This window comes from Streptomyces sp. NRRL WC-3605 (assembly GCF_001509795.1).
Classification (GTDB): Bacteria; Actinomycetota; Actinomycetes; order Streptomycetales; family Streptomycetaceae; genus Streptomyces; species Streptomyces viridochromogenes.
Genome location: NZ_LLZN01000084.1, coordinates 1 through 49010, shown reverse-complemented (window position 1 = coordinate 49010; position 49010 = coordinate 1). Strand labels below are relative to the sequence as shown.

The following is a 49010-nucleotide window of genomic DNA, read 5'->3' as shown; positions in this document are numbered from 1 at the left end:
GCCCCCCAAGACCAACGCCCCCCAAGGCCGACGCCTCCCGGGCACCCCCCGTAGACACGCCCTACGGCAACACGAACCCCGGATCCATCCCCCCCAGCGCCCCGGCGCACAGGCAGTCCCGTTCGTCGTTCGACGGCAGGGCCGCCACCGCGTCGAAGAGGACCCCGCGCAGCCGGTCGACGTTGGCCGCGAACACGCGCAGCACCTCGTCGTGGGACACGCCCTCACCGGTCTCCGCGCCCGCGTCCAGGTCGGTGACCAGGGTCATCGAGGTGTAGCAGAGCTCCAGCTCACGGGCGAGCGCCGCCTCGGGGTGGCCCGTCATGCCGACCACGGACCAGCCCTGCGCCTGGTGCCACAGCGATTCGGCGCGCGTGGAGAAGCGGGGCCCCTCCACGACGACCAGGGTGCCGCCGTCCACCGGCTCCCAGTCCCGTCCGCGCGCGGCCTTCAGCGCGGCGGCGCGGCCGGTGGGGCAGTAGGGGTCGGCCAGTGACACGTGCACCACGTTGGGCACGGTGCCGTCGGGGCGCGGCAGCCCGTCGAAGTAGGTACCCACCCGGGACTTGGTGCGGTCGACCAGCTGGTCCGGCACGAGCAGCGTGCCGGGGCCGTACTCGGGCCGCAGACCGCCGACCGCGCACGGGCCGAGCACCTGGCGCACGCCGACGGAGCGCAGCGCCCACAGGTTGGCGCGGTAGTTGATGCGGTGCGGCGGCAGATGGTGGCCGCGGCCGTGCCGGGGGAGGAAGGCGACCCGTCGGCCGGTGATCTCGCCGAGGAAGAGGGAGTCGCTGGGCGGTCCGTACGGGGTGTCGACCTGGACCTCTGTCACGTCGTCGAGGAAGGAGTAGAAACCGGAGCCGCCGATCACGCCGAGCTCGACGTTCACCTTGTTCGCCATGTCCGCACCCTAACCGCCCCCGACGCCCCCCGGACACGCCGAGGACCCCGTCGCCGTACGACGACAGGGTCCCGTAAGAAATGGTGCGCGCTACGCGGCGGAGCTGCTGGAGGAGGTGCCGGTGCTCGACGCCTTCTTGTCCGAGGAGGACGAGGAGGACGACGACGAGGAGTCGGACGACGTGGAGGTCGACGACTTCGACGACGCCGGCGAGCTGCTCGACGAGGAGCCGCGGCTGTCGTTGCGGTAGAAGCCGGAGCCCTTGAAGACGATGCCGACCGCGGAGAAGACCTTCTTGAGGCGGCCCTGGCAGTTGGGGCACTCGGTCAGGGCGTCGTCGGTGAACTTCTGCACCGCCTCGAGGCCCTCGCCGCACTCGGTGCACTGGTACTGGTAGGTCGGCACTGTCTTCCTCCTGGCACTCTCACTCGATGAGTGCTAACGACGATCCATAGTGACGTATTCCGGCCGCTCAGTCCACTGCCACCGGCACGCGGTGACCCACGCCACGTGCGACCGTCCGGCCGGCGGCCCGCGCCGAGAGCCGTGAGCGCAGGGCGACGAGGGTGGTCAGAGCCAGCAGTGTGCCGCCCATCGGCACCAGGAAACCGGCTCCGCCCCACAGGCGGTCCTCCAGCTGTCCGGCCACCGTGACGGCCGCGGCCTGGCCGAGCGCGACGGCACCGGTCAGCCAGGTGAACGCCTCGGTGCGGGCCCCGGCCGGGACCAGGCTCTCGACCAGCGTGTAGCCGGTGATCAGGGAGGGCGCGATGCACATGCCGACCAGCAGGCCCAGGGCGGCCAGCACGAGGACCGAGTGCGCGGCCCACAGTCCGGACGCGGCCAGCGCGAGCGCGGCGTACCCGACGAGGAGGCGGCGCTGCGGCGCGACCTTCCAGGCGATGGCGCCGCAGACGAGCCCGGCGAGCATGTTGCCGGCCGCGAAGGTGCCGTACAGGACGCCGTTGAGGCCGGGGCGGCCGATCGACTCGGTGAAGGCGGCCAGCGAGACCTGCATGCCGCCGAAGACGGAACCGATGCCGAGGAAGGTCACGATCAGCACGCGCACCCCGGGGACGCGCAGCGCGGAGCCGTGCTCCACACGCGTGTGCCCGCCGCCGGTGACGGCCGGCTGGGTGCCGCGCTGCGCGGCGAACAGCAGGCCGCCCACCAGGGTGAGCGTGGCCTCGGTGACCAGGCCGGCGGCCGGGTCGACGGCCGTGCACAGGGCGGTGGCCAGCAGCGGTCCGACGACGAAGGTCAGCTCGTCGGTGACGGACTCGAAGGCGGCGGCCGTCGTCATCAGGGGTGAGTCCTGGAGCTTAACGCCCCAGCGCGCCCGCACCATGGGCCCGACCTGCGGCACCGAGGCACCGGTGGGCACGGCCGCCGCGAACAGGGCCCACAGCGGCGCGTGGGCGAGGGCGAGGGCGGTCAGCGTCAGCCCGGACACCGTGTGCACGAGGACACCGGGCACGAGCACGGCGCGCTGCCCGTAGCGGTCGGCGAGACGGCCGCTGTAGGGCGCGAAGACGGCCATGGAGACGCCGGTGACGGCCGCGGCGGCGCCCGCCGCGCCGTAGGAGCCGGTGGTGTGCTGGACCAGCAGCACGATGGAGATGGTGAGCATCGCGAACGGCTGGCGTGCCGCGAAGCCGGGGAGCAGGAACGTCCAGGCGCCGCGGGTGCGCAGCAGCTGTCCGTATCCCGGGCGGGTGGAGGCCGATTCCTTCGACGGCTCTCCGGTGACCGTGGATGCCACGGCCCGTGCCTTTCTGCCGCCTGGTAGCGCGGCACCCCGGTGGGGGCGGCGCCGAGAGCTGTCCTCTTGCGCGGAACTGCGGTAGATACCGGCGCCCACGATGAGGAGGGGCGTCCCGGCCGCCATACGGTCGCGCCAGCTCTGCGTCAGGCAGAGTTGGTTCGATCTGGGTCACCTGCATTGTACAGGGCGTTCGTCCGGTGATCCTGTGAAAGCCAGCACGTCCCGGCCCCCCGCCTGCGCTTCCCCGGAAGGCATGGGACAGGCCCGGTGAAACGGCCCTACGAGCGGCTCAGCCCGTCCGTGCCCAGCCAGCCGGCCAGCTTGCCGCCGGCGCTCACGGCGCGCAGCCGCCGCTCCGCCGCGTCACGCACCGGGTCGGTGGCGACCACGAGGAGTTCGTCGCCGTGCCGCAGCACGGTCGCCGGCTGCGGGACGAACGACTTTCCGTCGCGGACGACGAGGGTGACGGCGGCGCCGGGCGGCAGGCGCAGCTCGGCGACCTCGACGTTGTGCATCTTCGAGCCCTCGGGGATGACGAACGACAGCAGGTGCCCGCCGAGGCGCTCCAGGGGCGCCGACTCGATGCCGAGGTCGGCCGCCTCCGGGCCCTGCCCGAGGCTCAGCTTGCGGCCGAGCCAGGGCAGGGTCGGCCCCTGGATCAGGGTGTAGACGACGACCAGCACGAAGACGATGTTGAAGATGCGCTCGCTGCCCTCGACGCCGCTCACGACGGGGATCGTCGCGAGGATGATCGGCACGGCGCCGCGCAGGCCGGCCCAGGACATCAGGGCCTCCTCCCGCCAGGGCACCCCGAACGGGGTGAGGCAGGCGATGACGCTGAGCGGGCGCGCCAGCATGGTCAGCGCGAGGCCGATGATCAGGGCGGGCACGATGTCGTCGCCCAGTTCGTGCGGGGTGACCAGCAGTCCGAGCAGGACGAACATCCCGATCTGCGCGATCCAGCCGAGTCCTTCGGCGAAACCGCGGGTGGCCGGCCAGTGCGGCAGGCGCGCGTTGCCCATCATCATCGAGGCGAGGTAGACGGCGAGGAATCCGCTGCCGTGAGCCATGGCCCCGGCCGCGTAGGCCGTGACGGCGATGGCCATGACGGCGATCGGGTACAGGCCGGAGGCGGGCAGCGCGACGTGCCGCAGACCCAGGGTGCCGAGCCAGCCGACGGCGAGTCCGATGGCCGCGCCGATCGCCAGTTCCAGCCCGATCTCGCCCACCAGCACGTACCACTGCTCCAGCGGCCCGCGGTGGGAGAGGGCGACCACGATGATGACGACGGGGGCGTCGTTGAAGCCGGACTCGGCTTCGAGGGTGCCGGTCACCCGCGAGGGCAGCGGGATGCGGCGCAGCACGGAGAACACGGCGGCGGCGTCGGTCGAGGAGACCACCGCGCCGATGATCAGGGCCTGCTGCCACTCCAGCCCGACCAGGTAGTGCGCGGCCGACGCGGTGACGCCGACGCTGACCGTGACGCCCAGCGTCGCCAGCGCCGAGGCGACCGGCAGGACGGGCTTGACCTCTTTCCACTTCGTCCCGAGTCCGCCCTCGGCCAGGATCACGACCAGCGCGGCGTAGCCGATGACCTGGGTGAGCTCGGCGTCGTCGAAGCGGATGCCGATGCCGTCCTGCCCCATGAGGACGCCGATGCCCAGGTAGACGAGCAGGCTGGGGAGGCCGCTGCGCGAGGAGATGCGGACCGCCGCGACGGCGCTGAGCAGCACGAGCGAGCAGACGAGCAGAAGCTGGTTGAGGTCGTGGACAGTCAGCGGCCGTTCCCTTCCCTGGCCCACGTGTACGCGCGCGGGGGCTCATGAACATAGGACACGAAGTGGTGGTGCTCCGCACCCAACTACTTCGTTACCTTACCTAACTCTTGACGATTTCTTGACGGTCATGGGTGCATGATCGAACGTCCGTCCGCTCGGGTTGCCCACTCCGCGTCAAGTCCGACCGGGCCCTGCGCCTATGGTTGCTCCAGCACTCCAGGACCGTCTGCCGCTCGCGTTAGGACAGCAAGGACAGCGATGCCCCCCAACACCACCGCCTCCACGGGTCAGCAGCCCGGCAAGTCCGGCAGGAAGAAGGGGCGCAGAGCGCGTCTGCTCGTCCTGGTCCTGGTGCTGGCCGTCATCGCGGGTGTCACCGGCGGTGCCTACTGGTCCATCAGCACCGTCCGCGCGTCCTTCCCGCAGACGAAGGGCTCGATCACGCTCGACGGCCTGTCCGGGCCGGTCGACGTCAAGCGGGACGGCTACGGCGTCCCGCAGATCTACGCCTCCTCCGACGAGGACCTGTTCATGGCGCAGGGCTTCGTGCAGGCGCAGGACCGGTTCTGGGAGATGGACGTCCGCCGGCACATGACCTCCGGGCGGCTGTCGGAGATGTTCGGCAAGGGACAGGTCGACAACGACGAGTTCCTGCGCACCCTGGGCTGGGACCGGATCGCGAAGCAGGAGTACGACACCAAGCTGTCGGCCGCCACCAAGAAGTACCTCCAGGCGTACGCCAAGGGTGTCAACGCCTACCTGGCGGGCAAGGACGGCGCGGAGATCTCCCTGGAGTACGCGGCGCTCGGCTTCACCAACGACTACGCGCCCGAGCAGTGGACGCCGGTCGACTCGATCGCCTGGCTGAAGGCGATGGCCTGGGACCTGCGCGGCAACATGCAGGACGAGATCGACCGCGCCCTGATGACCAGCCGCCTCGGCCCCAAGCAGATCGCCGAGCTGTACCCGCAGTACCCGTACAGCCGGAACAAGCCGATCGTGCGGACCGGCGGCTACGACGAGGTCACCAAGACGTACGGGCCGCAGGACGCCACGGGCGGCGCCACCGGCGTGGGCGGCACGGCCGGGACCTCCGGCGCGTCCGGCACCACGGGCCTGCAGAGCCAGCTGGCCGGCCTCCAGGACGTCCTGGACGGGCTGCCCACCGCCGTCGGCGTGAACGGCAACGGCATCGGCTCCAACTCCTGGGTGGTCGGCGGCAAGCACACCATCACCGGCAAGCCGCTGCTGGCCAACGACCCGCACCTGTCGGCCTCGCTGCCGTCCGTCTGGTACCAGATGGGCCTGCACTGCCGGGCGGTCTCCGCCTCCTGCCAGTACGACGTGGCGGGCTACACCTTCGCGGGCATGCCGGGCGTGGTCATCGGCCACAACCAGGACATCGCCTGGGGCATGACCAACTCCGGCGTCGACGTCACCGACCTGTACCTGGAGAAGCTGTCCGGCGACGGCTACCTGTACGGCGGCAAGACGGTGCCCTTCACCGCCCGCCAGGAGACGATCAAGGTCGCCGGCGGTGAACCGAAGAAGATCGTCGTCCGCACGACGAAGAACGGCCCGCTGCTGTCCGACCGCAGCTCCGAGCTCGTCAAGGTCGGCAAGAAGGCCACCGTGGACACCGCGGCCCCCGACCGCGGCGACGGCTACGGCATCTCGCTGCGCTGGACCGCCCTGGACGCGGGCACCACCATGGACGCCGTCTTCGCCATGGACAAGGCGAAGAACTGGAAGGACTTCCGCTCCGCTGCCGCCCTCTTCGACGTCCCCTCGCAGAACCTGATCTACGCGGACCGCGAGGACAACATCGGCTACACGCTGCCCGGCAAGATCCCCACGCGCGCACAGGGCTACGACGGCTCGGTGCCGGCGCCCGGCTGGGACCCCCGGTCCCGCTGGACCGGCTACATCGGCCAGGACGAGCTGCCGTACGAGTACAACCCCGGGCGCGGCTACATCGTCACCGCCAACCAGGCCGTCGTCGACAAGAAGTACCCCTACACGCTCACCACGGACTGGGGCTACGGCGCCCGCAGCCAGCGCATCAACGACCTGATCCAGTCGAAGATCGACGGCGGCGGCAAGATCTCCACCGACGACATGCGGCAGATGCAGCTCGACAACAGCAGCGAGATGGCGAAGCTGCTGGTGCCCCAGCTCCTGAAGATCGACATAGCGGACCCGGACGTCCGTGAGGCGCAGGAGCTGCTGGAGGGCTGGGACTACACCCAGGACGCCGACTCTGCGGCCGCCGCCTACTTCAACTCGGTGTGGCGCAACATCCTGAAGCTGGCCTTCGGCAACAAGCTGCCCAAGGAGCTGCGGGTCAAGGGCCAGTGCCTGTACGTCGACCCGGTCAACACCACCGGCCCCGCCGACGAGGTGCAGAAGGTCCGTGAGTGCGGCGAGCGCGACGCCGACCAGGCGCAGCCGGACGGCGGCGACCGCTGGTTCGAGGTCGTGCGCGGCCTGATGGACGACCCGGACAGCGACTGGTGGACGACGCCGGACGCGGGCCCCCGCGACGGAGCCGACCGCAACCGCGACGACCTGTTCGCGCGGGCCATGGTCGACGCCCGCTGGGAGCTGACCGCGAAGCTCGGCAAGGACATCGACACCTGGAGCTGGGGCCGGCTGCACCGCCTGTTCCTGAAGAACCAGACCCTCGGCACCGAGGGCCCGGGCTTCCTCCAGTACGCCCTCAACCGCGGCCCCTGGAAGCTCAGCGGCGGCGAGGCCACGGTCAACGCGAGCGGCTGGAACGCGGCCGGCGGCTACGGGGTCGTGTGGGTGCCGTCGATGCGGATGGTCGTCAACCTCGGCGACCTGGACAAGTCGAAGTGGATCAACCTCACCGGCGCCTCCGGGCACGCCTACCACGCCCACTACACCGACCAGACGGACAAGTGGGCCGACGGCGAACTGCTCGACTGGTCCTTCTCGAAGCAGGTGGTCGACAAGGCCACCAGCGACACCCTGGTGCTGCGGCCGTGACCCGCTGACGACACGGAACGGGCCCTCCACGCGCGCGTGGAGGGCCCGTTCCGCGTGTGGGGGCGCCGGTCAGGACTCCGGCAGGCGGCGCACCCCGGACGGTGTCACCACCGCGTCCACCGGACGGTCGTGCGGCTCCTCGGGGACCCGCCCGACGACCTCCGCGTCGTACAGGAGCACCACCAGCGCCGGATGGACCCCCGCGCCCTCCAGCCGCGCGAGGACCCGGTCGTACGAGCCGCCGCCGCGACCCAGGCGCATCCCGCGCGCGTCGACGGCCAGGCCCGGCAGCAGCACCGCGTCGGCCTCGGTCACGGCGTCCGGGCCGAGGTGCGGGGCGGGGGGCTCGAAGAGCGCCATCCTCCCGCCGTGTCGGACGCGGACGAGGGCGTCCCGGCCGGTGTAGGGACCCCAGTCCAGGTCGTTGTCGGGGAGCAGGGCGGGCAGCAGGACGCGCACGCCCCGCGCGCGCAGCGCGTCGAGCAGCGCGAGGGTGCCGGGTTCGCTTCCCACGGACACGTAGGCGGCCACCGTGCCCGCGCCTGCGAGCTCGGGCAGCTCCAGCGCGCGCCGGGCCAGCGCCTGCGCCGATTCCCGCATGTCATCCGGCGTCAACCTGCTTCTCACCGCGAGGAACTCCCGCCGCAACGTCCGCTTGGCAGACTCGGTGCCCTGTCCGAAGTGAGGCATAGCTCGCTCCCGTACCCTTCCCAATGTGCTCATATGAGAGCCAAATAACCGGAGCTTCAGATTCCATACAAAGGCTCCGGATAAGGTGTCGGGCATGACTCAGTCCCACCCTCGGATCAGCAAGGCTGTCATCCCCGCAGCGGGTCTCGGCACCCGCTTCCTGCCGGCCACCAAAGCGACTCCCAAGGAGATGCTGCCGGTCGTCGACAAGCCCGCGATCCAGTATGTGGTCGAAGAGGCCGTCTCCGCGGGCCTCGACGACGTCCTCATGATCACCGGCCGCAACAAGCGGCCGCTCGAGGACCACTTCGACCGCAACTACGAACTCGAGTCAGCCCTGCAGAAGAAGGGCGACGCCGATCGGCTCGCCAAGGTCCAGGAGTCCAGCGACCTCGCCACCATGCACTACGTGCGTCAGGGCGACCCCAAGGGCCTCGGTCACGCCGTGCTGTGCGCCGCCCCGCACGTCGGCCACGAGCCCTTCGCCGTCCTCCTCGGCGACGACCTGATCGACCCCCGCGACCCCCTGCTCCAGCGCATGGTCGAGGTGCAGGAGCAGCGCGGCGGCAGCGTCATCGCGCTGATGGAGGTCGCGCCCGAGCAGATCCACCTCTACGGCTGCGCCGCCGTCGACCCCACCGACGACGGCGACGTCGTCAAGGTCCACGACCTCGTCGAGAAGCCGGCCGCCGCCGACGCCCCGTCGAACTACGCCATCATCGGCCGGTACGTCCTCGACCCGCACATCTTCGACATACTCCGCAAGACCGAGCCCGGCCGCGGCGGCGAGATCCAGCTCACCGACGCCCTCCAGCAGTTGGCCGCGGACGAGAAGGTCGGCGGCCCCGTGCACGGCGTCGTCTTCAAGGGCCGCCGCTATGACACCGGCGACCGCGGTGACTACCTGCGTGCCATTGTCAGACTCGCATGCGAACGTGAAGACCTGGGCCCGGACTTCCGGACCTGGCTTCGCAGTTACGTAGCCGAGGAGATGTAGCGAGTTGAGCACCGCCGCGCCCCGTCCCGCAGGCCACGACCAGCTCTGGTCCGTGGACGAACACCTTCAGGACATCCTCGCCACCGTCCGCCCCCTCGAACCCATCGAGCTGCAGCTCCTCGACGCCCAGGGCTGCGTCCTGGTCGACGACGTCACGGTGCCGGTCTCCCTGCCGCCGTTCGACAACAGCTCCATGGACGGGTACGCGGTACGGGTCGCGGACGTCGCGGGCGCGAGCGAGGAGTTCCCGGCCGTCCTGGACGTCGTCGGGGACGCCGCGGCGGGCCAGGCCGAGCTGCTCCACGTGGGCCCCGGCCAGGCCGTCCGCATCATGACCGGCGCCCCGCTGCCGCCCGGCGCCGAGACCGTCGTCCCCGTGGAGTGGACCGACGGAGGGCTCGGCGAGGGCCCCGTCAGCGGGATGCGCGCCCGCAGCCAGGCCCCCGAGGGCGCCACCGGCACCGTGCAGATCCACCGGCCCGCCGAGGCCCGGGCGCACGTCCGTGCGGCCGGCAGCGACGTCCGGGCAGGCGACAGCGCCCTGCGGGCCGGCACCGTCCTCGGCCCGCCGCAGATCGCCCTGCTCGCCGCCATCGGTCGCGGCACCGTCCGGGTGCGGCCCCGCCCCCGGGTCGTCGTCATGTCCACCGGCAGCGAACTCGTCCAGCCCGACGAACCGCTCGGCACCGGCCAGATCTACGACTCCAACAGCTTCGCCCTCACAGCCGCCGCCCGCGACGCCGGAGCCATCGCCTACCGCGTCGGCGCCGTCGCAGACGACGCCGAGACGCTGCGCGACACCATCGAGGACCAGCTCGTGCGCGCCGACCTCATGGTCACCACCGGAGGCGTCAGCGTCGGGGCGTACGACGTCGTCAAGGAGGCCCTGGCGCACGTCGGCGACGAGGACGAGCCCGGCAGCGGCGTCGAGTTCCGCAAGCTCGCCATGCAGCCCGGCAAACCCCAGGGCTTCGGCTCGATCGGCCCCGACCACACCCCGCTGCTCGCCCTGCCGGGCAACCCGGTGTCGTCGTACGTCTCCTTCGAGCTGTTCGTGCGCCCCGCGATCCGCACCCTGATGGGGCTGACCGACGTGCACCGGCCGCGCACCCGGGCCACCCTCGCCGCCGACAAGGCGCTCACCTCGCCCAAGGGACGCCGGCAGTTCCTGCGCGGCACCTACGCCGACGGCGAGGTCCGGCCCGTCGGAGGCGCCGGATCCCATCTGGTCGCCGCCCTCGCGCACGCCGACGCGCTGATCGTCGTCCCCGAGGACGCCGAGAGCGTCGAACCGGGCGGCGAGGTCGACGTGGTCCTGCTCGGCTGACCGTCCCTGGTTGGCGGTACCGTGTCGCGCACAGCAGGCCCGTGCGCCGCACCGCGACGGGCCCGGACCGGGAGCGCCACACCAGCATGAGCACGCAGAACCCACCCCCGCAGGACCACCTCACGCACCTCGACGAGGCAGGCGCCGCCCGGATGGTCGACGTCTCCGAGAAGGACGTCACCGCACGCACGGCACGCGCGAGCGGACGCGTCCTCGTGTCGCCGCGCGTGGTCGAGCTGCTGCGGGGCGAGGGGATGCCCAAGGGCGACGCCCTCGCCACCGCCCGGATCGCGGGGATCATGGGCGCCAAGCGCACCCCCGACCTGATCCCGCTGTGCCACCCGCTCGCGCTGTCCGGTGTGAAACTGGACCTGTCGGTCGCGGACGACGCCGTGGAGATCGTGGCCACCGTGAGGACCACGGACCGCACGGGCGTCGAGATGGAGGCCCTGACCGCGGTCACCGTCGCCGCGCTCACCGTGATCGACATGGTCAAGGCGGTCGACAAGGGAGCGGTCATCACGGACGTACGGGTGGAGCAGAAGACGGGCGGGAAGTCGGGCGACTGGAGCCGGGCATGACCTATCGCGCTCTCGTGGTCACCGCCTCCAACCGGGCCGCCGCCGGGGTCTACGAGGACCGGGGCGGACCGCTGATCGCCGACGGCCTGAAGCGGTTCGGGTTCACCGTCGACGGCCCGCGGGTCGTGCCGGACGGCGACCCGGTCGAGGCGGCGCTGCGCGCCGGCGTCGAGGCCGGGTACGACGTGATCGTCACCACCGGCGGCACCGGCATCTCGCCCACCGACCGCACCCCCGAGGCGACCCGGACGGTGATCGACCGCGAGGTCCCCGGCATCGCGGAGGCCGTCCGGGCGTACGGCCGGGACAAGGTGCCCACCGCCGCCCTGTCCCGGGGCCTGGCCGGGGTCGCCGGGCGCACGCTGATCGTGAACCTGCCCGGCTCCAGCGGCGGGGTGAAGGACGGCCTGGCCGTCCTGGAACCCCTCCTGATCCACGCCGTCGACCAGCTCCGCGGCGGCGACCACCCCGGACCGAGCAGTGGGGGTGCGAGCTGAACAGCCCATCCTGGCCCGTCGAGCTGAGGGACGGCGACGTCGTCCTCCGGCCGATAAAGATGCGCGACCAGCGGGTCTGGCGCGAGGTCAACCGGCGTAACCGCGACTGGCTGCGGCCCTGGGAGGCGACGATCCCGCCGCCCACGCCCAGCGGCCCGATCGTGCACCGGCCGACCTACCGCCAGATGGTTCGCCACCTGCGGTCCGAGGCGAACGCGGGCCGCATGCTGCCCTTCGTCATCGAGTACCAGGGGCGCCTCGTCGGGCAGTTGACGGTGGCCGGGATCACCTGGGGATCGATGTGCTCGGGGCACGTCGGCTACTGGGTGGACGAGTCCGTGGCGGGCCGCGGGGTCATGCCGACCGCCGTCGCGCTCGTCGTGGACCACTGTTTCCGCACCGTCGGTCTGCACCGCATCGAGGTCTGCATTCGCCCCGAGAACAGGCCCAGCCGCCGGGTCGTGGAGAAACTCGGATTCCGCGAAGAGGGACTGCGGCCGCGTTATCTGCACATCGACGGAGCCTGGCGCGACCACCTCGTCTTCGCGCTCACGGCGGAGGAGGTCCCGGACGGACTGCTCGGACGCTGGCACCGCGCCCGTGCGCAGGCCACCCCGCCGGCCAAGCCGCAGAACACGCAAGGGAATCCCGCGTAACCCCGGGAATTGAATAAGTGTTCGAAATTGATCGCTGGATGACCGGCTGAGGGCGTGAAATTCGCGGCCTCGGCAGGCTGCTGATCGCATCGGTCACAAAAAAAGTTCGAAATATCAGCCAGATCGTGCGACACACCGGCTCAATTGGCGGATGGCCTCACGCAAACCCCTCTACCGTGTGAGGCGTGAGCAGCAGCGGCCTCATCTACGCAGTCATCGTCGGGGCCTGGGCCGCCTACCTGGTGCCGATGTGGCTCCGTAGGCAGGACGAGCTGAACGAGGCCCGTCCGACGGAACGCTTCAGCACAGCCATCCGGTTGCTGTCCGGACGGGCGGGCATGGAGCGCCGGTACGCCAAGGACCTGCGCGCCCGCTCCACCGGCGAGGAGGAGCCCGGCGCGGGCGACCCGGACGACGTCACCGAGTCGGTGGACGTCCGGGCCTTCGCCGTACCCCCGACCCGTCCGCACACCCAGGCGGGGGCGGCGGCGGCCCAGGCACCGGCACGCCCGGACCCGGCCCACCCCGACCCCACCCGCGACACCCCCAGGGAACCCGAAGCCCAGGCCCGCAAGCGCGTCCCCGCCCCCCGGAGGTCCCCCTCCGAGGAGGCGGCCGCAGCGCGGGCCCGGCGCCTGAAGGTCCTCGCGCGCCGCCGGCGCACCACCGTCCTCCTCTTCCTGGCGTTCACCCTCGGCGCGATCGTCGCCGCCGTCGGCGGACTCGCCTTCCTCTGGGCACCCGGCGTCCCCGCCGTGCTCCTCAGCGGGTACATCGCCTACCTGCGCTCCCAGGAGCGCCGGCGCTTCGCCTACCAGATGGACCGGCGCCAGGCCGAGGCCGCCGCCCAGCGGGTACGCGAACACGCCCGCCAGAGCCGCCGCCGCGGACCCGGCGACGCCGCACCCGGCGCCGCCGAGTCCGACGAAGAGGGCGGCCCGGACACCGGCACCGACCTGTCCGCGCTCGCCGCCGACCGGCGCGCCCTCGTCGAGCAGACCGACCACGCCGAATGGGTCGACCAGCAGCGCGAGCGGCAGCGGCGCCCCGGACACGGCGACAGCTGGGACCCGGTACCCGTCCCGCTGCCGACCTACGTGACCGCGCCCGTCGCCCCCCGCGCCACCTCCGACGTCGACCTCGGTGCACCGGACGCGTGGAGCTCGGCCCGCTCCAGCGCCGTCGGCCACGAGCACGAGGCCCCGGCCGCCGACGCGCCCGCCGCGTCCGCGCCGGAGGACGACCGCGCCGAGGGGGGCGAACGCAGCGACGCCCGCCGGGCGGCGTCCGCCCGCCGCGCCCGTGAGCGGGGCCGCACCCCGCTGTTCGACCAGTACGAGGACGGCGACCGGCCGCGCGCCGCCAACGAGTGACGGCCTCCCGGCACGGTCGCCCGGGCCCCCGGCAACGGATTTCCGAGCACCCCGATCGGGGTGCTAAAGTTTCACTCGTTGCAAGGGCCTGTGGCGCAGTCCGGTAGCGCACCTCGTTCGCATCGAGGGGGCCAGGGGTTCAAATCCCCTCAGGTCCACGCAGCTCAAAGCCCCGGTAGGGATATCCCGACCGGGGCTTTGACATGTCTCCGGGCCCGGACGAAGCGGCGGGCGCCGGGGTCTGACCCCCGATCACCCGCCGCGGGTGTGCCAGGTCTCACAGCGCCTTGGCGTAACACAGGCTCAGTTCGTGGAAGCGGTAGTAGCCGAACTTCCCGCAGGGCTCGTAGCCGCTCGACGTGTAGAGGGCCACCGCCTCCGGCTGCTTCGCCCCCGTCTCCAGCACCATCCGCCGGCGTCCCGCCGCCCGTGCGTCGTCCTCCAGCGCCGCCAGAACGCGCCGGGCGATCCCGCGGCCGCGCATGTCCTCCACCACGTACATGCGCTTCAGTTCGGCGTCGCCGTCCTGGTTGCCCTCGCCGTTCTCGTCCTGCGAGCGCCAGCCGCCGGAGGCGACCGGGACGCCGAGCGCGTCGTACGCGATCAGGTACAGGCCGCGCGGCGGCGCGAAGTCGGCCGCGGCGAGCGGTGTGGCGTCGCCGTCGTCGCCGTAGCGGACGGCGTACTCGGCCTGGACCTGGTCGTTGAGCTTGACCGCGTCGGGGTGGTCGAAGGGAACCGGGCGAATATGCATGCTGAATACCGTATATCAATTCAAGATCGGGACATTCCAGAACCGGACAGCGTCCAGTGTGCCGGTAAAGTGCCGGGGTGCTGACTGTGACCTCTGTGAATGTGAACGGACTCCGGGCCGCCGCGAAGAAGGGCTTCGTGGAGTGGCTGGCCGGAACCGATGCCGACGTGGTGTGCCTCCAGGAGGTCCGGGCCGAGCCGCAGCAGCTCCCCGAGCACGTCCGCACCCCCGACGGCTGGCACGTCCTGCACGCGCCCTCGGCCGCCAAGGGCCGCGCCGGGGTCTCCCTCTACACGCGCCGCGAGCCCGACCGGGTACGCGTCGGCTTCGGCTCCAGCGAGTTCGACGCCAGTGGCCGCTACGCCGAGGTCGACCTGCCGGGTGTGACGATCGCCTCCCTCTACCTCCCCTCCGGCGAGGTCGGCACCGAGCGGCAGGACGAGAAGTACCGCTTCATGACCGAGTTCCTGGCCCACCTCAAGGACCTGCGTGAACGCGCCGCCGCCGACGGCCGCGAGGTCCTGGTCTGTGGCGACTGGAACATCGCGCACGACAAGGCCGACCTGAAGAACTGGCGGGGCAACCAGAAGAGCTCCGGCTTCCTCCCGGAGGAACGCGCCTGGCTCACCCGCGTCTTCGACCCGTCCGAGGGCGGCTACGTCGACGTCGTCCGCGCCCTGCACCCGGACGTGGAGGGACCGTACTCCTGGTGGTCGTACCGGGGACGGGCGTTCGACAATGACACAGGATGGAGAATCGACCTCCAGGTCGCGACGCCGGGGCTCGCCGGCCGGGCGCTCAAGGGGTACGTCGAGCGCGCCGCCACGCACGCCGAGCGCTGGTCGGACCACGCGCCGGTGGCGGTCGTCTACGGGAGCTAGTCCCCCGGCTGGTCCCGCTCGCTCTGCTTGAGCAGGCGGCGGTCCAGGGCCAGGGAGAGTTCCGCCTCGACGACGCTGCGGGCCAGGGGGCGCAGGCGGGGGAGGTCGGATTCGCCGGCGTGGCGCAGGACCAGGTCGGCGAACAGGTCGGCCATGACGTCGACGTGTTCGCGGACGCGGCGGCCGGCGTCGAGGACCTCGGCGAGGGGGATGCCCTCGCGGACGAGGGCCGAGGAGACGTCGAGCAGGCGGCGGCTGATGTGGACGATCTCGTCGCCGTCGGTGCCGAGGTAGCCGAGGTCGAGGGCGGCGGCGAGGTTCTCGGGGGTGACCTGGCCCTCGAAGCGGGCGGCGAGTTCCTCGGGGGTGAGGCGGACCGGCTCCTCCTCGGTGGGGGTGACGCCGAGGACGTCGGCGACGTCGCGGCCGTGGTCGAGGGCCTCGGCGAGTTCGGCGATGCCGGTGAGGGTGTGGCCGCGTTCCAGGAGGGCCGCGATGGTGCGCAGGCGGGCCAGGTGGTGGTCGTCGTACCAGGCGATGCGGCCCTCGCGGCGGGGCGGCGGGATGAGCTTGCGTTCGCGGTAGAAGCGCAGGGTGCGGACCGTGATGCCGGCCAGCCGGGCCAGTTCCTCCATGCGGTACTCACGCTTCTCGGTCACTCGGGCACCTTAATTCGTACCGGGGGTAACTTTCCTCGGCCGCCCCCTACCGGTCGGTACGGCGCTCCTCTACGCTCCCCATCATGCCAGTGTTCACTGGCATGGTTCCGGTGGAGCAGGGAGGCACACGCATGGCCGAACGCGAACATGTGCGGGTCGCGGTGATCGGGTCCGGGTTCGGCGGGCTGGGAGCGGCGGTACGGCTGCGGCGCGAGGGCGTCACGGACTTCGTCGTCCTGGAGCGGGCGAGCGGCGTCGGCGGCACCTGGCGGGACAACAGCTATCCGGGCTGCGCCTGTGACGTGCCGTCCCATCTGTACTCCTTCTCCTTCGCGCCCAACCCCGAGTGGCCGCGCACCTTCTCCGGGCAGGAGCACATCCGGGCCTATCTGGAACACGTCACCGACACCTTCGGGCTGCGGCCGCACATCCGCTTCGACTCCGAGGTGAAGCGGATGACGTGGAACGGCGAGCGGCTGTGCTGGGACATCGAGACCAGCCGGGGAGAGCTCTCCGCCGACCTCGTGGTGTCGGCCACCGGGCCGCTGTCCGACCCGAAGATCCCCGAGATCCCGGGCCTGGACTCCTTCCCGGGCAAGGTGTTCCACTCGGCGCGCTGGGACCACGAATACGACCTGCGCGGCAAGCGGGTCGCCATGGTCGGCACGGGCGCGTCCGCCATCCAGATCGTGCCGTCCATCCAGCCCGAGGTGGAGCGGCTCACGTTGTTCCAGCGCACCCCGCCGTGGGTCATGCCTCGCATGGACCGCGCCATCAGCGGGGCCGAGCGGTCGCTGCACCGGGCGCTGCCGTTCACCAGCCGGGTGCGCCGGGGCCTGCTGTGGGGCATCCGGGAGCTCCAGGTGCAGGCGTTCACCAAGCACCCCGACGAGCTGGGCTTCATCGAGGGCCTGGCCAAGCGGAACATGGGCCGTGCGATCAAGGACCCGGAGCTGCGGGCCAAGCTGACCCCCGACTACCGCATCGGCTGCAAGCGGATCCTGCTGAGCAGCTCGTACTACCCGGCGCTCGCCCAGCCCAACGTGGACGTCGTCGCGAGCGGCCTCAGCGAGATCCGGGGCTCCACGCTCGTCGCCGCCGACGGCAGCGAGGCCGAGGTCGACGCGATCGTGTTCGGCACCGGGTTCCACGTCACCGACATGCCCATCGCCGAGCGCGTGGTGGGTGCGGAGGGCAAGACGCTCGCCGAGGTGTGGAAGGGCGGGATGGAGGCGCTGCGCGGCGCGTCCGCCGCCGGGTTCCCGAACTGGATGACCATCATCGGGCCCAACACGGGCCTGGGCAACTCGTCGATGATCCTGATGATCGAGTCCCAGCTGAACTACCTGGCCGACTTCGTGCGCCAGCTCGACGTGCTCGGCGGGCGGGTCGCCCTGGACGCCCGGCCGAGCGCCGTGCACGCCTGGAACCGGCGGGTGCAGCAGCGGATGACGCGGACCGTGTGGAACACGGGCGGCTGCACCAGCTGGTACCTGGACGCCAACGGCCGCAACACCACTGTCTGGCCGGGCACGACGGCGGAGTTCCGGCGGGCCACCCGCCGGGTGGACCTCGCGGAGTACGCCGTCGTCCGGGCCTCTGCGCCGGAGCGCGCGCAGAGCGGCGAGAGCGCGGAGGTGTCCGCGTGAGCCGCCCGACGAGCGTGGCCTCGGGGCCGTACGCGCCGCCCGTCCCCGTCCGTGAGCTGACGGTGGAGTCCGCCGACGGGGCCCGGCTGCATGTGGAGGTGCACGGACCGGAGGGTGCGCCCGCCGTGGTGCTCGCGCACGGCTGGACCTGTTCGACGGCCTTCTGGGCGGCGCAGATACGCGAACTCGCCGTGGACCACCGGGTCGTGGCCTACGACCAGCGCGGTCACGGACGCAGCCCGGCCGCCGCGGCGTGCAGTACGGACGCCCTCGCCGACGACCTGGAAGCCGTCCTGAGGGCCACGCTGGCCCCCGGTGAGCGGGCCGTCATGGCCGGGCACTCGATGGGCGGGATGACGGTGCTGGCCGCGGCCGCCCGCCCGGCCTTCCGTGAGCACGCGGCCGCAGTCCTGCTGTGCAGCACGGGCGCGTCGCGGCTGGTCGCCGAGTCGACGGTGCTGCCGCTGCGGCCGGGCCGGCCGCGGACCTGGCTGACCGGGCGCCTCCTCGGGTCACGGGCGCCGCTGGGGCCGGTCACGGCCGCGGCCCGGGCGATCCTCAAGTACGCGACGATGGGCCCGCGTTCGGCTCCCGAGATGGTGGAGGCGTGCGCGCGGATCGTGCACGCCTGCCCGCGGACCGTGCGGCACGCCTGGTCGCAGGTGCTGGCCCTGCTCGATCTCGACCACGGCATACGGGAGCTGACCGTCCCCGCGGCGGTGGTCGTCGGTACGGCCGACCGGCTCACCCCGCCGGTGCACGCCCGCTCGCTGGCCGCCGCACTGCCGAACTGCCTGGGCGTCACCGAGCTCGCGGGGCTCGGGCACATGACGCCGATCGAGGCACCCGAACTGGTCACCGGGAAGATACGCGAACTCGTCACGACGTACGCGCGGGCCGAGCAGGTCACGCCGGTCACGCAGGTCAAGGAGGGTGCATGAGCAGGGTGAGCCTTGAGGGGCAGGTCGCCGTCGTCACCGGGGCGGCGCGCGGGGTCGGGGAGCTGCTCGCGCGCAAGCTGTCCGCGCGGGGCGCGTCGGTGGCGCTGGTGGGGCTGGAGCCGGACGAGCTCAAGCAGGTGTCGGAGCGGCTGCACGGCGACAGCGACCACTGGCACGCCGACGTCACCGACCACGAGGCGATGGCGCGGGTGGCGCGGGAGGTCAAGGAGCGGTTCGGGAAGGTCGACATCGTGGTCGCCAACGCCGGTGTGGCGACGGGCGGTCCGTTCGTCGAGTCCGATCCGGAGTCCTGGCGGCGGGTCATCGAGGTCAACCTGATCGGGTCGGCGGTGACCGGGCGGGCGTTCCTGCCGCTGCTTATGGGGAGCCGCGGCTATCTGCTGCAGATCGCCTCGCTCGCGGCCATCACCCCGGCGCCGATGATGTCGGCGTACTGCGCGTCCAAGTCCGGTGTGGAGGCGTACGCGCACAGCCTGCGGGCCGAAGTCGGCCACAAGGGCGTGCGGGTGGGCGTCGGCTATCTGTCGTGGACGGACACCGACATGGTGCGTGGCGCCGATCAGAACGACGTGATGCGGGAGTTGAGGCAGCGGCTGCCGTGGCCGTCGAACAAGACGTATCCGCTGGGCCCGGCGGTCGACCGGATCGTGGCCGGCATCGAGCGGCGCTCCAGTCATGTGTACGGGCAGTGGTGGCTGCGCGGGATGCAGGGGGTGCGCGGGTATCTTCCGGCGCTCATCGGGACGGTGGGCCAGCGGGAGATGCGGCGGTTCGCGGACCGGCTGGACGGCGTGCGGACGGGCCTGGTCGGGGCGGGTGGTGCGGCCGACGAACAGGCCAGGACTACGCGGCGTGACTGATCGACATGCGCAGGGTCACGGCCCGTGTGAATCTGGTCGAGGCCCCAGCGAGGGGCCGATCCGACCCACTACGGGAGTGAACCCACATGGGCATGAAGGACCAGTTCAAGGAGAAGTCCGAGCAGCTCCAGGAGCGTGCGCGCCAGCACGGGCAGCAGGAGCGCCGTCCGCAGGAGCAGCCGGAGCGGGGTCGTCCGCCCCAGCGCCCGCAGCGTGACGAGGAGCCCGACCGCATGCGTGAGCGTGAGGAAGACGAGCGCTTCGACCTCGACTACGACCGGTAGTCCGTCGGTTCGCTGAAACGCGGGGTGCCCCCGGCTCTGGTGGGTGCCCCGCGTTGGCGTGCATCCCCTAGGAAGCCGGGCGCGGCGGGAGTTCCGGACGGGACCGGTCCGGTACGTGGGAGTAGTCCGGGGGTGTCGCCGCCGGGTGGGACTCCAGGAGTTCCAGGGCGAGTTCGACGGCGTCGGCGAGCTGGGCGTGGCGGCCCTCCGCCCAGTCCAGGGGGGTGCGCAGGACCTCGACGTCGGGGGTGACGCCCTTGTTCTCGACGGACCAGCCGTAGGCGTCGAACCAGGCCGCGTTCATCGGGACGGTGATCACCGTGCCGTCGCCGAGGCGGTGACGGCCCGTCATGCCGACGACGCCGCCCCAGGTGCGCTGGCCGACGACGGGTCCGAGGCGCAGCAGCTTGAACGCGGCGGTGATCATGTCGCCGTCGGAGGAGGTCGCCTCGTCGGCGAGGGCGACGATCGGGCCGCGGGGCGCGTCGGAGGCGTACGACACCGGCTGGGCGTTGCGGGTGAGGTCCCAGCCGAGGATGGTGCGGGTCAGTTTCTCCACGACGAGTTCGCTGATGTGGCCGCCCGCGTTGCCGCGCACGTCCACGATGAGCGCGGGACGGGACATCTCCATGCGCAGGTCGCGGTTGAACTGGGCCCAGCCGGAGCCGCCGAGGTCGGGGATGTGCAGATAGCCGCAGCGTCCGCCGCTCAGCTCCCGGACGACGGCCCGGCGTTTGGTGACCCAGTCCTGGTAGCGCAGGGGCCGTTCGTCGACGAGGGGGACGACGGCGACGCGGCGGGCGCGGCCCGCGACGCCCTCGGCCGGGGTGAAGGTCAGCTCCACCGTGGTGCCGCCTGCTCCGGCCAGCAGCGGGTACGGGCCGGTGCGGGGATCGACCGGGCGCCCGTCGACGTGGGTGAGGACCGCGCCCTCGCGGATGCCGGTGCCGGCCAGCGGGGAGCGGGCCTTGGAGTCGGAGGAGTCGCCGGGCAGGATGCGCCGGACCGCCCAGCCGTCGTCGCGGCGCACGAGGTTGGCGCCGAGCAGGCCCTGCCGGCGCTGGTAGTGCGGCGGGCCCTCGTTGCGGCGGGCGGCGGTGACGTAGGCGTGCGAGGTGCCGAGCTCGCCCAGAACCTCGCGGAGCAGGTCGGCGAACTCGTCGGGGGTGGCGACGCGTTCGACGAGCGGGCGGTACTGGCCGAGGACCGCGTCCCAGTCGATGCCGCACATCCCGGGGTCCCAGAAGTACGCCCGGATCAGACGTCCGGCCTCGGCGTACGCCTGGCGCCACTCGGCGGCCGGGTCCACCTCGTGCAGGATGCGGCGGGCGTCGATCCACACGGTGCTGTCGCTGTCGCCGGACTCGCTCGCGGGGACGGCCCGCAGGTCGCCCTCGTCGACGACGACGAGGCGGGTGCCGTCGCCGCTGACCGCGAACCAGTCGAGGTGGCCGACCAGTTCGGTCTTCTTCGCCTTGCCGATGGAGAAGTGCTCCAGGGTGGGCCGGCCCGTCGTGTCGTCGGGGTTGGCGAACGTCTCGCCGAGCGCGCCCGAGATCGGCCAGCGCAGCCACACCAGTCCGCCGCCGGCGACGGGGTGCAGCGACGAGTACTTGGAGGCGGTGACCGGGAACGGCGTGACGCGGCTCTCCAGCCCCTCGGTCTCCACGGTCGTCGTGCCGGGGTCGCCGCCCTCCTCGTCGGTCAGCGGGTCCAGGCCGCCGGCGGCGGGGCGGCCCTCCGGGGTCAGGGCGAACGGGGAGGGGGTGGCCGAGGACAGCGGGACGAGGTAGGGGCGGCAGCCGAGGGGGAAGGACAGGTCGCCGGTGTGCACGTCGTAGACGGGGTCGAAGCCCCGCCAGGACAGGAACGCCAGATAGCGGCCGTCCCGGGTGAAGACGGGGCTCTCGTCCTCGAAGCGGCCGTCGGTGACGTCGACGATGAGCCGGTCCTTCATCCGGGCCAGCTTGATCTGGCGCAGGGAGCGGCCGATGCCGGGGTGGGACCAGGTCAGCCAGCCGCCGTCGGGGGAGAACGCGAGGTCGCGCACGGGTCCGTTGACGGACCGGATCAGCTCGGTGACCTCTCCGTTGGAGTCCTCGGTCGCGTCGAGCAGCAGCAGCCGGCCGTCGTGGGCGGCGATCGCGAGCCGTTCGCCCTGGGGGTCGGCGACCATCTCCAGGACCCGGCCCAGCTCGCCGGAGGCCAGCCGGCGCGGCTCGCGGTCGCCGGTGGCGCGCGGGAGGTAGGCGATCTCGACGGCGTCCTCGCCGTCCGCGTCGGTGACGTAGGCGACCTGCCCGACGGAGCCCAGCATCTCGGGGAGGCGGACCCGTACGCCGGGGGTGTCGGTGATGGTGCGGGCGGGGCCGTCGCGGTGGGTCAGCCAGTACAGGCTGCCCCGGACGACGACGGCGCTGGCGCGGCCCGTCTCGTCCACGGAGACGCCGTCGACGTGATGGGCGGCCGGCACCTGGTAGCGGCGGCGTCCGGCCGCGGGGCCGGACAGCCGTACGTCGAGCCGGCGGGGCTCGGAGCCGGCCGAGAGGTCGTCCACGATCCACAGGTCGCCCGCGCACTGGTACACCACCCGGGTGCCGTCGCTCGCCGCGTGCCGGGCGTAGAAGGCGTCGTGGTCGGTGTGCCGGCGTAGGTCGGAGCCGTCGTGGGCGCAGGAGTAGAGGTTGCCGACGCCCTCGTGGTCGGAGAGGAAGGCGATGCGGCCGCCGACGAACATGGGGGAGTGCAGATGCCCGTCGAGTCCGGCGAGCAGGCGGGTGCAGTGCAGCCACAGGCGGCCCGTGGCGCCGCCCCGGTAGCGCTTCCAGTACGCCGGTTCGTGCGGCGGGGTGCCGGTCAGCAGCAGGGTGCGGCGCTCGCCGTCGATGTCGGCGACCTGGATGTCGGAGCAGGGGCCCCAGGGGAGCTTGCGGCCGGGGTCGCCGTCGGGGCGGACCTGGTGGGCGAACGTGTAGTGGGAGAAGGGCTCGCCGTGGGAGCCGACGGCGAGGATCACCCCGTCGGGGTCCCAGCCGCACACCTGGGTGTCGCCGGAGCCCCAGTGGGTGAGCTGGGTGGCGGCGCCGCCGTCGACGGGCACGAGGTGGATCTCGGGGACGAGGGTGCGCCAGCTCGTGCAGGCGATGTGCCGGCCGTCCGGGGAGAAGCGGGGGTGGCCGGTCTTCGCGCGGTCCACGGTGAGCCGCCAGGCCCGGCCCGGGGCGTCGAGGGGGGCCAGCCACAGGTCGTCCTCGGCCACGAAGCACAGCAGGTCGCCGCTCAGGTGCGGTAGGCGCAGGTAGCTCACCTCCCCATGCTTCGTCCGGGGACTGGTGGGGGCAAGTCGTGACATGCCGCCCGTCCGGCGCGGGGTGCCGGGCCCGGGTGGTCGGGAACCGGCGTACGTGACCCAGAACACGAACGAAACCGTTTCGTTTCGCTAGTGGGGTGCGCTATCGTCTTAGGTGTACGAAACCGTATCGTTCGGAGGGGGAGGGTGGCAGCGATGACCGAGGTGTCCACGACACGGCGTTCCCGCATCACCCCCGAGCGCGAGGCCGAGCTGTACGCGGCCGTGCTCGACCTGCTCCGGGAGGTCGGCTACGACGCCCTCACCATGGACGCCGTGGCGGCCCGCACCCGGTCCAGCAAGGCGACGCTCTACCGCCAGTGGGGCGGCAAGCCGGAGCTGGTGGTCAAGGCGATCCGGCACAACAAGCCGGGCAACGTCTCCGAGATCGACACCGGGTCCCTGCGGGGCGACCTGCACACGCTCACGTCCCAGGAGGACGACTGCACCATGCAGCAGAACGCCGCGCTCATGCGCGGTCTGTTCATGGCGGTGCATGGCAACCCCGACCTCCTGCAGGCGTTCAAGGAACTCCTCATCGAACCCGAGATGGCGGAGTTCCGGCGGATCCTGCAACGGGCCGTCGACCGCGGCGAGGTCCGCGCCGACCGCCCCGCGCTCGACTACGTCGTGCACATGCTCGTCGGCGCCTTCGCCACGCGCACGCTGATCGACGACAAGCCGCCGACGAAGGCCTTCCTCACCTCCTACATCGACGCCGTCGTCCTCCCCGCCCTCGGCGTCACCGTCGTCTGACGAATCCCCTCACGCAAGCCCCTTCCTGACGTAACCGCTCACGTCGTCGGGCTGATCACCCCTGCCCAGAACCAACCCCACGACCTGACCGGGAGACGCCTCCGTGGCCACGTTCCTGTACAAACTCGGCCGGCTCGCCTTCAGGCGGCGCCACTTCGTCGCCCTCATCTGGGTCGCGCTGCTCGCCCTCGCGGGGGTCGGCGCGGCCACGGCCCCGAGCGCGGGCAGCACGTCCTTCTCCATCCCCGGCACCGAGGCCCAGAAGGCCTTCGACCTGCTGGACGAACGTTTCCCCGGGATGAGCGCCGACGGCGCCACCGCCCGGGTCGTCTTCAAGGCGCCGGACGGCCAGAAGGTGACGGACGCCGGGAACAAGGCGACCGTGCAGGACACCGTCCGGGAGCTGTCCGACGGCTCCGAGGTGGCCTCCGTCGCCGACCCGTACACCGCGAAGGCCGTCAGCAAGGACGGCACGATCGCGTACGCGTCGGTGAGGTACGAGGTCTCCGGCATGGAACTGGAGGACACCTCGCGCGAGGCCCTGGAGGACGCCGCGCAGGACGCCCGCGACGCCGGACTGACCGTCGAGGTCGGCGGTGACGCCCTCCAGACGGCCCCCGAGACCGGGGCCACCGAGGTCATCGGCATCTCGATCGCCGCGGTCGTCCTCGTCATCACCTTCGGCTCGCTCGTCGCGGCCGGACTCCCGCTGCTGACCGCCCTGATCGGCGTCGGCATCGGCGTCTCCACGATCAGCGCCCTGGCCGCCGCGCTGGAGCTCGGCTCCACCACCTCGATCCTCGCGACGATGATCGGCCTCGCCGTCGGCATCGACTACGCCCTGTTCATCGTCTCCCGCTACCGGGCCGAGCTCGCCGAGGGACGCGAGCGCGAGGAGGCGGCCGGACGCGCCGTGGGCACCGCCGGCTCCGCGGTCGTCTTCGCCGGACTGACCGTCGTCATCGCCCTCGTGGGCCTGTCGGTCGTCAACATCCCCATGCTCAGCAAGATGGGCATCGCCGCCGCCGGCACCGTCGTGATCGCGGTCCTGATCGCCCTGACGATGATCCCCGCGCTGCTCGGGTACGCCGGCCGCCAGGTCCGCCCCGCCGGCACCAAGAGCCGCTGGATGGGCGGCCGGCGTGCCGAGCGCAAGGCCGCGTCCGGCACCGCGAAGCCCAACATGGGCACCCGCTGGGCCAGCTTCGTCGTCCGCCGCCCCGTCGCCGTGCTGCTGCTCGGCGTGCTCGGCCTCGGCGCGGCCGCCGTCCCCGCGAGCTCCCTGGAGCTCGGCCTCGGCGACGACGGTTCGCAGCCGACGTCCACCACCCAGCGCCGCGCCTACGACCTGCTCTCCGACGGCTTCGGGCCGGGCTTCAACGGACCGCTGATGGTCGTCGTCGACGCCCGCGGCACCGACGACCCGAAGGCCGTCTTCGGCGACGTCGGCACCACCATCGAGCGGCTGGACAATGTGGCCACCGTGACGCCGCCCGCGCCCAACAAGGCCGGCGACACCGCCACCATCACCGTCATCCCGAACGCCAAGCCGTCGTCGGTCACCACCGAGGACCTGGTGCACTCCATCCGTGACGAGGGCGCCCGCGTCCAGGCCGACAGCGACGCGACCGTGCTGGTCACCGGCTCGACCGCGATGAACATCGACGTCTCGCAGAAGCTGAACGACGCCCTGCTGCCGTATCTCGCGCTGGTCGTCGGCCTGGCCTTCCTGCTGCTGATCGTGGTGTTCCGCTCGGTCCTCGTCCCGCTCAAGGCGGCCCTCGGCTTCCTGCTGAGCGTCCTCGCGGCCCTCGGCGCGGTCGTCGCGGTCTTCCAGTGGGGCTGGCTCTCGGGCCTGCTGGGCGTCGAGGAGACCGGACCCGTCATGTCGATGATGCCGATCTTCATGGTCGGCGTGGTCTTCGGCCTCGCCATGGACTACGAGGTGTTCCTCGTGACCCGGATGCGCGAGGCGTACGTCCACGGCGAGAAGCCGAGCCAGGCCGTCGTCACCGGCTTCCGGCACGGCGCCCGGGTCGTCACCGCGGCCGCGGTGATCATGATCGCGGTCTTCGCCGGCTTCATCGGCTCCAGCGAGTCCATGGTCAAGATGATCGGCTTCGGCCTGGCGATCGCGGTGTTCTTCGACGCCTTCGTCGTCCGCATGGCCATCGTCCCGGCGGTCCTCGCCCTGCTCGGCAAGCGGGCGTGGTGGCTGCCGAAGTGGCTGGACCGCGCCCTTCCCAACGTGGACGTGGAGGGCGAGGGCCTGCGCGCCCCCGAGGACGGCAAGGACGCCGACCGCGCGCCGGCCCTCGTGTGACCCGCGGCCGCTGATCAGGACCGGCCGGTGAGGGCTCCGTGGGGACGGGGCGCCCTCACCGGCCTCCGCGTTCCGGTCCCGCCGTGCCGGACTGGCCGTGCCGGACCCGTCGTGCCGGTCCGGCCCGCGAAACGGGCTCGCGTGGCTCCTACACGCACCGCTAGCGTGCCGTGCATGACGACGACCGACAGCACGGGCTCCGGAGCCCACCCCCGGTTCGCCGAGGCCCTTCAGGAACTGGGCCTCGGCGAACTGCTGCCCCGCGTGCGCCGCTTCCCGGACGCCACCCGCACCGCCGCCGAGGCGGCCGCCGCGATCGGCTGCGAGCTCAGCGAGATCTGCAAGTCCCTGATCTTCGCCGCCGACGGCGTACCCGTCCTCGTCCTCATGGACGGCGCCTCCCGCGTCGACCTCGAACGGGTGCGGGAGGAGCTCGGCGCCGCCAAGGTCACCCGCGCCAAGGCCGACGTCGTCCGCGAGACCACCGGGTACGCCATCGGGGGCGTGCCGCCCTTCGGGCACCGCACCCGCACCCGCGTCCTCGCCGACCGGTCGCTGCTGGAGCACGACGTGGTGTGGGCCGCCGCCGGGAACCCGCACGCGGTCTTCCCGATCGAGCCGAAGGCCCTCGTCGCCCACGCCGGCGCCGCCCTCGTGGACGTGCGCGAGCAGTGACCCCGCTGGTCACCGCCGCCGTCCTGACCGCCGCCGTCACCCACGCCGGCTGGAACGCGATCGCGCACCGCATCACCGACAAGCTGGTCGGGTTCACCCTCATCGCGGGCGGCGGCGCGCTCATCGGTGCCGCCCTGCTGCCCTTCGGGACGTTCCCGGCCGCGGGCGCCTGGCCGTACCTCCTCGCCTCCGCGCTCGTCCACGTCCTGTACTACGCGCTGCTCATGACGTCGTTCCGGCTCGGGGACTTCGGGCAGGCGTACCCCATCGCGCGCGGCACCGCGCCCCTCGTGGTCGCCGTCCTCGCCGCCGTCTTCGCCCACGAGCTGCCGGACGGCTGGGCGGCCGCCGGGATCGCCCTGTCCTGCGCGGGACTGACCGGGGTCGCCCTGTGGGGGCTGCGCGGCCGCCGCCCCGACTGGGCCGCGATCGGCGCCGCCCTCGCCACCGGGCTGACCATTGCCGCCTACACCCTGCTCGACGGCCTCGGCGTCCGCGCCTCCGGGTCGTCCCTCGGCTACATCGCCTGGCTGATGCTGCTCCAGGGCCTCGTCATCCCCGCGTTCACGCTGGCCCGCCGGGGCGGCTCGGCCGGGGCCGCGCTACGGCCGTACGCGGGGCTGGGGCTGCTCGGCGCGGCCCTGTCCGTCGCCGCGTACGCCCTGGTCCTGTGGGCGCAGACCCAGGCGGAACTGGCACCGGTCGCGGCGCTGCGCGAGTCCTCCATCATCGTCGGCGCCGCCATCGGTGCCGTCTTCTTCAAGGAGCGCTTCGGGGCGCCCCGCATAGCGGCCGCGTTCCTGCTGGTCGCCGGGATCGGGCTGATGCTGCACGCGGGATGACCCGGCGTCAGCCCGCACCGAGCGCGAGGGCGTCCACGACACCCGGCCGGCCGGACCGGGTGGCGAGACCCGCCCCCACCGCCCGCCCGCCGCACTACGATCGTCCTGGCGGACGGTTCACCGAGGGGGGCGGACAGTGACGGCGCTGAGCGAGGGGTCGGACGCGGGGGTCGGCGACCGGGAACCCCTGCATCCCGACCGGGTCAAGCACCTGGAGTTCATCCAGGCCACCATCTCGCGGCTGGGGACCAACTCGTTCCTGGTGAAGGGCTGGGCCCTCACGCTGGCCGCCGGTCTGCTCGCCCTGTCCGCGAGCCGGCTGAGCTGGCACCTCGCGGCCGTCGGCGTCGTCCCGCTGGCGTGCTTCTGGTACCTCGACTGCTTCTTCCTGCGTCAGGAACGGGCCTACCGCCGCCTCTACGACGACGTCCGCCGCCCCGGCAGCACCGTCGAGCCGCTGTCGATGAACGTGGCGTCCCAGCTGAGCACCATGCCCTGGCGGGAGGTCTGGTTCACCCCGACCCTCCTGCTGTTCTACACACCCCTGCTCCTGGCCGACCTGGCGCTGCTCGCCCTGGCCGTCTGAGCCGGGCTCTTCTGGCGAGCCCGTCGGTGAAGGAGCACCCTGGAAGCAGGTCTTCCGGAGGTGGTCGTCATGATGCACACCGCAGTGGGATGGCACGTGGAGATGGAGTTCATGGAGGACGACCAGCACACGCGGGCCGTCGCCATGGTGCGGCTCCCCGACGGCACCGAGGTGCGGGCCCACGGACACGCCAGCCGGCACCACACCGACTCCTACCAGCCCCGCGTCGGCGAGGAGATCGCCGGAGCCCGCGCGCTGAACGAACTGGCGATGCAGATGCTCACCAAGGCGCACACCGAGATCGACGCCGCGTCCGGCCGCACCTCGCACCCCATCAACGTCTAGGGGGTGTCTTGTCGATCGGGCCGGGTCAGCTCCCGGTGTCGAGGAGGGAGTCGATGCGGCGCATCGGCGACCGACGACAACGCGGCGAGGCGCGGTGCCAGGCGCCGGGAGCCCGGCCTGATCGACAAGACACCCCCTAGGGCCGTGCCGGGCGCCGCGAGCTTCCCGGCGAACCTTCCCGGTCACAGCACTAGCCGTCCAGCGACGCCCGCACCGCGCGGATCAGCGCCTGCGCCCTCGGGTCCGCCGTCACCGACTTGCGGAAGCCGTTCGTCACATAGCCGAAGGCGATCCCCGCCTCCGGGTCGGCGAAGCCGAGGGCGCCGCCGCGCCCCGGGTGCCCGAACGAGCCGGGGCCGAGCAGCGGGGACGCGGTGCCGTGCAGCATGTACCCCAGTCCGAACCGGGTGTTGACGACCAGGACGCGGTCCGGGCCCGACGACTCCTCGGCGCGGGCCAGCTCCACCGTAGCCGGGTCGAAGAGCCGTACCCCGTCCACCTCGCCGGCCAGGGCCGCGTAGAAGCGGGCCAGACCGTCGGCCGTCGCGACGCCGTTCGTCGCGGGGAGCGCGGCCGCGCGGTACGCCGGGTCGTTCTGGTCGGGGAACGGGCTGATCGCGGCGAACGCGCGGCGCGTGAGCGACCCCGGGTCCTCGTAGGCCGCGGTCACCGACCGCTTCGGCCGGGCCCGCAGCGCGCCCGCCGGCTCCGGCCCGTCCACCCGCCCGGAACGGCCGGCCCGGCCGGCCACCTCCTCCGGCAGCCCCAGCCACAGGTCGAGCCCCAGCGGGCCGGCCACCTCCTCGGCGAGCCATGCGCCGGTCCAGCGTCCCGTGACCCGCCGCACCAGCCCGTCCAGCAGCCAGCCGTACGTCAGCGCGTGGTAGCCGTGGTCGGTGCCGGGCTCCCACACGGGCGCCTGCGCGGCCACCGCCGCCGGGCCGCGCTCGGGGTCCAGGGCCTCCTCGGGGGTGAGCGGCACGTCCAGGACCGGCAGCCCCGCGCGATGGCCGAGCACGTGCCGGACCAGCAGCCGCTCCTTGCCGTGCGCCTTGAACTCCGGCCAGTACGCCGCGACCGGCGCGTCCAGGTCCAGCTCCCCGCGCTGGTGCAGCAGCAGGGCCACGGCGGCGGCGACGCCCTTGGTCGCCGAGCGCACGACCTGCGCGGTGCCGCGCTGCCAGGGCTCGGTGCCGTCGACGTCCCGGGTGCCGGCCCACAGGTCGACGACCCGGTGCCCGTCGCGGTACACGGCGAGGGCGGCGCCGCGTTCGCCGAGCCCGGTGAAGTTCCGTGCGAACGCTTCCCTGACCGGCTCGAAGCCCTCGGCGACTGTGCCGTTCACGTCCACGTCCGTGCTCCCTCGACCGAACCTCCGGCGCCTCCGTGGCGCCTGCGGTGTCCAGTCCAACATGGGTGCGCGACCTTCGATTCCGAAGTGTGGCCGACGTCTCGCGCGCGATGCCGGCGGTCAGGCGCCCGTGGGTACCGAGCGCGGGTCGAAACCGTAGGGGAGTTCCAGCCGGTGTGCGCTCATCAGGGCGTCGTCGGCGAGGAGTTCACGGGTCGGGCCGTCCGCCGCGATCACGCCCTCGCTCAGGATCAGCGAGCGGGGGCACAGCTCCAGCGCGTACGGCAGGTCGTGGGTGACCATGAGGACGGTGACGTCCAGGGAGCGCAGGATGTCGGCCAGTTCGCGGCGGGAGGCCGGGTCGAGGTTGGACGACGGCTCGTCCAGGACGAGGATCTCCGGTTCCATCGCGAGCACGGTGGCGACCGCGACCCGGCGCCGCTGCCCGAACGACAGGTGGTGCGGCGGGCGGTCCTTGAACTCCGCCATGCCGACCCGCTCCAGCGCCCGGTCGACGCGCGCCTCCAGCTCGGGCCCCTTCAGCCCGGCCGCGGCCGGGCCGAACGCCACGTCCTCGCGGACCGTCGGCATGAACAACTGGTCGTCCGGGTCCTGGAACACGATGCCGACGCGGCGCCGGATCTCAGCCATGTGCTCCCGGCCCACGGGCAGTCCGGCGACCCGCACCGTGCCGGTGCCGCCGCTCAGGATGCCGTTGAGGTGCAGCACGAGAGTCGTCTTGCCGGCGCCGTTCGGGCCGAGCAGCGCGACCCGTTCGCCGCGCTCGATGGAGAAGTCCACGCCGAACAGGGCCTGATGCCCGTCGGGGTAGGCGAAGGCGAGGCCGGAGACCTCGAGGGAAGCGGTCACAGGGTCCATCCCAGCAGACAGACGACGAGGGCGGCCAACGGGAGGGTCAGGGCGTACGTCCACTGCGCGCGGGACGCGGTGACCTCGTCGATCACCGGCATCGTCCCGGCGTACCCGCGGCTGACCATGGCCAGGTGCACCCGCTCGCCGCGTTCGTAGGAGCGGATGAACAGGGCGCCCGCGGACTTGGCGAGCACGCCCCAGTGCCGTACGCCCTTCGCCTCGAAGCCGCGGGACTCGCGGGCGATGCGCATGCGCCGCATCTCGTCGGCGATGACGTCGCCGTAGCGGACCATGAAGGACGCGATCTGCACGAGCAGCGGGGGGAGCTTCAGCCGCTGCAGACCGAGCAGCAGCTCCCGCAGCTCGGTGGTGGAGGCGAGCAGCACCGAGGCGGCGACCCCGAGGGTGCCCTTGGCCAGCACGTTCCAGGCACCCCACAGCCCGCCGACGCTCAGCGACAGACCCAGCACCTCGACGCGCTCGCCCTCCGCCACGAACGGCAGGAGCAGGGCGAACGCGACGAACGGCACCTCGATCAGCAGCCGCTTCAGCAGGAACCGGGCGGGCACGCGGGCGGTGCGGGCGACGGCCGCGAGCAGCATCGCGTACAGGCCGAACGCCCACATCGCCTCGCGCGGTGTGGAGACCACGACGACGACGAACGCGAACGTCGCGGCCAGCTTGGTGTGCGGCGGCAGACCGTGCACGGGTGAGTGCCCGTGCCGGTAGAGCCGGTGCGCGTGGCCCGCCCCCATGTCAGGCGCCGCTCGTGCTCGCCGGGGAGACGTCGGCGGGATGGGCCGTACGGCGCCGGCGCACGGCCCAGAAGACCGCGCTGCCCGCCACGACGGTGACGCCGACGCCGATCACGCCCGCGAGACCGCCGGACAGCCGGGCGTCGGTGACGTCCTTGACGCCGTAGTCGGCGAGCGGGGAGTCGGCGGCGGCGTGGTCCTCGGCCTTCTTGTCGATGCCGTGGTCGGCGGCGACCTTCTCCAGGCCGTCCGGGTTCGCGGAGGCGTAGAAGCTGACGAACCCGGCGAGGACCAGGGAGGTGACCAGGCCCACGGCCCACACCTTGCGCGGAGAGCGCGAGGCGACCGGGGCGGGCTCGGCGGCGGGCGCGTCGACCAGCTCGCCGTTCACCCTGAGCCTCAGCCGCTGCCGCAGGTCACGGGCGCCGTACACCAGGTCGGGGCGCACGGCGACGACGGCGCCGACGGTCAGAGCGGTGATCGTGGCCTCGCCGAGGCCGATCAGGACGTGCACGCCGACCATCGCGGTGGCGACCTTGCCGAGGGAGACGTCGGTGGTGCCGCCGACCGCGTACATCAGGGTGAACGCGAGAGCCGCGGCCGGGACGGACAGCAGCGCGGCGGCGAAGGAGGCGACGGTGATCGAGCGGCGGCCGCGGGGGAGCACCTTCACCAGGAGCCGGAAGACGGCGTAGGCGACGACGGTCGTCACGATCGCCATGTTGGTGATGTTCACGCCGAGCGCGGTCAGGCCGCCGTCCGCGAAGAGGACGCCCTGCATGAGCAGGACGACCGACACGCACAGCACGCCGGTGAAGGGCCCGACGAGGATCGCCGCGAGGGCGCCCCCGAGCAGATGGCCGCTGGTGCCGGCCGCGACGGGGAAGTTGAGCATCTGGACGGCGAAGATGAACGCGGCGACCAGACCGGCCAGCGGGGCGGTGCGTTCGTCGAGTTCCCGCCGGGCACCGCGCAGGCTCACGGCGACCGCGGTCGCGGCGACCACTCCGGTCACGGCGGAGGTGGGGGCGTCTATGAATCCGTCAGGTACGTGCACCGTTCGATGATAGTGGCTTAATGCGAACGGGTTGCAAGAGCGAGGGGATGCTCATTGCGGTCGCATCCACCATGGACGGGTGCCTGACGAATCCACCGGGCGCCGCATGAATCCGCCGGGCGCCGCATGATTCCGACCACATCTGAGCCCGATCCGGCTACGACGAGCGGAATCGGGAAGATGTGCGACATTGGAGAAGGAGCGGAGGCACGGCCTTCGCACAGGTCACGCGTCAGGTCACGCGGGTTAGGGGCCGTCCGATGTCCGTAGTCGAGCAGTACGCACGAGCCCACATCGTCACCGACGCGGACATCCTGGCCGCGGAGCAGGACGCGGTCCCCGTGGTCCTGCGCTACGACCCCGACACGGATCCGCGCGTCGTCCACATCCGGCTGCCCGGAGGGGACACCCACGACTGGACGTGTTCGCGCACCCTGCTGGAGCAGGGGCTGCGCGCCCCCGCCGGGAGCGGCGAGGTCCGCGTGTGGCCCTGCGGCCGGGTGCAGGCCGTGGTCGAGTTCCACTCCCCGCAGGGTGTCTCCGTCGTCCAGTTCGAGACGAAGGCGCTGATGCGGTTCCTGCGGCGGACCTATCTGGCCGCCACGGAACCCGTGCACAGCTGAGCCTCGGTCGCCGGAGCCTCGGTCAGCGCAGCCTCAGGCACCGGAGCCTCAGCCCCCGGCCTTGAGCAGCGCCGCCACGATCGGGCCGGCCGTCGAACCGCCGTGCCCGGCCGCCTGCACGACGCCCGCCGCCGCCAGGTCGCCGCGGTAGGCGGTGAACCAGCCGTTGGGCTTCTTCTGGTTGTCGACCTCGGCCGAACCGGTCTTCGCGCCGACGTCACCGCCGACCCCCGCCATCGCCTCGGCCGCCGTGCCGTACCGCGCCGTGTACCCCATCAGATCGCGCAGCTGCGCCAGCGTGGACGCGGACATCGCGCGGGACGCCTTCGCGAGCGTGCGCCCGTCCACCTCGGGGGAGACGAGGTAGGGCTGCTTGAAGGTGCCCTGCTTCACGGTCGCCGACACCGACGCCATGTTCAGCGGGTTCATCCGCACCCCGCCCTGACCGATCAGCTCGGCGGCCATCTGCGCCTGGGACTGCACCGGGACGGCGCCGTCGAAGGTGGGCACGCCCACCGACCAGTTGTCCAGGGAGAGGCCGAAGACCTGCTGGGCCTGCTTGGTGAGGCTGTCGTCGTCGAGCTTCGGCGCCTGGCTGATGAAGGCCGTGTTGCAGGACCGGGCGAAGCTCGCCTTGAACGTCCCGCCCTTGATCTCGAACTTGTCGTCGTTCTGGAACTTCCAGTGCCCGTAGGTGAAGTACTTCGGGCAGGGGTGCTGCTTGTCTGCCGACGCCAGGCCCTTCTCGATCAGCAGCGAGGAGGTGACGACCTTCATCGTGGAGCCGGGGGCCAGCGACCCCTGGAACGCGGTGTTGAAGCCGTGCGAGGAGTTCGCCACCGCGAGGATCTCGCCCGTGGAGGGGCGCAGCACGACCACCGACGCCTTCTCCTTGGCGGCGACCTGCTGCTCGGCGAGCGCCTGGAGCCCCGGGCTCAGCGTCGTCTTCACCGTGCCCGGCGTGCCTTCGCTCAGCTCCACCAGGGTCTTGTCGGACAGCTCAGCCTTCCGGGACTCCTTGCCCCGGACCACCTGGAGTTCGACGCCCGCCGTGCCGCCGGCCTTGTCGCCGTACTTCTCGCGCAGCCCGTCCAGGACGGAGCCCAGCGACGGGTAGGCCTTCGCGGTCAGCTCGCCGCCGTCGCGGTCGAGCGCCTTCACCGGCGGGGTGCCGGACGCGCCGGTGACCAGCCGGTCGCCGTCCTTCAGCTCGGGGTGGACGACCGCCGCGTGCCACTTGACCAGCGGCTTGCCGTCCTCGGCCCGCCGGACGACGGTGAGGGCGCTGTCGTACGTCAGGGGCTTGCTGGTGCCCTTGTGCGTGACGGTGCCCTTCACCGAGAAGGGGACCTTGTCGCCGGTGCGGGTGCCCGCCGTGAGGGTGACGTCCTTGATGTGGGCGTCCTTGGAGTAGCCGGTGAGCAGGGCTTTCGCGGCGGCGGTGTCGTCGGTGGCGGCGGCCGCCTCGGCCACCTCGCCCTTCTGCCACGCCGTGAGGAACGCCTCGGCGGCCGTGGTGACCTCCTTGCCGGACAGCGGGCCCGACTTGACCTTCCTGGCCCGCTGCTCGGCGGAGGACGACTGGGTGTCGGCCGCCGCTCCGCCGCCGTACAGGGCGTAGACGCCGAACCCGGCGCCACCGATGACGACGGCGATCATCCCGCCGAGCACGGCGGGGTTGGTCCTCCGCCGCTCGGCGACGCGCTTTCTTCTGCCCACTGCTTTCCGTTCCCTCGCGAATCCCAGGGGTCCCCGGCGCCCCGCTGCCCTCACGCACAACGACGACGACAGCCTAGAGTCCCCGGGCGCCGAGGGTGAGGTCAGCCTGCCGCTCGTAGCACGGCTGCGACAATCGGCCCGGCCGCGTCGCCGCCGTGTCCGCCCTGCTGGACCAGCGCGGACGCCGCCACGTCGTCGCGGAAGGCCGCGAACCAGCTGTCCGAGGTGGCCTCCCCGTCGACCTCGGCCGAACCGGTCTTCGCACCGATGTCGCCGCCCAGCCCGCGCATGGCCGGAGCGCCGGTGCCCTGCGTCGCGGTCAGCCGCATCATCTGCCGGATCTGGTTCGCGGTGCCGGGCCGCAGCCCGGCCGCGGTCGCGAAGTCCCGGTCGTCGAGCGCGCGCGGCACCAGGTACGGCTGCCGGAACGTGCCGGTGATCGCGGTCGCCGTCACCGACGCCATGGTCAGCGGGTTCATCTGCACCGTGCCCTGCCCGATCGCGTTGGCCGCGCGGTCCGGGCCGCCGGAGGCCGGGACGCTGCCGTCGAAGGAGCTGATGCCGGTCCGCCAGTCGCGGCCGATCCCGAACCGCTGCTCGGCCTCCGCCGTCAGGGAGGAGTCCGTGACCCCGTCGCGGCCGACCTGCTTGATGAAGGCCGTGTTGCAGGACCGGGTGAAGGCGGCCGAGAGGGTGGCGCCCGGACCCTCGTCCGGCTTCATGTTCTTCAGGTTCTTGAACGTCTGGCTCTGCCAGACCGCCGTGTCCGGGCAGGGCGCCGGGCCGTTCATCGTGGCCAGGCCGTTGTCGATGAGCATGGCCGAGGTGAGGATCTTCATCGTGGAGCCGGGGGCGACCTGCCCCTGGAAAGCGGCGTTGAAGGCGTCCTCGCGGTTGTTGGCCACGGCCAGCACCTCGCCGGTGCTCGGCTTGAGGGCCACCACCGAGGACTGCCCGTACCGCTTCACCGCCTTCTCGGCCGCCGCCTGGACGCTCGCGCTGAGCGAGGTGCGCAGCTTGCCGGGGCGGCCCTTGGAGAGGGTCAGCAGCGAGGTGTCCGGGGCCTCGGTGACGGTGTGCCGGATCGACAGCTCCACACCGGGCTCGCCGCCCGCCTTGTCGCCGTAGCGGGAACGCAGGGTGTCCAGGACCGGGCCGAGGGAGGGGTACTTCTCCTTCGTCAGCACGGTGCCGTTCCGGTCGACGGCCTCGATGGGCGGGCTCGCGGCCTCGCCGGTGACCAGGGTGTCGCCCTTGCGCAGGTCCGGGTGGATCACGGACGGCTGCCAGTCGACCAGCGCCTTGCCGGTGCTGACCCCGCGCACCACGGTGAGCCGGCTCTCGTAGCGCAGCGGCTCGGACTTCCCGCCGTACGACACCTTGGCGTCCACCGTGAACGGCACGGTGGTGCCCTTGGCCTTGCCCGGCGTGATCTTCACATCGGCGATGTGCGCGGCCTCGGTGTAGGCGCGGAGCAGGACGCCGGCGGCCGCGTCGTTGTCGGTCAGGCCGGCGGCCTGCTCGACCTTGCCCTTCTCCCAGGCCCCGAAGAACGCCTCGGTGGTCTCCGCGACCTCGTCCGCGTCCGGCGGCCCGGACCGCGCGGCCCCTCCGGCGCCGGTGGCGCCGCCCCCGTCCAGCGCGGACACGATGTTGTAGGCGCCGTACCCGGCCCCGCCCACCATCAGGGCGAACACCCCGCCGACGACCGCGACTTTGACCCCCTTGGCCATGATCCCCTCCCCGTTCCGTCCTCCGCACTGTAGGTGGCGTGAGGGGAACCTGTGAGGGGTGTTTCCTTTTGTGACCGAGGGACACCGAACATGTGACCGAAGACCGACCGGGTCGCGAAGACACCCCCTAGACCCAGCTGTCCAGCCACATCCGCGACCGCCACTCGTCGATCGGGATCGACGTGCCCGTGTGCAGGGGCCAGAAGTAGATGAAGTTCCAGGCGATCAGGAGGACCAGGACGCCCGCGGCCGTCGCGCCGATCACGCGGCGGGTGTCGCCGGAGCGGGGTGGGCCGATGATCGCGCCCAGGAGCATCGCCACGGCCAGGCACAGGAAGGGGAGGAAGACGACGGCGTAGAAGAAGAAGATGGTGCGTTCCTGGTAGAGGAACCAGGGGAGGTACCCGGCCGCGACGCCGCAGGCGATGGCGCCCGCCCGCCAGTCGCGGCGCAGCAGCCAGCGCCACAGGACGTACAGGACGGCCGCGGCCGCCGCCCACCACAGGACCGGGGTGCCGATCGCCAGGACCTCGCGGGCGCACTTGCCGCCGGCGTCGGAGGGGCAGCCGTCGGCGCCGGGCAGCGGGGACTCGTAGAAGAACGACACGGGACGGCCGTCGACGATCCAGCTCCACGGGTTGGACTGGTAGGTGTGCGGCGAGGACAGGCCGACGTGGAAGTCGTAGACCTGGTTCTCGTAGTGCCACAGGCTCAGCCACCAGTCGGGGAACAGCCAGGACCAGTCGCTGGTGCGTCCGTTCGCTGTCGCCCAGTCCCGGTAGTAGCCGCCCTTGCCGTTGGTCGGGGAGAGGATCCAGCCCGTCCAGGACACGAGGTAGGTGATCACCGCCACCGGCACCGTGGCGAGGAAGGCCAGGCCGAGGTCGTGGCGGGCCACCGCCCGGTACGGGCGGCCGGCGCCGGCGACCCGGCGGGCGCCGACGTCCCACAGCACGGTCATCAGGCCGAAGGCGGCGAGGAAGTACAGGCCGTTCCACTTGGTGCCGATGGCCAGGCCCAGCATCAGGCCGGCCAGCCAGCGGTAGGGGCGCCGTCCCAGGCGGAGGGTCCCGGCGATGTGCGCGTCCGGGCGGACCCGCCCGTCGGCGTCCACCGGCAGCGCGGCGGCGAGTCTCGCGCGCGCCCGGTCCCGGTCGAGGACCAGGCACCCGAAGGCGGCCAGCACGAAGAACATCAGCACCCCGTCCAGCAGCGAGGTGCGGGCCATCACGAACGCCAGCCCGTCCACGGCCATCAGCGCGCCCGCGACACAGCCGAGGAAGGTGGAGCGGAAGATGCGGCGGCCGATGCGGCACAGCATCAGCACCGAGAGCGTGCCGAGCAGCGCCGTCATGAAGCGCCAGCCGAACGGGTCGAACCCGAACACCAGCTCGCCCAGCCCGATGACGTACTTGCCCACCGGCGGGTGCACGACGTACGCCGCGTCCGTCGGGATCGGGACCTTGTCGCCCAGCTCCAGGACGGACTTGTTGGCGGTCTTGTCCCAGCTGACCTCGAATCCGCGGTGGATCAGCGCCCAGGCGTCCTTGGCGTAGTACGTCTCGTCGAATATCACCGCCTTCGGGCTGCCCAGGTGCCAGAAGCGCAGCGCGCCGGCCAGCAGGGTGACCAGCAGCGGACCGCCCCACGCGGACCAGCGGGTGATCCGGCCGGCCAGCGGCCCCGAGACGCCGAGGAACTGCCACATCCGCGGGCTGGGCGCCACGTACGGCGGCACGAGCCGGTCGCGTACGTCGCCGCCGGGCGCGGCGGAGTAGCCGAATCGGCGCAGCCGCTGCTGCCACGACGGCCGCTGCTCGTGCGATGCCTGGCCCTGCCGGGTGTCCGTGGAGGACGCGGTACTGGTCACCGCGCCATCGTAGGGAACACGTCTGTGACAGTCGCGCGGATGCGCCCTGCGAGACTGGAAACGTGACAGGAACCCTTGTACTGGCAGGCACCCCCATCGGCGACGTCCGGGACGCGCCGCCCCGGCTCGCACAGGAGCTGGCCGGCGCGGACGTGGTCGCCGCGGAGGACACCCGGCGCCTGAAGCGCCTCACGCAGGCGCTCGGTGTGCAGCCGTCCGGGCGGGTCGTGTCGTACTTCGAGGGCAACGAGTCGGCACGCACCCCCGAGCTGGTCGAGGCGCTGCTGGAGGGCTCGCGGGTGCTGCTGGTGACCGACGCGGGCATGCCGTCCGTGTCGGACCCGGGGTACCGGCTGGTCGCGGCGGCGGTGGAGAAGGACATCCGGGTCACCGCCGTGCCCGGCCCGTCCGCCGTGCTGACCGCGCTCGCCCTGTCCGGGCTGCCCGTGGACCGGTTCTGCTTCGAGGGGTTCCTGCCGCGCAAGGCGGGGGAGCGGCGCTCGCGCCTGGCCGAGGTCGAGCGGGAGCGCCGCACGCTCGTCTACTTCGAGGCCCCGCACCGGCTCGACGACACCCTCGCCGCGATGGCCGAGGTGTTCGGGCCCGAGCGGCGGGCCGCCGTGTGCCGGGAGCTGACCAAGACGTACGAGGAGGTCAGGCGGGGCGGGCTCGGCGAGCTCGCGGCGTGGGCCGCCGAGGGCGTGCGCGGGGAGATCACCGTCGTCGTCGAGGGCGCCCCGGACAAGGGCGCCGAGGAGGTCGACGCGGCGGAGCTCGTGCGCCGGGTCCGCATCCGCGAGGAGGCGGGGGAGCGGCGCAAGGAGGCGATCGCGGCGGTGGCCGCGGAGGCCGGGGTGCCCAAGCGGGAGGTCTTCGACGCCGTCGTGGCGGCCAAGAACGCGGGGGCGTGAAGACGGTGTGAGCAGGGCGTATGCACGGGTGAGCGGGCGCCCCATGCCGGAGTAAAGCGACTCGGGCGTTTCTGCAAGGAACGGCCAATTCGCCGCCAACACTGGACAGATCGCGTGCACGCGCCGCCGTCGGGGAGTCCACTGGGTCGTGGGGCGCCGACCGTCCCAGCCCTGCGGACCACAGGAGCCGGCATGAGTGAGAGCGCACAGCAGATCCCGGGCCTTCGCGACGCCGCGACCGGCGTCGTCCACGAGTCGTACTCGTTCGCGTGCATGCGCTGCGGGCACGGCTGGGAGCAGTCGTACGAGATAGAGCACCACCGCGACGGTGACGGCCAGGAGTTCGTCCGGTACGTGGCCGACGGCCGGGTCGTGCCGTCGCCGCTGAGCAGGCCCGCCTGCCAGAACTGCGACGGGCACGTGGTGCGCATCATGCGCGCCGGGCGGGTGTCGTCCGCGCAGAACTCGCTGCGCCGCCCCGGCCCCGCGCCGGCCGTCCCCGCCCAGGCGGGCGAGGCGCCGCACCACTGGCAGCTCTCCGACCTCCTGCACGTCTTCCACCGCAAGGCCGTCTGACCCGGCGCCCGGCTGGGCGGGCGGGCCCCTTCCGTAGGATCGGGGCATGCCTTCGAACGCCGCCGACAAGCACGCCGCCCCGCCCGCGCCGGAACCGCTGCGGGTGCCGGTCGCCGACTCGCACACCCACCTCGACATGCAGTCCGGCAGCGTGGAGGACGCCCTGGCGAAGGCGGCCTCCGTCGGGGTGACCACCGTCGTGCAGGTGGGCTGCGACGTACGCGGCTCGCGGTGGGCGGCCGAGACGGCGGCGGCGTACGACGCCGTGCACGCCACCGTCGCCCTGCACCCCAACGAGGCCCCCCGCATCGTGCACGGGGACCCCGACGGCTGGTCCCGGCAGGGCGCGCGGGAGGCCGGAGGCACGGCGGCGCTCGACGAGGCGCTCGCCGAGATCGACCGGCTCGCCGCGCTCCCCCACGTCAAGGGCGTCGGCGAGACCGGCCTCGACCACTTCCGCACCGGCCCCGAGGGCGTCCAGGCGCAGGAGGCGTCGTTCCGCGCGCACATCGAGATCGCCAAGCGGCACGGCAAGGCCCTCGTCATCCACGACCGCGACGCCCACGACGACGTCCTGCGCATCCTCAAGGAGGAGGGCGCCCCCGAGCGGACCGTCTTCCACTGCTACTCCGGCGACGCCGAGATGGCCCGGGTCTGCGCCCGCGCCGGGTACTACATGTCCTTCGCCGGCAACGTCACCTTCAAGAACGCGCAGAACCTGCGGGACGCCGTCGCGGTGGCCCCGCTGGAACTGCTCCTGGTGGAGACCGACGCGCCCTTCCTCACACCGGCCCCGTACCGCGGACGGCCCAACGCTCCGTATCTCATTCCGATCACGGTCCGGGCCATGGCCGAGGTGCGCGGCATCGACGAGGACACGCTGGCCGCGGCCCTGGGATCGAACACCGCGCGGGCCTTCTCCTACCCGCGCTGACACCCGCCCGACGGCCGTCCCGGCTCCCAACGCCCGTAAAAATTACGGTGCGTAGCCGCGTCGCCTTGGTGACCGCCCGGCGCTCCGCTAGGTTCTGGTGGCCCTGAACGGACCCCTCCGCTGGAGCGTCGTCGTGAGCAACGCGCAGTTCGAGACGTATGGACCGAGCCCGTCCCCGTACCCCCCGGGGTACGGCGGCTTCGACCCGCACACCGCTCCCACGGTGCCCTACGGCACGCCCGCCGCCTTCGAGGCGTACACGGAACGTCACGACACCCCGTACGGGGGCGGCAGCACGACCGAGGCGTACGCGGACACCTACCGCCCGGCGTACGAGGTGGCCGAAGGGGCGTACGCGCCCGGCGCGGACCACCGGACCGGGCGGCGCGCCGCGCACCGCCGGCGCGGCCGGACCGTCGAGCGGGTCGAGGGACCCATGCGCCGGCTCGTCCCGCAGGCCCTGGTCGTCGCGTTCCTGGCGGGCGGCACCAGCGCCTTCGTCGCCAGCGACAAGGCGGTCGAGCTGACCGTGGACGGCACGCCGCGCACCCTGCACACCTTCGCCGACGACGTCACCGGGCTCCTCGCCGACGAGGGCGTCGAGGTCGGCGCCCACGACGTGGTGCACCCGCCCGCCGGGTCGGCGCTGGAGAGCGGCGACCAGGTCTCGGTGCGCCACGGGCGCCCCCTGCGGCTCACCCTCGACGGCCGCCGGCGCGAGGTGTGGACGACCGCGCACACCGTGGAGGCGGCGCTGCGGCAGCTCGGGGTGCGCACCGAGGGCGCGTACGTGTCGGTGCCCCGCTCGAAGCGCATCGGACGCGAGGGGCTCACGCTAGACGTGCGCACCGAACGCGCGGTCACGGTCCTCGCCGACGGCCGGGCCCGCACCGTCCGCACCAACGCCGCGACCGTCGGCGAGGTCGTCGAACAGGCCGGCGTCACCCTGCGCGGCGACGACACCACCTCCGTGCGGGCCGGGGACTTCCCGCGCGACGGGCAGGCGGTGACCGTGCTGCGGATCACCGGCGGCCGGGAGATCCGCGACGAGGTCATCCCCTTCGACGTACGGCGGGTCGAGGACCCCACCGTGTTCCGGGGCACCGAGGTCGTCGAACAGCCGGGACGGGCCGGCCTGCGCCGCATCACCTACACGCTGCGCACCGTCAACGGGGTGCGGCAGAAGCCGCGGCGCACCGGCACCGAGCTGGTGCGCCGGCCGCAGACCCAGATCGTCAAGGTCGGCACGAAGCCCCTGCCGGTGTCCACGGACTCCACGGGCCGGCTGAACTGGGAGGGCCTCGCCGCCTGCGAGTCCGGTGGCCGGCCCGACGCCGTCGACTCCTCGGGGACGTACGGCGGCCTCTACCAGTTCGACACCGAGACCTGGCAGAGCCTCGGCGGCCGGGGCCGCCCCCAGGACGCCCCGCCCGCGGAACAGACGATGCGGGCCAAGAAGCTCTACGTCCGCCAGGGCGCCAGCCCCTGGCCGCACTGCGGGCAGCGCCTGCACGGGTGAGCCGGGTGCCGGGGCCGGCGCGGCGATCCGGCCCGGCGGCGCCCCGTACCCTTGTCGGGTGAGCAGCCCCACCCCCGACGCCCTCCTGGGCCCCGCCGACATCCGTGAACTCGCGGCCGCCCTCGGTGTGCGCCCCACCAAGCAGCGCGGCCAGAACTTCGTGATCGACGCGAACACCGTCCGCCGCATCGTCCGCACCGCCGAGGTCCGCCCCGACGACGTGGTCGTCGAGGTCGGCCCGGGGCTCGGTTCCCTCACGCTCGCCCTGCTGGAGGCCGCCGACCGGGTCACCGCCGTCGAGATCGACGACGTGCTGGCCGCCGCGCTGCCCGCGACCGTCGCCGCCCGCATGCCCGAGCGCGCCGACCGGTTCGCGCTGGTCCACTCCGACGCGATGCACGTCGCCGAGCTGCCCGGCCCGCCGCCCACCGCGCTGGTCGCCAACCTCCCCTACAACGTGGCCGTCCCGGTCCTGCTGCACATGCTGGAGACCTTCCCGAGCATCGAACGCACCCTGGTCATGGTGCAGTCGGAGGTCGCCGACCGTCTCGCCGCCGCCCCCGGCTCGAAGGTGTACGGGGTGCCGTCCGTCAAGGCCAACTGGTACGCCGAGGTCAAGCGGGCCGGCGCCATCGGCCGTACCGTCTTCTGGCCCGCCCCGAACGTCGACAGCGGACTGGTGTCGCTGGTGCGCCGCACGGAGCCGCTCGCCACCACCGCGTCCCGGCGCGAGGTCTTCGCCGTCGTCGACGCCGCATTCGCCCAGCGCCGCAAGACGCTGCGGGCCGCGCTCGCCGGCTGGGCCGGCTCCGCGGCCGCCGCCGAGGCCGCCCTCGTCGCGGCCGGCGTCTCCCCGCAGGCCCGCGGCGAGTCCCTGACCGTCGAGGAGTTCGCGCGCATCGCCGAGCACAAGGACGCCGGACACAAGGAGCAGGGCCAGCAGTGAACGTCACCGTCCGCGTCCCCGCCAAGGTCAACGTCCAGCTCGCGGTGGGCGCCGCCCGCCCCGACGGCTTCCACGACCTCGCCAACGTCTTCCTCGCCGTCGGCCTGTACGACGAGGTCACCGCGACGCCCTCGCCAGGCGGCCCGCGCGTCACCTGCGACGGCCCCGACGCCGCGCAGGTCCCGCTCGACGGCACCAACCTGGCCGTCCGCGCCGCCGAGGCGCTGGCCGCGCGCCACGGCCTGACTCCCGACGTGCACCTGCACATCGCCAAGGACATCCCCGTCGCCGGCGGCATGGCGGGCGGCAGCGCCGACGGGGCGGCCGCCCTCCTCGCCTGCGACACCCTGTGGGGCACCCGCGCCTCCCGCGAGGAACTCCTGGAGATCTGCGCCGAACTGGGCAGCGACGTGCCGTTCAGCCTGGTCGGGGGTGCGGCCCTCGGCACCGGGCGCGGCGAGAGGCTGACGGAGCTGGAGGTCGGGGGGACTTTCTCCTGGGTGTTCGCGATGGCCTCACGGGGGCTGTCCACACCGGCGGTGTTCCGGGAATACGACCGGCTGGCAGGAGCGCGGGAGATCCCGGAGCCGGTGGCTTCGCAGGAACTGCTCGGCGCACTCGCCAAGGGTGACGCGGAAGTGCTCGCGGCCACCGTGTCCAACGATCTTCAGCCGGCGGCGCTGTCGCTGTTCCCGGAGCTGGCGGACACGCTGGCCGCGGGGCGCGCGGCGGGGGCACTGGCCTCGCTGGTGTCGGGTTCGGGGCCGACGACGGCGTTCCTGGCGCGGGACGCGGAGGCGGCGGAGTCCGTCGCGGCGGCGCTGCGGGCCTCCGGCACCTGCCGAGACGTACGCACGGCGTCGGGGCCGGTGCCGGGGGCTACGGTGGTCTGAAGCGCCCAGTCCTCAGAGCTCGTCGACGGCAGTCAGGTCGATGTCGATGGAGTAGGGCTTGTCGACCTTGACGCGGTCGCGGTGCATGCCCATGTGCACATAGGACTGCGTCATGGGATCGAGCTCGTAGACGTGAATGACAGGCCTGCCGCTGACGCCGTTCTCCTCCACACGCCAGAAGCTCGGGATGCCTGCGGTCGCGTACTTCTGCGGCTTGGTGGTGCGGTCCCGTGACTCGGAGTCCGGGGAGACGACCTCGACGGCGAGGAGCACGTCCTTCGCCGCGTAGCGCGTCTGGCCCGATCCGGTGATCGCGTCGGTACGGACGACGCTCACGTCGGGCTCGGGGCCATTACGTTGATCAAGGACGACGGTCATTTCCCGCCTGATCCTGAACCCGGGTGGCGCGGTCTGACGGAGCCCGTTGACCAGCAGGTCGATGACGACGCTGTGGAAGTCTCGCTGCGGACTCACGAAAACCAGACTCCCGTCGATCAACTCGGTGTGCGGCGGGAGATCGGGCAGCGTGAACAGGTCGTCCACGGTGTAGCCGTCCTGCGGCGGCACCGGCCACCGGACGCGGTGCTTCACGGGCTCGGCGGTCATGATTCCTCCCATGGACGGGATCCTGCTGCCTGCCACCTACGGTAGCCGCCCGTTTCCGATCACGTCATCACAAAGAGTGACCGTCTCCTCGCGTCCCGACCGCTCCCCGGCAGGGCCTAGGCTGGAAAGCTGATCGATCCACCGGGCAGGAGAGAAATGGCCGTCAATCTGGTCAATGTCGAGAACGTCAGCAAGGTGTACGGCACCCGTGCGCTGCTGGACGGGATTTCGCTCGGCGTCTCCGAGGGGGACCGCATCGGCGTCGTCGGCCGCAACGGCGACGGCAAGACGACCATGATCCGGATGCTCGCCAAGCTGGAGGAGCCCGACACCGGCCGGGTCACCCACTCCGGCGGGCTGCGCCTCGGCGTCCTCACCCAGCACGACTCCCTCGACCCCGAGGCGACCGTCCGCCACGAGGTGATCGGCGACCTCGCCGACCACGAGTGGGCCGGCAACGCCAAGATCCGCGACGTGCTCACGGGCCTCTTCGGCGGCCTCGACCTGCCCGGCTTCCCGCAGGGACTCGACACCGTCATCGGTCCCCTGTCCGGCGGCGAGCGGCGCCGGATCGCGCTCGCCAAGCTGCTCATCGACGAACAGGACCTGATCGTCCTCGACGAGCCCACCAACCACCTCGACGTCGAGGGCATCTCCTGGCTCGCCCAGCACCTTCGCGAACGCCGCTCCGCCCTCGTCTGCGTCACCCACGACCGCTGGTTCCTCGACCAGGTCTGCACCCGCATGTGGGACGTCCAGCGCGGCGTCGTCCACGAGTACGAGGGCGGCTACTCCGACTACGTCTTCGCGCGCGCCGAGCGGGAGCGCATCGCCGCGACCGAAGAGGTCAAGCGGCAGAACCTGGTCCGCAAGGAGCTGGCCTGGCTGCGCCGCGGCGCCCCCGCCCGCACCTCCAAGCCGCGCTTCCGCATCGAGGCGGCCAACGAGCTGATCGCGGACGTGCCGCCGCCCCGTGACAGCAGCGAGCTGATGAAGTTCGCCTCCTCCCGGCTCGGCAAGACCGTCTTCGACCTGGAGGACGTCACCGTCCAGGCCGGCCCCAAGGTCCTGCTGAAGCACGTGACCTGGCAGCTCGGCCCCGGCGACCGCATCGGCCTCGTCGGCGTCAACGGCGCCGGCAAGACGTCCCTGCTGCGGGCGCTCGCCGAGGCCGCCTACAGCGAGGGCGAGACACAGCCCGCGGCCGGGCAGATCCGCGTCGGAAAGACGGTCAAGCTGGCCTATCTGTCGCAGGAGGTCGCCGAACTCGACCCCGAGTGGCGGGTGTTGCAGGCCGTGCAGCAGGTCCGTGAGCGCGTCGACCTCGGCAAGGGCCGCGAGATGACCGCCGGTCAGCTGTGCGAGACGTTCGGCTTCGGCAAGGAGAAGCAGTGGACGCCGGTCGGGGACCTCTCCGGCGGTGAGCGGCGCCGGCTGCAACTGCTGCGCCTGCTGATGGACGAGCCCAACGTCCTCTTCCTCGACGAGCCCACCAACGACCTCGACATCGAGACCCTGACCCAGCTGGAGGACCTCCTCGACGGCTGGCCCGGCTCGATGATCGTCATCTCCCACGACCGGTTCTTCGTCGAGCGCACCACCGACCGGGTCTTCGCCCTGCTCGGCGACGCCACCCTGCGGATGCTGCCCCGCGGCATCGACGAGTACCTGGAGCGCCGCCACCGCATGGAGGCCGCCCAGGTCGCCGCCGCCGCGTCCGCCCCGGCCGCCGAGAAGGCCGTGCCCGAGCGCAGCGCCGCCGATCTGCGGGCCGCCAAGAAGGAGTTGCAGCGGATCGAGCGGCAGCTCGACAAGCTCTCCGAGCGGGAGACCACGCTGCACACGGCGATCGCCGAGCACGCCACCGACTTCGCGAAGGTCGCCGAACTCGACGCGGAACTGCGCGATCTGGCCACCCAGCGGGACGAACTCGAACTGCGCTGGCTCGAACTCGCCGAGGACGCGTAGGGCCTCCCGTCCGGAGCACCCCGGCGTCGCACGGGCGCCGGGCCCCGCACGTGAAGAGCGAGTGAAGGGTCATAACGAGGGCATCACAGGCCGGTCCTCCCTTGGGTACAGGGGTGGACGGGGCCCGGTGCGCCGCCGGTGACGGGTGATAGAAAGGGCCGCTGAGGACAGTCTGAGAAACGCCGGTGTGGCGAGATCGCGACGGCACAGGACGTGGCACCGCACCGGCCCACCAAGGGGGACCGCTCATGAGCCAGCCGCCCAACCAGCCGCCGCAGGGCGGTTTCGGCGCACCGCAGGATCCGCGGCAGGGCGGCTTCGGCGCCCCGCAGCCGCCGCAGCCGCCGCAGCCGGACGGTGCCCCGCAGACCCCGCCCCCGCCGCAGGGCGCCCCCCAGACGCCTCCACCGCCGCAGGGCCCGCCGCAGCCGCCGGCCGGTCCGCCCCAGCCTGGCTACGGCTACCCGCAGCAGCCTCCGCAGCAGCCGGGCCCCTACGCGTCCGGCCCGTACGGCCAGCCGCCCCAGCAGCCGGGCCCGTACGGCCAGCCGCAGCAGCCCGGCCCCTACGGCCAGCCGCCGCAGCCGGGGTACGGCTACCCGGGCCAGCCGCAGTACCCGGGCCAGCCGCAGTACCCGGGCGCGCCCGGCACCCCGCCCGGCGGCTCGCGCAACCCGTTCAAGGGCAAGCCCGCCCTCGTCGTCGTCGCGGCCGTCGCCGCGCTCGCGGTGATCGGCGGCACCGTGTACGCGGTGACCAGCGGCGACGACGACCCGAAGAAGCCGGTCGCGCAGAAGACCGACGACCCGAAGGGCTCCGCGTCCCCGACCGGTGACGACGAGGGCGGCGACGAGGGCAGCGGCGGCGGCGCCGACCCGGAGAACCTCAACGGCGGCCGGCAGGCCGGCGAGGCCAAGGTGCTCTGGTACAAGCCGGCCCCCGACGCCCCCGGTTCGGGCGCCGACGCCCCCGGCATGTGGATCACCGACAAGACGGCGGTGAAGGCCGCGTACAAGCAGGTCTTCGGCTACCGCGTCGCCGACGGCGAGGCCGCCTGGGACCCGATCTCCTTCCCGCAGAAGATCTGCTCGGTCACGGCGCAGAAGTCGTCCGACGACAAGGTCGTCGTGGCCTACATGAGCGGCAGCAGCGACCGCGCCAAGTGCAACCAGCTCCAGCAGATCGACCTGAACACCGGTGACAAGGGCTGGAAGGGCACGGTCGCCGAGGGCGGCCTGTTCGACACCACCCTCAAGGTCGAGATGTCCATCACCGGCAAGACGCTGATGGTGGGCCGCTCGCAGTCCGGCACCGCCTACGACATCGGCACCGGCAAGAAGATGTGGGACAAGCAGCGCTACGGCGACAAGTGCTTCCCCGACGCCTTCGCGGGCGGAGAGGCCCTGGTCGGTGTGGCGTCCTGCGACGCCGGCGGCTCCGGCGAGCACGACGAGATCCAGATCCTCGACCCGGCGACGGGCAAGGCCGAGTGGACGCGCAAGATCGACGGAGGATGGCGGGTCGCCCGTGTCTTCTCCGTCGACCCGCTGGTCGTCTACAGCACCAACAAGGACAAGAAGACGTGGAACATCTCCACGTTCGACACCTCCAGCGGCAAGCGCCGTTCGCAGGTCTCCGTCGACCTGGAGATCGGCGCCGAGTGCGGCTGGGCCATCCTGGAGCGCGCCCTGCAGGGCTGCGGCGGTGTGGTCGCCGACAAGGACACGCTGTACATGCCGACCAAGGCCATCGCCGCCGCCAACGAGATCGTCGCGATCAGCCTGGACAGCGGCAAGGAGAAGTGGCGCGCCAAGTCGCCCGCCGAGGAGACGATGCTCCCGGTGAAGGTCGAGGACGGCAAGCTCGTCGCGTACGTGACGCCGTCCTACGACGCGGGCGGCCAGGTCGTGTCGATCCCGCTGACCGGCGGCGGCCACGAGCCGGCGAAGCTCCTGCAGAACCCGGTGAGCGCCGCGCGGATCGAGAACGGCTTCTTCTCCAAGGCGTACGACTGGGTCGACGGCCGCTTCTACCTGTCGAGCACCCGCCTCAGCGGCCAGGACGACGCCAAGGAGAAGCTGATCCTCGCCTACGGCAAGTGAGTCCGGCGCGGGTGCCCGGCACCCGCGCCTCCGCCGCGCTCCCGTCCCCCTCCCCGAGGTGCCCCCGCC

The 49010-nt window shown here is 72.4% G+C and carries 43 protein-coding genes and 1 tRNA gene; 28 read left to right on the top strand and 16 right to left on the bottom strand.

From position 1 onward, the window contains the following. Window positions 1-61: 61 nt before the first annotated feature. The 4 genes from ADL34_RS28005 to ADL34_RS27990 all read right to left on the bottom strand — a co-directional run bounded on the left by ADL34_RS28005 (window position 62) and on the right by ADL34_RS27990 (window position 4471). Window positions 62-904 carry an S-methyl-5'-thioadenosine phosphorylase gene (locus tag ADL34_RS28005; protein ID WP_062668499.1) on the bottom strand — a complete coding sequence of 281 codons (843 nt, stop codon included), beginning with the start codon at window positions 902-904 and terminating at the stop codon, window positions 62-64. Window positions 905-994: 90 nt separating this feature from the next. Beyond that, window positions 995-1309 (bottom strand): FmdB family zinc ribbon protein, encoded by a 315-nt coding sequence (locus ADL34_RS28000; RefSeq protein WP_062668498.1) that lies wholly within the window; start codon window positions 1307-1309, stop codon window positions 995-997. A 67-nt stretch (window positions 1310-1376) separates the two neighbouring features. After that, window positions 1377-2666: an MFS transporter gene (locus ADL34_RS27995; protein WP_062668497.1), complete on the bottom strand. Its 1290-nt coding sequence runs from the start codon at window positions 2664-2666 to the stop codon at window positions 1377-1379. Between the two features lie 281 nt (window positions 2667-2947). Then, window positions 2948-4471, bottom strand: coding sequence for a potassium/proton antiporter (locus tag ADL34_RS27990; RefSeq protein WP_062668496.1), 1524 nt, complete (start codon window positions 4469-4471; stop codon window positions 2948-2950). Between the two features lie 234 nt (window positions 4472-4705). Here ADL34_RS27990 and ADL34_RS27985 point away from each other — a divergent pair, with 234 nt between their 5' ends. Then, the gene (locus ADL34_RS27985) at window positions 4706-7459 is read left to right on the top strand and encodes a penicillin acylase family protein (RefSeq protein ID WP_062668495.1); all 2754 of its coding nucleotides are present in this window, start codon (window positions 4706-4708) and stop codon (window positions 7457-7459) included. A gap of 69 nt (window positions 7460-7528) precedes the next feature. Here the strand turns inward: ADL34_RS27985 and ADL34_RS27980 are convergent, their stop codons facing one another. Next, complete coding sequence (locus ADL34_RS27980) at window positions 7529-8149, bottom strand: 5-formyltetrahydrofolate cyclo-ligase (protein WP_062668494.1); 621 nt, start codon at window positions 8147-8149, stop codon at window positions 7529-7531. Window positions 8150-8243: 94 nt separating this feature from the next. Between ADL34_RS27980 and galU the strand changes: the two genes are divergently transcribed. The 7 genes from galU (at window position 8244) to ADL34_RS27945 (ending at window position 13738) form a co-directional block, all read left to right on the top strand. Next, on the top strand, window positions 8244-9146 hold the full coding sequence (gene galU, locus ADL34_RS27975) for a UTP--glucose-1-phosphate uridylyltransferase GalU (protein WP_062668493.1): 903 nt from the start codon (window positions 8244-8246) through the stop codon (window positions 9144-9146). A 4-nt stretch (window positions 9147-9150) separates the two neighbouring features. Next, on the top strand, window positions 9151-10473 hold the full coding sequence (gene glp / locus ADL34_RS27970) for a gephyrin-like molybdotransferase Glp (RefSeq protein WP_062668492.1): 1323 nt from the start codon (window positions 9151-9153) through the stop codon (window positions 10471-10473). Between the two features lie 86 nt (window positions 10474-10559). Next, window positions 10560-11054: a cyclic pyranopterin monophosphate synthase MoaC gene (gene moaC / locus ADL34_RS27965; RefSeq protein ID WP_062668491.1), complete on the top strand. Its 495-nt coding sequence runs from the start codon at window positions 10560-10562 to the stop codon at window positions 11052-11054. Beyond that, window positions 11051-11551 carry a MogA/MoaB family molybdenum cofactor biosynthesis protein gene (locus tag ADL34_RS27960; RefSeq protein WP_062668490.1) on the top strand — a complete coding sequence of 167 codons (501 nt, stop codon included), beginning with the start codon at window positions 11051-11053 and terminating at the stop codon, window positions 11549-11551. Before moaC ends, ADL34_RS27960 begins: the two co-directional genes overlap by 4 nt. Window positions 11552-11610: 59 nt before the next feature. Then, a complete protein-coding gene (locus tag ADL34_RS27955; protein ID WP_062668489.1) occupies window positions 11611-12207 on the top strand; it encodes a GNAT family N-acetyltransferase in 597 nt (198 codons plus the stop codon). A 185-nt stretch (window positions 12208-12392) separates the two neighbouring features. Beyond that, the gene (gene glpR / locus ADL34_RS27950; protein WP_062668488.1) at window positions 12393-13580 is read left to right on the top strand and encodes a gephyrin-like molybdotransferase receptor GlpR; all 1188 of its coding nucleotides are present in this window, start codon (window positions 12393-12395) and stop codon (window positions 13578-13580) included. Window positions 13581-13664: 84 nt separating this feature from the next. After that, window positions 13665-13738, top strand: a tRNA-Ala gene (locus ADL34_RS27945). Window positions 13739-13857: 119 nt separating this feature from the next. On the opposite strand, the gene ADL34_RS27940 is transcribed toward ADL34_RS27945, so the two are convergent. Further along, window positions 13858-14334 (bottom strand): GNAT family N-acetyltransferase, encoded by a 477-nt coding sequence (locus tag ADL34_RS27940; RefSeq protein ID WP_062668487.1) that lies wholly within the window; start codon window positions 14332-14334, stop codon window positions 13858-13860. A gap of 77 nt (window positions 14335-14411) precedes the next feature. Between ADL34_RS27940 and ADL34_RS27935 the strand changes: the two genes are divergently transcribed. Beyond that, a complete protein-coding gene (locus ADL34_RS27935) occupies window positions 14412-15215 on the top strand; it encodes an exodeoxyribonuclease III (protein ID WP_062668486.1) in 804 nt (267 codons plus the stop codon). Here the strand turns inward: ADL34_RS27935 and ADL34_RS27930 are convergent. Then, entirely contained in the window at window positions 15212-15850 is a 639-nt protein-coding gene (locus ADL34_RS27930; RefSeq protein ID WP_062668549.1) for a MerR family transcriptional regulator, read from the bottom strand. The genes ADL34_RS27935 and ADL34_RS27930 overlap by 4 nt on opposite strands. A 155-nt stretch (window positions 15851-16005) precedes the next feature. Here ADL34_RS27930 and ADL34_RS27925 point away from each other — a divergent pair, with 155 nt between their 5' ends. The 4 genes from ADL34_RS27925 to ADL34_RS27910 all read left to right on the top strand — a co-directional run bounded on the left by ADL34_RS27925 (window position 16006) and on the right by ADL34_RS27910 (window position 19629). Further along, entirely contained in the window at window positions 16006-17523 is a 1518-nt protein-coding gene (locus tag ADL34_RS27925) for a flavin-containing monooxygenase (protein ID WP_062668485.1), read from the top strand. Then, entirely contained in the window at window positions 17520-18464 is a 945-nt protein-coding gene (locus ADL34_RS27920; RefSeq protein WP_062668484.1) for an alpha/beta fold hydrolase, read from the top strand. The genes ADL34_RS27925 and ADL34_RS27920 overlap by 4 nt, the downstream gene beginning before the upstream one ends. Continuing rightward, window positions 18461-19345: an SDR family oxidoreductase gene (locus tag ADL34_RS27915; protein ID WP_062668483.1), complete on the top strand. Its 885-nt coding sequence runs from the start codon at window positions 18461-18463 to the stop codon at window positions 19343-19345. The genes ADL34_RS27920 and ADL34_RS27915 overlap by 4 nt, the downstream gene beginning before the upstream one ends. 92 nt (window positions 19346-19437) lie before the next feature. Next, window positions 19438-19629, top strand: coding sequence for a hypothetical protein (locus ADL34_RS27910; protein WP_306299654.1), 192 nt, complete (start codon window positions 19438-19440; stop codon window positions 19627-19629). A 67-nt stretch (window positions 19630-19696) separates the two neighbouring features. Here the strand turns inward: ADL34_RS27910 and ADL34_RS27905 are convergent, their stop codons facing one another. Continuing rightward, window positions 19697-22936 (bottom strand): S41 family peptidase, encoded by a 3240-nt coding sequence (locus ADL34_RS27905; RefSeq protein WP_062668481.1) that lies wholly within the window; start codon window positions 22934-22936, stop codon window positions 19697-19699. Window positions 22937-23134: 198 nt separating this feature from the next. Between ADL34_RS27905 and ADL34_RS27900 the strand changes: the two genes are divergently transcribed. From ADL34_RS27900 to ADL34_RS27875, 6 genes are all read left to right on the top strand, one after another. Further along, entirely contained in the window at window positions 23135-23734 is a 600-nt protein-coding gene (locus ADL34_RS27900; protein ID WP_062668480.1) for a TetR/AcrR family transcriptional regulator, read from the top strand. 103 nt (window positions 23735-23837) lie between these two features. Then, entirely contained in the window at window positions 23838-26057 is a 2220-nt protein-coding gene (locus ADL34_RS27895) for an MMPL family transporter (protein WP_062668479.1), read from the top strand. A 174-nt stretch (window positions 26058-26231) separates the two neighbouring features. After that, complete coding sequence (locus ADL34_RS27890; protein WP_062668478.1) at window positions 26232-26732, top strand: YbaK/EbsC family protein; 501 nt, start codon at window positions 26232-26234, stop codon at window positions 26730-26732. Then, the gene (locus tag ADL34_RS27885) at window positions 26729-27574 is read left to right on the top strand and encodes an EamA family transporter (RefSeq protein ID WP_062668477.1); all 846 of its coding nucleotides are present in this window, start codon (window positions 26729-26731) and stop codon (window positions 27572-27574) included. Before ADL34_RS27890 ends, ADL34_RS27885 begins: the two co-directional genes overlap by 4 nt. Before the next feature lie 136 nt (window positions 27575-27710). Continuing rightward, on the top strand, window positions 27711-28160 hold the full coding sequence (locus ADL34_RS27880) for a hypothetical protein (protein ID WP_079034174.1): 450 nt from the start codon (window positions 27711-27713) through the stop codon (window positions 28158-28160). A gap of 69 nt (window positions 28161-28229) precedes the next feature. Further along, complete coding sequence (locus ADL34_RS27875) at window positions 28230-28505, top strand: DUF1876 domain-containing protein (protein WP_062668547.1); 276 nt, start codon at window positions 28230-28232, stop codon at window positions 28503-28505. Between the two features lie 190 nt (window positions 28506-28695). On the opposite strand, the gene ADL34_RS27870 is transcribed toward ADL34_RS27875, so the two are convergent. The 4 genes from ADL34_RS27870 to ADL34_RS27855 form a co-directional block, all read right to left on the bottom strand. Continuing rightward, window positions 28696-29856, bottom strand: a complete 1161-nt coding sequence (locus ADL34_RS27870; protein WP_062668476.1) for a serine hydrolase domain-containing protein — start codon at window positions 29854-29856, stop codon at window positions 28696-28698. A gap of 120 nt (window positions 29857-29976) precedes the next feature. Then, window positions 29977-30735, bottom strand: coding sequence for an energy-coupling factor ABC transporter ATP-binding protein (locus ADL34_RS27865; RefSeq protein ID WP_062668475.1), 759 nt, complete (start codon window positions 30733-30735; stop codon window positions 29977-29979). Then, window positions 30723-31484: a cobalt ECF transporter T component CbiQ gene (gene cbiQ / locus ADL34_RS27860; protein WP_062668474.1), complete on the bottom strand. Its 762-nt coding sequence runs from the start codon at window positions 31482-31484 to the stop codon at window positions 30723-30725. The genes ADL34_RS27865 and cbiQ overlap by 13 nt, the downstream gene beginning before the upstream one ends. 1 nt (window position 31485) lies before the next feature. Then, a complete protein-coding gene (locus tag ADL34_RS27855; RefSeq protein ID WP_062668473.1) occupies window positions 31486-32541 on the bottom strand; it encodes an energy-coupling factor ABC transporter permease in 1056 nt (351 codons plus the stop codon). A 260-nt stretch (window positions 32542-32801) separates the two neighbouring features. Between ADL34_RS27855 and ADL34_RS27850 the strand changes: the two genes are divergently transcribed. After that, complete coding sequence (locus ADL34_RS27850) at window positions 32802-33164, top strand: SsgA family sporulation/cell division regulator (RefSeq protein ID WP_062668472.1); 363 nt, start codon at window positions 32802-32804, stop codon at window positions 33162-33164. Window positions 33165-33212: 48 nt separating this feature from the next. Here the strand turns inward: ADL34_RS27850 and ADL34_RS27845 are convergent, their stop codons facing one another. The 3 genes from ADL34_RS27845 to ADL34_RS27835 form a co-directional block, all read right to left on the bottom strand. Then, window positions 33213-34883 carry a penicillin-binding transpeptidase domain-containing protein gene (locus ADL34_RS27845; RefSeq protein WP_062668471.1) on the bottom strand — a complete coding sequence of 557 codons (1671 nt, stop codon included), beginning with the start codon at window positions 34881-34883 and terminating at the stop codon, window positions 33213-33215. Between the two features lie 101 nt (window positions 34884-34984). Continuing rightward, the gene (locus ADL34_RS27840) at window positions 34985-36616 is read right to left on the bottom strand and encodes a penicillin-binding transpeptidase domain-containing protein (RefSeq protein ID WP_062668470.1); all 1632 of its coding nucleotides are present in this window, start codon (window positions 36614-36616) and stop codon (window positions 34985-34987) included. 127 nt (window positions 36617-36743) lie between these two features. Beyond that, on the bottom strand, window positions 36744-38486 hold the full coding sequence (locus ADL34_RS27835; RefSeq protein WP_062739825.1) for a dolichyl-phosphate-mannose--protein mannosyltransferase: 1743 nt from the start codon (window positions 38484-38486) through the stop codon (window positions 36744-36746). Between the two features lie 62 nt (window positions 38487-38548). On the opposite strand from ADL34_RS27835, the gene rsmI reads away from it, so the two are divergent. The 6 genes from rsmI to ADL34_RS27805 all read left to right on the top strand — a co-directional run bounded on the left by rsmI (window position 38549) and on the right by ADL34_RS27805 (window position 44265). Beyond that, entirely contained in the window at window positions 38549-39397 is an 849-nt protein-coding gene (gene rsmI / locus ADL34_RS27830; protein ID WP_107115643.1) for a 16S rRNA (cytidine(1402)-2'-O)-methyltransferase, read from the top strand. Window positions 39398-39589: 192 nt separating this feature from the next. Continuing rightward, window positions 39590-39973, top strand: coding sequence for a hypothetical protein (locus ADL34_RS27825; RefSeq protein WP_062668469.1), 384 nt, complete (start codon window positions 39590-39592; stop codon window positions 39971-39973). Between the two features lie 46 nt (window positions 39974-40019). After that, window positions 40020-40907, top strand: coding sequence for a TatD family hydrolase (locus tag ADL34_RS27820; RefSeq protein WP_062668468.1), 888 nt, complete (start codon window positions 40020-40022; stop codon window positions 40905-40907). Between the two features lie 133 nt (window positions 40908-41040). Next, a complete protein-coding gene (locus tag ADL34_RS27815) occupies window positions 41041-42426 on the top strand; it encodes a resuscitation-promoting factor (protein WP_062668545.1) in 1386 nt (461 codons plus the stop codon). 58 nt (window positions 42427-42484) lie between these two features. Beyond that, window positions 42485-43372 (top strand): 16S rRNA (adenine(1518)-N(6)/adenine(1519)-N(6))-dimethyltransferase RsmA, encoded by an 888-nt coding sequence (gene rsmA, locus ADL34_RS27810; protein WP_062668467.1) that lies wholly within the window; start codon window positions 42485-42487, stop codon window positions 43370-43372. Next, window positions 43369-44265: a 4-(cytidine 5'-diphospho)-2-C-methyl-D-erythritol kinase gene (locus ADL34_RS27805; protein WP_062668466.1), complete on the top strand. Its 897-nt coding sequence runs from the start codon at window positions 43369-43371 to the stop codon at window positions 44263-44265. Before rsmA ends, ADL34_RS27805 begins: the two co-directional genes overlap by 4 nt. Window positions 44266-44277: 12 nt before the next feature. Here the strand turns inward: ADL34_RS27805 and ADL34_RS27800 are convergent, their stop codons facing one another. Further along, on the bottom strand, window positions 44278-44871 hold the full coding sequence (locus ADL34_RS27800) for a Uma2 family endonuclease (RefSeq protein ID WP_062668465.1): 594 nt from the start codon (window positions 44869-44871) through the stop codon (window positions 44278-44280). A gap of 156 nt (window positions 44872-45027) precedes the next feature. On the opposite strand from ADL34_RS27800, the gene ADL34_RS27795 reads away from it, so the two are divergent. Continuing rightward, complete coding sequence (locus tag ADL34_RS27795; protein ID WP_062668464.1) at window positions 45028-46839, top strand: ABC-F family ATP-binding cassette domain-containing protein; 1812 nt, start codon at window positions 45028-45030, stop codon at window positions 46837-46839. A gap of 248 nt (window positions 46840-47087) precedes the next feature. Next, window positions 47088-48941, top strand: a complete 1854-nt coding sequence (locus ADL34_RS27790) for a PQQ-binding-like beta-propeller repeat protein (protein ID WP_062739824.1) — start codon at window positions 47088-47090, stop codon at window positions 48939-48941. Window positions 48942-49010 lie beyond the last annotated feature (69 nt).

What these genes read in the sequence shown, in the direction of transcription:
- ADL34_RS27825 (WP_062668469.1), top strand. Translation starts at nt 39,590, where the DNA reads ATGAGTGAGAGCGCACAGCAGATCCCGGGCCTTCGCGACGCCGCGACC.
- ADL34_RS27915 (WP_062668483.1), top strand. Translation starts at nt 18,461, where the DNA reads ATGAGCAGGGTGAGCCTTGAGGGGCAGGTCGCCGTCGTCACCGGGGCG.
- ADL34_RS28005 (WP_062668499.1), bottom strand. Translation starts at nt 904, where the DNA reads ATGGCGAACAAGGTGAACGTCGAGCTCGGCGTGATCGGCGGCTCCGGT.
- ADL34_RS27795 (WP_062668464.1), top strand. Translation starts at nt 45,028, where the DNA reads ATGGCCGTCAATCTGGTCAATGTCGAGAACGTCAGCAAGGTGTACGGC.
- ADL34_RS27850 (WP_062668472.1), top strand. Translation starts at nt 32,802, where the DNA reads ATGTCCGTAGTCGAGCAGTACGCACGAGCCCACATCGTCACCGACGCG.
- ADL34_RS27960 (WP_062668490.1), top strand. Translation starts at nt 11,051, where the DNA reads ATGACCTATCGCGCTCTCGTGGTCACCGCCTCCAACCGGGCCGCCGCC.
- ADL34_RS27790 (WP_062739824.1), top strand. Translation starts at nt 47,088, where the DNA reads ATGAGCCAGCCGCCCAACCAGCCGCCGCAGGGCGGTTTCGGCGCACCG.
- ADL34_RS27820 (WP_062668468.1), top strand. Translation starts at nt 40,020, where the DNA reads ATGCCTTCGAACGCCGCCGACAAGCACGCCGCCCCGCCCGCGCCGGAA.
- ADL34_RS27930 (WP_062668549.1), bottom strand. Translation starts at nt 15,850, where the DNA reads ATGGAGGAACTGGCCCGGCTGGCCGGCATCACGGTCCGCACCCTGCGC.
- ADL34_RS27890 (WP_062668478.1), top strand. Translation starts at nt 26,232, where the DNA reads ATGACGACGACCGACAGCACGGGCTCCGGAGCCCACCCCCGGTTCGCC.
- moaC (WP_062668491.1), top strand. Translation starts at nt 10,560, where the DNA reads ATGAGCACGCAGAACCCACCCCCGCAGGACCACCTCACGCACCTCGAC.
- ADL34_RS27840 (WP_062668470.1), bottom strand. Translation starts at nt 36,616, where the DNA reads ATGGCCAAGGGGGTCAAAGTCGCGGTCGTCGGCGGGGTGTTCGCCCTG.
- ADL34_RS27900 (WP_062668480.1), top strand. Translation starts at nt 23,135, where the DNA reads ATGACCGAGGTGTCCACGACACGGCGTTCCCGCATCACCCCCGAGCGC.
- galU (WP_062668493.1), top strand. Translation starts at nt 8,244, where the DNA reads ATGACTCAGTCCCACCCTCGGATCAGCAAGGCTGTCATCCCCGCAGCG.
- ADL34_RS27925 (WP_062668485.1), top strand. Translation starts at nt 16,006, where the DNA reads ATGGCCGAACGCGAACATGTGCGGGTCGCGGTGATCGGGTCCGGGTTC.
- ADL34_RS27800 (WP_062668465.1), bottom strand. Translation starts at nt 44,871, where the DNA reads ATGACCGCCGAGCCCGTGAAGCACCGCGTCCGGTGGCCGGTGCCGCCG.
- ADL34_RS27875 (WP_062668547.1), top strand. Translation starts at nt 28,230, where the DNA reads ATGATGCACACCGCAGTGGGATGGCACGTGGAGATGGAGTTCATGGAG.
- ADL34_RS27865 (WP_062668475.1), bottom strand. Translation starts at nt 30,735, where the DNA reads ATGGACCCTGTGACCGCTTCCCTCGAGGTCTCCGGCCTCGCCTTCGCC.
- ADL34_RS27940 (WP_062668487.1), bottom strand. Translation starts at nt 14,334, where the DNA reads ATGCATATTCGCCCGGTTCCCTTCGACCACCCCGACGCGGTCAAGCTC.
- ADL34_RS27955 (WP_062668489.1), top strand. Translation starts at nt 11,611, where the DNA reads ATGCGCGACCAGCGGGTCTGGCGCGAGGTCAACCGGCGTAACCGCGAC.
- ADL34_RS27980 (WP_062668494.1), bottom strand. Translation starts at nt 8,149, where the DNA reads ATGCCTCACTTCGGACAGGGCACCGAGTCTGCCAAGCGGACGTTGCGG.
- ADL34_RS27910 (WP_306299654.1), top strand. Translation starts at nt 19,438, where the DNA reads ATGAAGGACCAGTTCAAGGAGAAGTCCGAGCAGCTCCAGGAGCGTGCG.
- cbiQ (WP_062668474.1), bottom strand. Translation starts at nt 31,484, where the DNA reads ATGGGGGCGGGCCACGCGCACCGGCTCTACCGGCACGGGCACTCACCC.
- ADL34_RS27985 (WP_062668495.1), top strand. Translation starts at nt 4,706, where the DNA reads ATGCCCCCCAACACCACCGCCTCCACGGGTCAGCAGCCCGGCAAGTCC.